We start from the raw sequence: 57,671 nt of genomic DNA on the forward strand, positions 1-57,671 counted from the left end.
AGATCAAGCCAGTAAAGCCCCGTGACAAACACCTCGGGATCGACCCCGGTTTGCGCCAGCAACTGCTCGCCCAAACCCGGATAAAAATCCTGCGACCAATGGGCCAACGCCGTCACCGCCGGGCTGTAACGCCATGGGTAAAGCGGAGAAACAATGCCGCCGCCGGCCCAGGAAGACTCGCTGCCGACCTGCGCGCGGTCCAGCAACACCACAGCCTCGCCCTGCAGGGCCAACTTATAGGCCGACAACAGGCCCAGAGCCCCGCCTCCCACCACGATATTCAGCGCCACAGCCACTCCTGGTTACCGGTCTGCACGAAACAAGCCGCGCAAGAATGCTCAGTTTTAAACCTGACAACAAGGTCAATAACGCCGCAGCCGCCACCCTTTTATACGTATGCAAGCCGTACAAACCCAATAAGCGACCGAACATCCCCTAAATGTTTGTAGGAAATATCCGACCTGAGAGGATCCACTCACGAAACTCCAGAGGTTGATCATGCTTCGTTCCCGTGCATTTACGCTCATTGAGCTCTTAGTCACCATTGTGATCCTGGCGATCCTGAGCGCCATGGCCATGCCGGCGTTTACGTCGATGATCCAAAGCCATCGCTCGATGACGGTGTCCGAGGAGTTGACCACCGCCATTCAGTTGGCCCGCTCCGAAGCGCTCAAGCGCCGCAAAAACGTGATCATCTGCCGCAGCAATGACGCGCAGGATGACTGCGAAGACGGCGATGACTGGTCCAACGGCTGGTTGATTCGCCAAGCCGCGGGCGACGTTATCCGCGTGTGGGAACCTTCGACCACCACAACAGTTGCCGGGCCCAATGGCGGGCTGACCTTTCAGAGCAGCGGATTGAGCAGTGCGTCCGGCACGTTCGACGTTGAAGTCAGCGGCTGTGCCGACGGCAAGAAGCGCACCATCACCGTTTCTGCCACTGGCAACGCCACCCACAGCCAATCGACGTGCACGCCATCCTCATGAAAACACTCAACCTGCACCAGAAAGGCACCACGCTGATCGAAGTGTTGGTGGCGATGATTGTCCTCGCCATCGGCATTCTCGGTATTGCTGCCATGCAAACCACCAGCGTCAAGGCCAACCAGAGCGCTTACTACCGTTCCCAGGCCACGTTACTGGCGGCCGACATCACCGACAGAATGCGCGCCAACCGCGTTGTCGCCCTGGCCGGCAGCTACGACATCACCACGGCGCCCACCTCCTCGACCGCCAACGAAGTCGATGGCGACCAGGCCGCTATCGATAAAGCGCAATGGCTGAACCAGCTAGCCACCAGCTTGCCGGAAGGCACCGGGTCGATCACCCACGACAACAACAACGTGTTCACCGTCACCATCGTGTGGAATGACGGCCGCGGACGAATCAGATCAACCGAAGTGACCGACAGCGAAGACGCAGACAACACGGTCAACTTCACCTACAGAGCCAGACTATGAGACCCACCGCAGCCTTTGCCCAAAAAGGGCTATCACTGATCGAGTTGATGGTCGCGATGTTGCTGGCGCTGATTCTGATCGGCGGTGTCGTGCAGATTTTCCTGTCCAGCCGCCTGACCTATAGCACCACTTCTGCTTTGTCGGCCGTTCAGGAAAGCGGCCGCTTCGCCTCCGAGTTTCTGGCATTCGATATCCGCAATGCCGCTTACAAGGGCGAGTGCCTGGCCCCCATCAACAACCTGACCGGTTTGACAGACGCGCGCTTTACGCTGGACCTGGGCCTGGAGGGCTGGGACAACTCTGAGACCTCCTTGCCAACGTGGTTCGACGCCGATGATCGCCTCGAGGGCACCGATATCATTTTGCTGAAACATGCCGTTAATTCGTCCGGTGCCGTAGTGAACACCGGAGAAACGGTGGCGCCAGACGACACTGAAATAACCCTGGCGCAAGCCAGCGGCATTCCAACCGGCACCGTATTGGTAGCGTCCGACCCGATTGGTTGCGACATCTTCCTCAATCAGAGCGCCAATACCGACAGTGCAGTCAGCAGGGAGACATCGGGTACGTTCAGCCACGACTACGCCGACGATCTAGAAATCCTTAGCTACCAGAGCGCCGTTTATTTCATCAAAGCCGGCGCGGCGGGTGAAGTGCCTTCGTTGTGGCGCATTCGCTACAACAACGGCTCGGCAGGTATGGCCGCTGAGCAGATGGTTGAAGGCGTGCAGGACATGCAGATCCAGTACGCCGTTGGCGACGCCAATCTGGCCATCACCGGGGACTACGTGGATGCAGATGACATTACCGACTGGAGCAAAGTGGTTTCCGCACGCTTTTCGCTGCTGGTAGTGAGTCGCGACGCCAATGTCGTTGCGCAAAACCAGGTTATTTCCTTCAACGGCGCTGACGTAACCATTGAAAACCGCCGCCTGGCGCAAGTCTTTACCTCCACAGTCGGAATCCGGAATCGCCTGCCATGACGCCAATCCATTCTTCGTTTTCTTCGCGTAAACAAAACGGCGCGGTGCTGATCGTGGCGTTGGTCATGCTGTTGCTGCTGACCATTATCGGCATCAGCAGTATGCGTGGCACCACCATGCAAGAGCGCATGGCCGGCAACATGCGAGACCAGAGCCAGGCATTCCAGGCCTCTGAAACGAGCTTGCGCCGCGGGGAACTGGCGGTTCGCAACCTGTCGGTTTCAGAGATTCAAAACCTGACGACGGCGCCGAGCTGGCAGAACTCGGATGCCGTAACCGGTTTGCCGACTGCACCTAAATACAAGCTCACACCGATTCCAGGTGTAACGATCAAAAAAGCAGGCGAAAGCATTGGCGCTGGTAGCGCAGTGGAAATGGCCGTCGTACGCGTTGAGGCAGAAGGTTACGGCGCGTCGGAGAACGACGACGGCACCCCGGGTTCCACTGTTTCTGTTCGCTCCATTTATGTCAGACGTTAATTTTTCAGTTTCCAGCGGAGCGAGCAGCATGATTCTCCAGCCCACATTCAAGAAGCTGAAAGCGTTCAGCACCTACTTCGTTTTGGCCCTTGGTATTTTTACCGGCGCCAATGACGCCAATGCGGTCATTTCCCAAGCGCCCCTGGTAGCCGGCAGCACCGCGGTACCCGGCAGCCTGGCGCTAACGCCCTCGGTGGAATACCCGACGATTTTGACCCTGGCGAACCTGGGGACCTACAGCGCCAATACAGTGTACGCGGGCTATTTCGATTCAAAAAAATGCTACACCTACACGTATATAGCGAACGAGACGACCACTAACGTCAGCCGCTTTACGCCTAGCAGCGTAGCCACCACCGCCACCTGTGCGAACAACCTTAATAATGGACTTTGGAGCGGCAACTACCTGAACTGGGCCGCTACACAAACGATCGACCCCTTTCGCAGCGCACTGACTGGCGGATACCGGTATGTCGATACCACGACCCTCACGGTACTGCAGAAGGCCCGCCATACGGGGCAAGGCGGCTACAACTCCGAGCGCACTATTTCGGCTACCGTTGCAGGTTCCAGCGCCACGGTTAGAACCCGACTCAACAGTGGTGGCACCGGCTACGGCTACAAAATGCAGATTACGTTAGGCGACAACTGGTCGACCTATTGCACGCGTAGCAACGGTTGCACAGCACAGCAACTTACCAACAAAACCACGAGTACTTATCAAGGCGGCGCCTTGGCGGCAGGGGTCGTGTATGAGGCCTCGGTTCGAGTAGAAGTGTGCAAGGCCACCATGCCTGAATCCAACTGCGTGCAATACGGCAGCAACTGGAAACCCGAAGGGCTGATTCAGCAATATGCCGGGGATTTGCGCTATAGCGTTTTCGGCTATTTGAACGACTCCAGCGCCACTCGCGATGGCGGTGTGCTTCGTGCGGCGCAAAAGTACGTCGGCCCGACCTTGGGCGATCTGACTGACAACACTAAAAAGGAATGGAGTGCGACCACGGGTGTAATGGTCCAAAACCCGGACAGCATCACGTCCAGCATGGGTGTCACCATCGAAAACAGTGGCGTGCTTAATTACCTCAATAAATTCGGCGAGCTCACTACAAACCTGCACAAATCCTTTGACCCGGTGAGTGAGCTTTACTACACCGCCATTCGCTATTTCAAAGGTATGCAGCCGGTATCTACCTATTCCAGTTATACGGCGGCAAACGGCACTGACGGGAGCACGGCGGTTTGGGCCGACAAGTTCCCGGTAATTTCCAACTGGACCGGCATGGACCCTGTCACCTACGCCTGCCAGAAAAACTTCATTCTTGGCATTGGCGACACGAACAGCCACAAGGATAAAAACCTGCCAAGCGCTGAAGCGACCAGCGGGACCAATGAGCCTGCCAAGCCTCAGGCGGTAAGGGACGACACCACTGTCGATGTCGTGGCAGCGACTCGCCAAGTGCAAACGATCGAGAGAAACGACACCCCTGCAATCGATTTGAAAGTTACAGCGGCCGACTTCCGCGGCGGCAACAACAACTCTGCTTATATAGTTGGTTTGGCATACGACTCTCACACCAAGGACATCCGCCCACAGATTGACGGGTCACAGACCGTCTCGACTTTCTGGGTGGACGTACGCGAGGGCGGGACATTACAGGCCAGGGCACTTAACCAGTATTGGCTGGCGGCCAAATACGGTGGCTTTAAGGTGCCCACCAACTATGGCAATCCTTATGAGCGTACCACTACGCTGGATACCGCCTGGTGGACCAACAGCACCGCAGATGCGCCAGACCTGACCGCCAACAACGACATGCGCCCGACCAACTTCTTTGTCGCCAGCGATGCGACCTTGATGATCAAGTCGTTGAAATCGGCGTTCGCAAACATCGTGGCGCAGTCTGCAGGCACCGCGACCGCCTTGGCATCCAACTCCACGCAACTCGATACCGGCAGCGCCATTTTCCAGTCCGCATTCAATAACACGCACTGGAGCGGTGACTTGTCGATGAAAACCATCGACGATGGCGTCGTGCAACCCGCGTCCTGGAGTGCCGCTGCGGTGCTGGATGCGCGCAACGGTGTAACCACGCGCAATATCTATACAGCTAACACGTTGACCCCCAGCTCTGACGCGACCTACTCGACCTCCACCACTGGCGTAAACTTCGATTGGAGCACCCTCGACGCAGATACCAAAGCCGCGTTAAAGGCTACATCCAGCGATGCCACCTCGGTGGGTGACTCGGTAGGCGAACTACGGGTTAACTACCTGCGCGGTGATCGCACACAGGAGCGTACGGCTAATTCGTCCACCCAACCGTTCCGCCAGCGTGGCAGCCGCCTTGGCGACATCATCAACTCGGACCCAGTGTTCATTGCCAAGCAAGACTATGGCTACAACCTGCTGCGCAGCAGCCGCTGGACATCGAATGGCGCTACAGCGGGTGCGGCCTACCTGACGTTCCGCTCCAGCGACAGCTATCAGGGGCGTACCCCGCTGGTGGTGGTGGGCGCGAACGACGGCATGCTTCATGGTTTTAATGCCTCTGAGACGCGCTCCGCCGGTGGAGGCGACGAGTTGTTCGCCTACGTGCCGCGCAGCATTGCCGGTCAGTTGTACCGCCTTACATCCCCTGATTACGTTCACCGCTATTACGTGGACGGCCCTGCCACGTCCTCGGACGCGTGGATCAATGATGAGTGGAAAACACTCGTGGTCGGCACCACAGGCGCCGGCGGCAACAGTGTATTTGCACTCGACGTGACCAACCCTTCCAGCATGAGCAGCTCCAACGTTCTCTGGGAATTCACGGCACCCGACATGGGCGCCACCATGTTCAAGCCATCGATCATTGCCCTGGCCAACGGAAAATTCGCCGTACTGGTCAGCAGCGGCTACTCCAACTCCGCTGTAACAGCCGGGCACGTGTGGCTGCTGGATGCAGCCGATGGCTCGGTAATCAAGAAATTCGACCTGCCGACTACCGGCTACCTGGGCGAACCGTTGGCCATCGACTTGAACAATGACCGTATGGCCGAACGCGTTTACGTAGGCGATACCATGGGCAAACTCTGGCGCATCGACCTCAATGGCACCTCCGTCAATGGCTGGGGTGTGCCGAGCTCGCTGGAGTCTGGCGGCGAGCCTGGCCCGCTGTTTACCGCACAGGACGACGAAGGCAACGTGCAACCTATCACTGCGCCGCTTTCCGCAGCGCTCAACAAGGATGGCAACCCCATCATCCTGTTCGGTACCGGCACGTTTTACCAAACCACCGACACCGACCTGACGTTGACGCAACACACTGACAGCTTCTACGGCATCATCGACACCGGCGCCGTGGTGGCAACCGACCGGTCGACGTTGCAGGCGCAGCGAATCATCAAACAGGCGACAGCGTCGGGTCAGTTGAAAGGCCGTGTGCTAAGCAACTCCACTATCTCTTCCAGTAGCGAAGGCTGGTACCTGGATCTGCTCTGGAAGGCAGCTGATGGCGGCTCGGACAGCCTCACTGGCGAGCGAGTGGTTTCCCGTGCCGTGATTCGCAGCGGCGTGGTGGTGTTTGCTACGTTGACACCGTCCGCCGACCCCTGCACCGGCGGTGCAACGAGCTGGATCATGGCCATTGACCTGTTCAGCGGCGGCCGACTGACTTACGATTTCTTCGATATGAACGGCGATGGCTCGCTCAGCGACGACGACTCCTACACCGATGAAGAAACCGGTACTGATATTCCGTACTCCGGGCGTTCGAACTCGACCGAAGGTGTGGTCAAAACCCCAACGTTCTTCAACGGCAATGGCTCCGACGGTTCTGGTGGTGGCGACGATGACGATGACCTGATCTGCATCGCCGGCTCGAAAAGCGGTGAGGCCACCTGCAGCCCAGCCCCTAAAGGCACACGCCTCTCTGACCGTGTGTCCTGGCGCGAATTGAGATAAGGAAACCTATGAGTCAACTAACCCAAAACGGAGCCCGCGCTGCCCAGCGCGGCTTCACCCTGCTGGAACTCATGATTGTGGTGGCGATCATTGGCATCATCTCTGCCATCGCCTACCCCAGCTACATGAACCACGTGCGTACGGCCCACCGCGCCGACGCAGAAGCCTCGCTGGTGGAGCTGTCCCAATTCATGGAACGCCACTACACGGCAAACGGGTTTTATACCGATCCGGCTACCGGGGACGAGGCACCAGAACTGCCCTTCGACACCTCGCCGAAGGACGGTGGCAACGCGATGTATGACCTGAGCGTGAGTGCCATCAGCAATAACACCTTCACGCTTTCAGCAACGCCGGTAGACGGCAAGATGATGGCCGGTGATGGCTGCGCCAGCCTGACACTGACCAACACCGGCCTGCGCGGTGTCAGTGAGGACGCCACACTGGATAAAGCCGAGTGCTGGAAACGCTGATTCTTCCGACCCATAAAAAACCCCGCGAACGCGGGGTTTTTTATGGGTCCATTTCCAGCAAAGCCTCAGTTCAAATCGCCTTAACGCGCAATTCCTTCGGCATCGAAAACGTCACATTCTCCGGCCGCCCATCGAGTTCTTCAGCACCACTGGCGCCCCACTCCCGCAGCCTCTGCACCACGCCCAACACCAGCACTTCCGGCGCCGATGCACCGGCGGTGATGCCAATACGCGCGGCACCTTCAAACCAGCCTTGCTGCAGATCTTCCGCGCCATCAATCAGGTAAGCCGGCGTACCCAAACGCTCTGAGAGTTCCCGCAGGCGGTTGGAGTTGGAGCTGTTGGGGCTGCCCACCACCAGCACCACGTCGCTCTCGCTAGCGAGCTGTTTGACGGCGTCCTGGCGGTTTTGCGTGGCGTAGCAGATATCGTCTTTACGGGGGCCACCGATGCTGGGGAAGCGGCTGCGCAGCGCGTCGATCACACGACTGGTATCGTCCATCGACAAGGTGGTCTGGGTCACGAATGCCAGCGATTCGGGATTGCGCACCTGCAGGTTGGCAACGTCGGCTTCGTCTTCTACCAGGTAGATATCACCACCGTTACTGGCGTCGTATTGGCCCATGGTGCCTTCCACTTCCGGGTGGCCGGCGTGACCGATCAGGATGCACTCGCGGCCGTCGCGGCTGTAGCGGGCGACTTCGATGTGCACTTTGGTCACCAGCGGGCAGGTGGCGTCGAACACTTTCAGGCCACGGGCTTCGGCTTCCTTGCGTACCGCCTGGGAAACGCCGTGGGCGCTGAAGATGACGATGACGTTGTCCGGTACCTGGTCAAGTTCTTCAACGAAGATGGCGCCGCGGGCGCGCAGGTCTTCGACCACGAATTTGTTGTGGACCACTTCGTGGCGCACGTAAATCGGCGGGCCGAACACTTCCAGGGCACGGTTGACGATTTCGATCGCGCGATCGACGCCAGCGCAGAAGCCGCGGGGGTTGGCGAGTTTGATTTGCATGGCGGTCTCTTGCATGGGCTTGCCCTCATCCGCCCTGGGGCGGCTTCAAGGTAACCGGCCGATCAGGCCGGTTTGACCTCGATGATTTCCACCTGAAAGTTCAGGGTCTTGCCGGCCAGCGGATGGTTGAAGTCGATGGTGACCTGGTTGTCATCAAAGGCTTTGACCACGCCGGGCAGCTCGGTGTTGGCGGCGTCGTTGAAGATCACCAGCAGGCCGTCGGACAGCTCCATGCCTTCGAACTGCGAGCGCGGCATCACCTGCACGTTCTGCGGGTTGGGCTGGCCGAAGCCGTGCTCCGGCTCCACTTGCAGGGTGCGTTTGTCGCCGGCCTTGAGGCCGAACAGGGCAGCTTCGAAACCGGGCAGCAGGTTGCCGTCGCCCACCTTGAAGGTGGCCGGCTTCTTGTCGAAGGTGCTGTCCACCACATCGCCGTTTTCCAGGTTCAGGGCGAAGTGCAGGGTGACTTGCTTATCCGGGCCAATACGCTGTTCAGTTACTTGGGCTTCAGTCATGAACGGGCTCTCCGGATTTTTTACTCTTGAACATATCCAGGGCCAGCAGCACAGCGCCGACCGAGATGGCGCTATCGGCAATATTGAACGCCGGGAAATACCAGCGGTTCTGCCAATGCACGAGGATAAAGTCGATCACGTGGCCGAGTACGATGCGGTCGTACAGGTTGCCCAGTGCACCGCCAAGCACCAACGCCAAGGCGATGGCCAGCCAGGTTTCGTCAGCCTTCAGGCGTTTTAGCCAGACCACCAGGGTGGCGCTGACCACCACGGCGATCAGGGCAAACAACCAGCGCTGCCAGCCGGAACTGTCGGCCAGAAAGCTGAAGGCGGCGCCAGTGTTGTACGCCAGGGTCCAGCTAAACAGGTCGGGAATGACCACGATCTGCTGGTACAGGCTGAGGTTGGTTTCAAAGTACAGCTTGGTGGCCTGATCGAGGATCAGCACCAGCAGACTTATCCACAACAAGCTCAGTCGGCCAAAGCGCGCATTAGGCATAGTGACGAACCTCGCCAGCGCCGCTGATGTTGTCGACGCAGCGACCGCAGATTTCCGGGTGCTCCGGGTTCACGCCAACGTCTTCGCGGCAATGCCAGCAGCGCGCGCACTTGGCGTGGGCCGATTTCACCACTTTCAGTTTCAGGCCGGCTACTTCGGTAACCACAGCATCGGCTGGGGCACTGGCCAACGGCGCAACGGCGGCGGTCGAGGTGATCAGCACGAAACGCAGTTCGTTGCTGAGTTTGTTCAGATCGCTGACCAACGCGTCCTCGGCGTACAGGGTAACTTCGGCTTGCAGGTTGCCACCGATAGCCTTGGCTGCGCGCTGAACCTCCATCTCTTTGTTGACCGCCACTTTCACGGCCATGACGCGGTCCCAGTAGGCGCGGTCCAGCTCGAAGCCTTCGGGCAACGCCGTGAGGCCTTCGTACCAGGTATTGAGCATCACCGATTCGTTGCGCTCGCCCGGCAGGTATTCCCACAGCTCATCGGCGGTAAACGCGAGGATCGGCGCGATCCAGCGCACCAGCGCTTCGGCGATATGGAACAGCGCGGTCTGGCAGGAGCGACGCGCCTGGCTGTCGCTGGCGGTGGTGTACTGACGATCCTTGATGATGTCCAGGTAGAACCCGCCCAGCTCCTGCACGCAGAAGTTGTGCACCTTGGAGTAAACGTTCCAGAAGCGGTATTCGCCGTAGTGCTCTTGCAGCTCATTTTGCAGCAGCAAGGCGCGGTCTACCGCCCAACGGTCCAGCGCCAGCATGTCTTCGGCCGGCAGCAGGTCGGTGGCCGGGTTGAAGCCACTCAGGTTGGAAAGCAGGAAGCGCGCGGTGTTACGGATGCGGCGATAGGCATCGGCGCTGCGCTGCAGAATCTGATCGGAAACGGCCATTTCACCGGAGTAGTCGGTGGCCGAAACCCACAGACGCATGATGTCGGCGCCCAGGGTGTCGTTGACTTTCTGAGGCGCGATGACGTTGCCCAGCGACTTGGACATCTTGCGGCCGCTCTCGTCCACGGTGAAACCGTGGGTCAGCAGCTCGCGGTACGGCGCGTGGTCGTCCAGCATGCAGCCGGTGAGCAGCGAGGAGTGGAACCAGCCGCGGTGTTGGTCGGAACCTTCCAGATACAGGTCGGCGCGCGGGCCGGACGCATGGCCCATCGGGTGGGAGCCACGCAACACGTGCCAGTGGGTGGTGCCGGAGTCGAACCACACATCAAGGGTGTCGCTGATCTTGTCGTAGTTGCCGGCTTCAGCGCCGAGCAGTTCGGCAGGGTCGAGTTTGAACCAGGCTTCGATGCCTTCCAGTTCAACGCGCTTGGCCACTTCCTCCATCAGCTCGACGGTGCGCGGGTGCAATTCGCCCGTGGCTTTGTCGAGGAAGAACGGAATCGGCACACCCCAGTTGCGCTGACGGGAGATGCACCAGTCCGGACGGTTGGCGATCATCGAGTGCAGGCGTGCCTGGCCCCAGGCCGGCACGAACTGGGTGTCTTCGATGGCTTTCACGGCGCGTTGACGCAGCGTGTTGCCGGTGTTGGGTTGCTTGTCCATGCCAACGAACCACTGCGCGGTGGCGCGGTAGATCAGCGGCGACTTGTGGCGCCAGCAGTGCATGTAGCTGTGGCTGATGGTTTCGGTGTGCATCAGCGCGCCGACTTCGCTGAGTTTCTCAACGATGGCCGGGTTGGCTTTCCAGATGAACTGGCCGCCAAAGAACGGCAGCGATTCGACGTACACACCGTTGCTCTGCACCGGCGTCAGGATGTCGTCGTTGACCATGCCGTAGCGCTTGCAGGTCACGAAGTCGTCCTCACCGTACGCGGGCGCGGAGTGCACTACACCGGTACCAGCGCCGAGTTCGACGTACTCGGCCAGGTACACCGGCGAGAGGCGGTCGTAGAACGGGTGACGGAAGTTGATCAGCTCCAGCGCCGCGCCTGGCGCAGTGGCGATTACCGAGCCTTCCAGGCCGTAGCGGGTCAGGCAGGCCTGCACCAGCTCCTCGGCCAGAACCAGCAGCTGGTCGCCTACATCGACCAGGGCGTAGGTAAATTCGGGGTGAACGTTAAGCGCCTGGTTGGCCGGGATGGTCCACGGGGTAGTGGTCCAGATCACGATGGAGGCCGGCTTGCTCAGCGACGGCACGCCAAAGGCGGCAGCCAGTTTGGCTTCGTCGGCAACCGGGAAGGCAACGTCGATGGTCGAGGACTTTTTGTCCTGGTATTCCACTTCCGCTTCGGCCAGGGCCGAGCCGCAATCGAAGCACCAGTTCACCGGCTTCAGGCCTTTGAACACGAAGCCGCCTTTGACCATTTCGGCCAGGGCACGGATTTCGCCGGCCTCGTTGGCAAAGTCCATGGTTTTGTAAGGATTGGCCCAGTCGCCGAGCACACCCAGGCGGATGAACTCGACCTTCTGCCCTTCTACCTGCTCGGCCGCATAGGCACGGCACAGTTCGCGGGTTTTATCGGCAGGCAGGTTCTTGCCGTGGGTGACTTCGACTTTGTGTTCGATAGGCAGCCCGTGGCAGTCCCAACCCGGCACGTACGGCGCATCGAACCCGGACAGGGTTTTGGAGCGCACGATCATGTCTTTGAGAATCTTGTTTACGGCGTGACCGATGTGAATAGTGCCGTTGGCATAGGGCGGGCCGTCGTGCAGCACGAACTTGGGCCGATCCTTACCAATCTCGCGCAGCTTCTGATACAGGCCAATGCTGTCCCAGCGCTGCAGAATCTGCGGTTCGCGCTGTGGCAGGCCGGCCTTCATTGGGAAGGCGGTATCAGGAAGGTTCAGCGTGGCTTTGTAGTCGGTCATCTTTGGCTCTTCACTTAGGCGGTTGACCCTGCCATAGGGCACGGGCGGCGGCGACATCCGCGTGTATCGCCGTCTTCAGCGCCTCCAGGGAGGCGAAACGCTGCTCATCGCGCAGCTTGTGGTGGAAAGCCACCGTCAAACGTCGGCCATAGATATCGCCGACAAAATCTAAAAGATGCACTTCCAGGTGTGCGCTACCGTCGCCCTGCACCGTGGGCCGTACGCCAATATTGGCGACGCCGGGCCAGGGTTTGCCGTCGAGTTCGACAGTGACCAGATAAACCCCGGTCAACGGCACACGACGACGTTTGAGTTGTACGTTGGCCGTCGGCGTACCGAACTGGCGGGCCAGTTTCTGCCCGTGCAGAACGCGGCCGGAAATCTGGAATGGCCGGCCCAACAGGCGCTCGGCCAACGGGAAATCGGCTGCAGCCAACGACTCGCGAACCCGCGTGCTGCTGACGCGCAAGCCGTCGATTTCAACAGTGCTGGCCGCTTCCAGGGTAAAGCCTTCAACCTGCGCCGCTTGTTGCAAAAAGGCGAAATCGCCGGCGCGGTCGCAACCAAAGCGGAAATCGTCGCCCACTTCCAGGTGCTGAACGCCAAGGCCTTGCAGCAGAACGGTCTGCACAAATTCAGCGGCGCTGAGTTCACGCAAACGGCGGTTGAAAGACAGGCACAGCACGCGATCCACGCCGGCAGCGGCAAACAATGCCAGCTTGTCGCGCAACCGCGTCAAGCGGGGCGGCGCGGTGTCCGGGCCAAAGAACTCACGGGGCTGGGGCTCGAAAATCACCACGCAGCTGGGCACACCCAACTCGTCCGCGCGTTCACGCAGCCGTGCCAGGATGGCCTGGTGGCCACGGTGCACGCCGTCAAAATTGCCGATAGTGGCAACACAGCCCCGATGCTGGGGCTGCAAGTTTTGAAGCCCTCGAACCAGCTGCATAGGACGCTTCTTGCTCACAAAGTGGCCGATTATACGCACACCCGACGCCGGACAACAGGCAACACCCGTCGCGTGTTTGCACGTTTGTAAATAAGGGGTTTCTGGGAGATCAGGCCACCGAGCGACGGGCAAAATCGCGCAAACGAAAGCCCAGCAACAGCAGCACACCGAAATAGGCGGCGATACCAACCGCCACCAGCGCACCCAGGCGCAGCAAGCGCACTAGCATGCTGCCTTCGTCCCATGCTGGCATCACCGCCATCAGCCCGACCAGCACCGCCGCCATCACTAGCACCGCCACCACCAGCTTGAACAAGAACACACCCCAACCCGGCTGCGGCGTGAACAGCTGCTGCTTGCGCAACTGCCAAAATAGCAGCCCCGCATTCAGGCAGGCCGCCAGACCGATTGACAGCGCCAGGCCGGCATGCGGATACGGCAAGGTAAAGAAGAACACCAGGTTCATTAGCTGCGTGGCGGCGAGCGTCACCAGCGCGATACGCACCGGCGTGGAAATGTTCTGCCGCGCATAAAAGCCGGGCGCCAACACCTTGACCAGAATGATGCCGAGCAGCCCCACGGCGTAGGCGATCAGAGCGAACTGTGTCATCTGCGCGTCATGGGCGCTGAACTTGCCGTATTGGAACAGCGAGACCGTCAGCGGCTCGGAAATGATCGCCAGTGCCAACGCACACGGCAGCGCCAGCAGGAAACACAGGCGCAGCCCCCAATCGAGCAGACGCGAGTACTCGTCGGTATTTTTGCTGGAGAAGCTGCGTGACAGTGCAGGCAAAAGAATTGTACCCAACGCCACACCGAGAACGCCGGAAGGCAGTTCCATCAAACGGTCGGCGTAGTACATCCAGGACACGGAGCCGGCCACCAGAAAGGAGGCGAAGATGGTGTTGATGATCAGCGAAATCTGACTGACCGACACACCGAGAATGGCCGGGCCCATCTGCTTCATTACTCGCCATACGCCGGCATCGCGCAGGTTCAGACGCGGCAGCACCAGCATGCCGATTTTTTTCAGGTGTGGCAGTTGGTAGAGCAGCTGGAACAAGCCTCCGACCAGCACCGCCCAGCCCAGCGCCATCACCGGCGGGTTGAAGTAAGGCGTAAGAAACAGGGCAAAGACGATCATGCTGATATTCAGCAAGGTCGGCACAAAGGCCGGCACCGAAAAGCGGTTCCAGGTATTTAGAATTGCGCCGGCAAGCGAAGCGAGCGAGATCAGCAATATATAAGGAAAGGTCACGCGCAACAGGGATGAGGTCAGCTCGAACTTTTCCGGCGTGTCAGCAAAACCCGGGGCGGTTACCCAGATCACCCAGGGCGCGGCGATCATGCCGAGCGCGGTCACCACAGCCAGTACCAGAGTCAGCAGGCCGGACACGTAGGCAATAAAGGTACGCGTCGCCTCCTCGCCCTGCTGGGTTTTGTATTCGGCCAGAATTGGCACAAATGCCTGGGAAAAAGCGCCCTCGGCAAAAATGCGGCGCAGCAGGTTGGGCAGCTTGAAGGCGACAAAAAAGGCGTCGGTGGCCAGGCCCGCGCCGAAAATGCGCGCCACGATGGTATCGCGCACAAAGCCCAGCACCCTGGACAACATGGTCATCGAGCTGACCGCAGCCAGCGACTTGAGTAAATTCATAACGCTCGTTTCTACCGCATGAAGTATGCTGCGCCACCGAAAATCACGGCGCCGCGCTATAGGCCGCAAGGCAAAGGCGGCGAGTGTAGAACCGGCTGGCAAATAAATCACCCAATTGGGGTGGGTACGCTGGTCGGACTGCTGGTCGATCCGTAGTCAGCAAGGCTGATCCGCGCTTGACAAGCCTTCGACACATCGGCATGATTCGCGGCCTTATTTGTTTAGTCATTTCCTCAAAGTTTCAAGGAGCTCGACGGTGGCCAATACACCTTCTGCCAAAAAACGCGCTAAACAGGCTGAGAAGCGTCGTAGCCATAACGCCAGCCTGCGCTCCATGGTTCGTACCTACATCAAGAACGTGGTCAAGGCTCTCGACGCCAAAGACCTCGAACTTGCTCAGAAAGCGTACGTTCTGGCTGTGCCTGTAATCGACCGTATGGCCGACAAAGGCATCATCCACAAGAACAAAGCAGCTCGTCATAAGAGCCGCCTGAACGGTCACATCAAGGATCTCAGCCAAGCCGCTGCTGCCTAAGTGTGATGCGTTGAAAAGACCGGCCTAAGGGCCGGTTTTTTATTGCCCGAAAAAAAGCGAACGAGAAAAAGGCGACCCTCGCGGCTCGCCTTTTTTGTCCTTACTGGTGCCAGGGCAAGATCGGGATCGCGGTCACCGCATTCTGCGGGCTGCCCTCAATCACACGATCGCTGTAAACCAGGTACACCAGCGTATTGCGCTTCTTGTCGAAGAACCGCACCACCTGCATGGTCTTGAACACCAGCGAAGTGCGCTCTTTGAACACTTCCTCACCATCTTTGAGGTTAGCGGGCACCTGGATCGGCCCAACCTGGCGACAGGCAATCGACGCCTCCGCCCTGTCTTCCGCCAACCCCAAACCACCTTTGACGCCACCGGTCTTGGCGCGCGACAGATAACAGGTCACGCCCTCCACTTTCGGATCATCAAACGCCTCGACCACAATCTTGTCGTTCGGCCCGACCCACTTGAACACCGTCGACACCTGGCCAATTTCCTCAGCCGACGCGCTCAGCGCCAAGGGCAGCAGCAACGCGCCCAACCATCCATTGATCACTCGCACTGCACTCTCCTTTTACATCCATGGGCTTCGCCAGCAGGCGCGCTTACACCAGAATCAGATTGTCGCGATGCACCAGTTCAGGCTCGTCGACGTAACCCAGTAGACGCTCAATAGCATCGGAAGGTTGCCCAACAATCTTCTGCGCCTCGGCAGCGCTGTAGTTGGCCAGACCGCGAGCAATCTCGCGACCATCCGGATCGACGCACACCACCATTTCGCCGCGACGGAAATTGCCCTGCACGCTTTTCACACCAACCGGCAGCAAGCTCTTGTGGCTTTGCAGCAAGGCTTTTACTGCACCGGCGTCCAACTGCAAGGTACCGCGGGTTTGCAGATGCCCGGCCAGCCATTGCTTACGCGCAGCCAGCAGGCCGCGCTCGGGCGCCAGCAAGGTACCCAGGCGCTCGCCAGACTTGAGGCGCGCCAGCACCTGCTCAATAGCCCCACCGACGATAACCGTGTGCGCCCCGGAACGCGCAGCCAGCCGCGCGGCGCGCAGCTTGGTCTGCATACCGCCACGACCCAGCGCACCGCCCACGCCGCCTGCCACCGCATCAAGTGCAGGGTCATCAGCACGCGCTTCGTAAATCAGCTGAGCATCTGGGTTATGGCGCGGGTCGGCGTCGAACATGCCGTCGCGGTCGGTGAGGATAACCAGCAGATCAGCCTCCACCAGGTTGGCCACCAGCGCGGCAAGGGTGTCGTTGTCGCCAAAGCGGATTTCATCCGTGACCACGGTGTCGTTCTCGTTGATCACCGGAATAGCGCCCAGATCAACCAGCGTGCGCAGCGTGCTGCGAGCATTCAGGTAGCGCTTGCGGTCAGACAGGTCGTCGTGAGTCAGCAGAATCTGTGCGGTATGCCGGCCATGCTGAGCAAAGCTCGACTCCCACGCCTGTACCAGGCCCATCTGCCCGACAGCAGCAGCAGCTTGTAGCTCGTGAATGGCGCTCGGGCGCGACGCCCAGCCCAACCGGCTCATGCCCGCCGCCACGGCGCCCGAAGAGACCAGCACCAACTCGACGCCCGCCTCACGCAGCGCCACCATTTGCTCAACCCACACCGCCATGGCACCGCGATCCAGGCCACGCCCGTCAGCGGTCAGCAATGCACTACCGATCTTCACCACCCAGCGCTGAGCGCCAGTCACCTTGTCCCGCATCGTCATCCAACCTTGGCCAGAAGAGCGGCGCCATGCCGCTCGTGCGAATTAGTCAGCACAACGCCGCTAATTAGCGGCGTTGTGGTTTTACTCAGTCTCGAACGTAGATGATCTCTGGACCATCATCGTCATCTTCTTCATCCCAGAAGCCGTCATCGTTATCCTCGCTGCCGGCCACCTTGACGCCCGCGCGGCGCAACGCGCGCTTGTCGTCCAGCGCCTGCAGCTGGGCACGAGCCTCGTCTTCGATACGCCGATCCAGCTCCGCCAACTCCGCCGCATATTGCGGCTCTTCGGCGATGCGCAGGGAGCGCTCTTCGAGGTACTTCATGATATCGAAGCAGAGCTTTTCCGTGCCCTCTTTACCAATGGCCGAAATCACATAAACCGGACCGGTCCACTCCAGGCGATCAGTAATCTCCTTGACGCGAGCTTCGTGCTCTTCCTCAAGAATCTGGTCGGACTTGTTCAGCACCAACCAGCGATCACGCTCCGCGAGCGACGGGCTGAATTTGCCCAGCTCGGACACAATGGTTTCAGCCGCTTCAGCCGGATCACTAAGATCCAGCGGCGCCATATCGACAAGGTGTAGCAGCAACCGGGTACGTGCCAAGTGCTTGAGGAAACGGATACCCAGACCGGCGCCATCGGAGGCCCCTTCGATCAGCCCTGGAATATCGGCAACCACGAAGCTCTTGTAGCGATCAACGCTGACCACGCCAAGGTTTGGCACCAGCGTGGTGAACGGATAGTCCGCCACTTTCGGCTTTGCTGCCGACACCGAGCGAATAAAGGTGCTCTTGCCAGCATTCGGCAGCCCCAGCAGACCGACGTCCGCCAGCACTTTCAGCTCAAGCTTGAGGTCGCGGGACTCACCGGGCTTGCCCAAGGTGGTCTGGCGCGGCGCACGGTTGGTACTGGATTTGAAGCGGGTATTGCCCAGACCGTGCCAGCCGCCGTGGGCGACCATGATGCGCTGACCGTCTTTGGTCAGGTCACCAATGATGTCCTGGGTAGCCGCATCAATGATGGTGGTACCAACCGGCACACGCAGCACGGTGTCTTCACCCTTGCGCCCAGTGCAGTCGGCGCTGCCGCCGTTGGAACCGCGCTCAGCGTCGAAACGCCGGGTGTAGCGGTAGTCCACCAGAGTGTTCAGGTTTTCATCGGCGACCATATACACATGACCACCGTCGCCGCCGTCGCCGCCGTTCGGCCCACCGTTTTCGATGAACTTCTCGCGACGGAAGCTCATGCAACCGTTGCCACCATCACCCGCTTTTACAAATATCGATACTTCATCGACGAATTTCATCGGCACGCCTCCCGCCGCAATAGCGGGCTAGATAACACAAGGAACATAAGACTTTTGCAAAACCCAGCGAAACAGCTCCCGGTTGATTTTGCAAAAGCCTCAAGCATTCAGAAACAAAAAAGCCCCGTCGCGAGACAGGGCTTTTCCAGCAGCATCGCGATTAAGCCGCGACAACGCTCACGTAACGACGACCGAAGGCGCCTTTAACTTCGAACTTGATCACGCCTTCGACTTTAGCGAACAGAGTGTGATCTTTACCCATGCCAACGCCGTAGCCAGCGTGGAATTGGGTACCGCGCTGACGCACGATGATGTTGCCTGCTTTGATAGCCTGGCCGCCGTACATCTTCACGCCAAGGCGTTTAGATTCTGAGTCGCGACCGTTGCGGGTACTACCGCCAGCTTTTTTGTGTGCCATGAGTCAATACTCCTAATAAGGATTTGGGCCGAAAAAATTAGGCCGAAATACCAGTGATTTTGATCTCAGTGAACCACTGACGGTGGCCCTGACGCTTCATGTGGTGCTTACGACGGCGAAACTTGATGATGGTCACTTTGTCGTGGCGGCCTTGTGCAATCACTTCGGCTACAACTTTGGCGCCTTCAACAACTGGTGCGCCGATAGTGACGTCGTCACCATTGCCGATCAGCAGAACGCGATCGAAAGTTACGGCCTCGCCAGTGGCGATTTCGAGCTTTTCGATTTTGAGGTATTCACCTTCGGCGACTTTGTATTGCTTGCCACCGGTAACAATTACTGCGTACATAATTTTGCTCCGTTAAATCCTGCTCACCCAGCGCTTTATAGGAATAGTCGTCGGCTGGCATGGCTGCTTGGGGCCGGAAGGACGCCCTTGCAATTGCGTAAGGCAGGTGCTGCCCAGGGAAGTTCAGGGGCCGCGATTGTACGCAAGCCTTCGCGCCTGTGCAAGCACCCGCAGTGCTTGCCTTGACAGCCTCCCACCTGCCCCCTAGCATGCCGCGCAACCTTCGAGGAGCACTTGTCACTGATGCAACCACAGGCCTTCTATAACGTGGTGGCGGACGATTTTACCGCCGTCGATGGCATTATCAGACGACAACTGGTCTCCCGCGTTCCTCTCGTAGAGAAAATAGGCGACTACATCATCTCCGCCGGTGGCAAGCGCTTGCGCCCGCTGCTGGTTCTGCTCTGCGGCAAAGCCCTGGGCGGCCAGGGCGATGATTTGCGTCTGCTGGCTGCCACCATCGAATTTTTGCACACCGCTACCCTGCTGCATGACGACGTTGTCGACATGTCCGGCATGCGTCGTGGCCGCTCGACCGCTAACGCCCTGTGGGGCAACGCGCCGAGCGTATTGGTGGGCGACTTCCTTTATTCACGCTCCTTCGAAATGATGGTCGAGCTCGGCTCGCTGCCGGTGATGCAGATTCTGTCGCGCGCCACCCGCGTTATTGCCGAAGGCGAAGTGCTGCAGCTGTCCAAGGTGCGCGACGCCAGCACCACCGAAGAGACCTATATGGAAGTCATCCGCGGCAAGACCGCGATGCTTTTCGAAGCTTCGACCCACAGCGCTGCTGCCTTGATTGGCGCCACTGAAGAACAGTCTGCCGCCCTGCAAGCCTTCGGCGACAACCTGGGCGTGGCCTTTCAGTTGGTGGACGATCTGCTCGACTACCGTGGCGACGCCCAAACCCTCGGCAAGAACGTCGGTGATGACCTGGCCGAAGGTAAACCCACCTTGCCTCTGATCTACACCATGCGTGAAGGCACCGAAGAACAAGCCAGCCTGGTCCGCACCGCCATTCAGAAAGGCGGCCTGGAGGACCTGGAAAGCATCCGCGCTGCCGTTGAAGCTTCCGGCGCGCTGGACTACACCGCCAACCAGGCCCGCGACTTCGCCGCCCGTGCCATTGCCTGCCTGAACGTATTGCCAGCCAGTGAATATAAAGATGCGCTGATCGAGCTCAGCGAGTTCGCCGTAGCGCGAACTCACTGATCACCTGCCGCCACGCAAAAGCCCGGCCCCGCGCCGGGCTTTTTATTGCCACTGATCAAGCGCTACGCAGTCGTACAAATTAGCCCTTGCTATTATCTCAATAGGAATTATTCTCATCAAACCAAGACAAGGAGATGAGCCATGACCTATTTGATTGATGCCTGGCTGGACCGCCCTCACCCGTATCTACGCATTTTGCATCGCGATACCGGCAAGGTATGCGCCGTACTCGAAGAGGAAGCGCTGGACGAATTGCGCGAGCAAGGCGACCTCGACCTGACCGGCCTGAACTCCAGCGAACCCACTGTTTTAAAGGAGCTGGTGCGCAATCTGTTCCTGTTCTGCTACTCCCGCGCCTTGCGCCCGGCCTCTGAACTGCACTGATCGGGAACCCCACCCCTTGAAGTACCTAGCCCGAAAAAACAAAAGGCCGAGAGCTTCCACTCTCGGCCTTTTGCATTCTGGGCTCCCTGTGCGCAGAGAGCTCAAAACCGTAGCGAGCGAAGGTTTAGCAAGGCAAAAACAGGCGAGCAAGCGGAGTTGGCTGTAGCCAATGAGCATTGCGAGTCCGTTTTTAACGCCGCTAAACCGAGCGCAGTAGGTTTCTTACAGGATTTCCAGCAGCTCTACGTCAAAGACCAACACACTGTGCGGCGGGATGCTGCCAACAGCCTGGCCGCCGTAGGCCAGTTCGCTCGGCACGTACAGGCGCCATTTGCTGCCGGTACCCATCAGCTGCAGGGCTTCGGTCCAGCCAGCAATCACGCCACCCACCGGGAATTCCGCCGGCTGGCCGCGCTCGTAGGAACTGTCGAACACCGAACCGTCGGTCAGGGTGCCGTGGTAGTGGGTACGCACGGTGCTGTCGCGGGTTGGCTTGGCGCCTTCGCCTGCGGTCAGTACTTCGTACTGCAGACCCGATTCCAGGGTAACGATGCCAGCACGCTTGGCGTTCTCAGCCAGGAACGCACGGCCTTCGCCCGCAGCGGCTTCGGCCTTGGCAGCGGCCTCGGCTTGCATGATTTCGCGAATGACTTTGAAGCTGGCGGACATGTCTTCCTGGCTAACGCGGCTGGCGTGGCCACGGAACGCGTCGGTCAGGCCGACCAGAATGGCGTCCAGGCTTACGCCCGGTGGCGGGTTGTCGCGCAGTTGGTCGCCCAGTTGGCGGCCGATGCCATAGCTCACGCGGCTCTCATCGGTGGTGAAGGTGTCGATATTCTGTTCGGACATGGCGTTAACTCCGCTGAGGCCAAAAAAAGGGCGGCCAGACTAGCACACAAGCGCCGCCCAGCCGATGCCTGTCAGTGCTTGGTCAGCTTGTCCAGATAACCCATGGCAAAGGCCGAGATCACGAACGTCATGTGGATAATCACGTACCACATCAGGTATTGCGGCTCGATGTTCTTGGCATCCATAAACACCCGCAACAGGTGAATGGACGAGATCGCCACGATGGAGGCCGCCACTTTCATCTTCAGCGAGCTGGAGTCCATCTTGCCCAGCCAGCTGAGCTTTTCCTTGCCCTCGTCAATGTCCAGTTGGGAGACAAAGTTTTCGTAGCCAGAAATCATCACCATCACCAGCAGGCCACCCACCAGGGCCATGTCGATCAGCGACAACAGCACCAGGATCAGCTCGGATTCAGCCAGGGAAAAGATATTCGGCAGGATATGGAAGATTTCCTGAAAGAACTTCAGCGCCAACGCCAACAGGCCCAGCGACAAGCCGAAATAGATCGGGGCCAGTAGCCAACGGGTGGCGTACATCGTGTTTTCAATTAGACGTTCCATGGTCGCTCACAGCAGGTAAAAGTGAGCGCGAGTATACCCAGCGAACCTGTCGAGACAACCCGTCCCATCCGCCCGACGGCCAGCAAAACCACCACATTTTGTTATGTACAGCTTCTGTGGATAACTCTGTGGACGGCCTTCGGATAGACGGCGCCAGCAAGCGCAGCGGCAGGCTTTGCGCAGATCGTTCAAAAGCTGAGCAATGCTGACTTCTAAGTTTCCGGACGGAACTGGCAATCGCCCAGATGGCGACCGCGCTCGCCATTCACGCGGCGCAATTCGGCCTGCAAGTGCAGGCACCAGATGGATGGTTCATCGCTATAGGTGTAGCCGAGTTCGGCGAGGTTATCGGCGATGGCGCGAAGTACCTCTTCGGCCACAAAAGGCCCGTGGAATGGGCCTTGCGTCTTGATAGCGGAAGGTTGAGACGCGGCCATACCGGCGCCACAGATAAGTACCCACAGGCCATTTTCGCCTGCCAGCGGGCGGACCACACATTCGATACGGGTGATCAGGCCAAGACATTGACGGGTAAGGCAGAGGCTGCGTGGCATGACGGCGGCCCTCGCGAGGTCTGGCGTTCAGACTACGCCCGTCAAGCGGCACATGGAAGCCTCAAGGTTATCCCCGGCAGCTGTGGATAACTCTGTGGATGGACCGTGGGCAAGCAGGCCCAGCCACCATCTGCCGGGGCCGCGAGCCAACTGCTCAATGACTGACCAGCCATCGAGCAGTCAGTCCGTCATTTAGCGTCGGCTTTTGACTCTGCCTTGCCGGCCAACAGCGCCGCAGCTTCTGCCTCTACGCTTTTGTCTTCTTCCTCTTCCATGCCGATCTCGGAGATCTCCCGCAGGCGCTCCACCACACGGGCATTCACGCTGCCTTCCGGGAACTCGCCGTTCTCATCCGCCGCGCCGACTGCCTCGCCCACCAGCAACCCAAGCGCCTCATCCACCTGACGCACGGCATACACGTTGAACAAGCCCGCGCGCACCGCTTGCAGCACGCGCTCATCGAGCATCAGCGTGGCCACGTTGGCATACGGAATGATCGCGCCTTGCTCACCGGTCAGCCCGCGCGCTTCGCACAGGCGGAAGAAGCCTTCGATCTTCTCGTTGACCCCACCCACCGCCTGCACTTCACCAAACTGGTTGATGGAGCCGGTAATGGCATAGCACTGCTTGAGCGGCGTGCGCGATAACGCCGAGATCAGCGTGCACACCTCGCCCAGTGAGGCACTGTCGCCATCCACATAACCGTAGGACTGCTCCAGGGCGATGCTGGCGGAAATGGCCAGGGGGAATTCCTGTGCATAACGGCTGCCCAGGTAGCCGGTCAGAATCATCACGCCCTTGGAATGAATCGGCTGGCCAAGATTGACCTCGCGCTCGATGTCGACGATGCCGCTATTGCCCGGGTACACCGTGGCGGAAATCCGCGCCGGCACACCAAAGGCCGAGTCACCCACCTCCAACACTGTAAGGCCATTGCACTTACCCACAGCCGCGCCAGCGGTGTCGATCAGAATGATGCCGGCCAGCATGTCATCGAGAATCCGCGCCGATACACGACCGGTGCGCGTGGCCTTGGCCTTGAGCGCACGCTCGATGTGGCCGGCATCGGTGACGGTGTCGTTGGCCAACTGGCGAATAAAGTCCGCCTCGCTGACCAGTTGGAACAGGTCGCCAATACGCGCCGACAACCGCCCCTGGTGTTCGGCCAGGCGTGCGCTGTAAGTGGCCAGACGCGCCACGGCATCGGCCGTCAGAGGCGCCATGCCCTCCTCCGAAGTACGGGTTTTCAGCAACTGGGCAAACTGCTCCAGGCTGTCGTCGTGCAGGGCGATGTCTTCGTCGAAGTCGACCAGTACGCGGAACATTTCCTGGAAGTCTGGATCGTTGTCCTGCAAGGCGTAATACAGCTGGCGCGAACCAATAATGATGACCTTGAGGTGCAGCGGGATAACTTGCGGCGTCAGGGTCACGGTAGCCAGGCGACCCAACTCGCCCAACGGCGATTCCATTTTCAGCTTGCGCTGTTGCAGCGCGCGCTTGAGCGCTTCCCACACGAACGGCTCGCCGAGCATCTTCTCCGCTTCCAACACCAGAAAGCCGCCGTTGGCGCGGTGCAAGGCGCCGGGGCGCAGTTGCCGGTAGCTGGTGTAGAGCGCGCCCTGGTCGGTGCTGTATTCAATGCGGCCAAACAGGTTGTCGTAGGTCGGGTGCGACTCGAATACCACCGGCGCGCCACCGCTGGCGTGATGCCCCACCACCAGGCTCGGGCAGTACTGCTCTTGCAGAAACTTGCGTGCCTCGGCGTCCACCTTGTCCACATCCACCAGCTGCTCGACCACGGTCTTCAGCAGGTTGACCTGCACGGCTTGCAGATACGCGCAAACGCCGGCGTTCTCGGCGTACTTTTCCGAGAGCGGCCCCAGCAGTGGCTGCAACCCCAGGGTGATGGTTTCTTCATTCAACTGACGCAACTGGTTGCTCGACTCGCGCTTCCACTGCGGCAAGCTGGCCAGCTCTTCATTCAGGCGTTCTTCCAGCGCCGAGATATCGGCGTGATAGCGCTCGCGTTCGGCCTCCGGCAATTGCGCAAACTCAGCTTCGTCCAGCGCCTTGCCTTCTTTCATCGGCGTGAAGGCGATGTTGGTGCTGTCGCGGTACAGGGCGATTTCCTTGTCCAGCGACAGGCGCTCGATCACATCCAGGGCGCGGTCATACCGCTGGTTGAACGCGCGGTCGATGGCACTCTTTTTTTGCTGATAGGCCGGGTGTTCGAACACAGCAGGGAAAGTGGCCATCAGGTTGTCGATGAGCACTTCGATATCAGCGATAAAGGCCGTGGCCGTGCCCGGCGGCAATTCCAGCGCACGGGGCTCGCGGGTTTCGTCGAAGTGGTTGACGTACACCCAGTCAGAGGGCGTATCCAGGCGTTTGCCTTCGGCCTTGAGGTAGCGTTTTACAAAGGAGAAGCGGCCGGTGCCCGGCTCGCCCATGACAAAGACGTTGTAACCGGGGCGCGGCATGGCCACGCCAAACTGCAGGGCCTCTACCGCGCGCTCCTGGCCGAGCACACCACGGAAGGGCTCCAGATCATCGGTGATGGTGAACTTGAACTGACTAGGATCGAAGGGACGGGTTAGCGCGTCGGGCGCCAAGCGAAGGCCATTGGCAACGGGATCAGGCATCGAAAATCCTTAGTTCAGATGGGCAGTCATCGTTCGCGGCCATTCTGGCGCCGGCCGATTCTGTCTGGCAAGGCGTTCTTCCTTGACACCGGTGCCCTGCCCTACAAAGCTCCGTGCACCGCTTTAGAAGAAGAAGCCTTATCTTGAAACGGACTTTATTCACTCTGGCCCTAAGCATCGGTGGCCTGGCCCAAGCCGCTCCCACAGTCCCTCAAGAACGCCTGCAAGCGCTGGCTTTTGATCCGTACTGGATAGCCCTTAACCACTACGAAACCGGCAAGCTCGGTGGCTGGCGCAGCTATGTCGACGACCCGCGCTTTTTTCTCGCCCCAGACGGTGAAAACCATCCCGACGCCGAACTGGCCGCCACCCTCAAAGCCCTTTACGCCCCGGCCGGCAGCGGCGACCAACACGCGCAATGTGCTTACCCGGCGCGCACCCGCTGGCTACGTGAACAGCTGCAACTCACCGACCTGCCCACACCTGATTGCGCTGAATTCACTGCATGGTTCAAGGACATCGCGCCCCATAGCGCCGTGCTGATTTTTCCGGCGGCCTACCTCAACAGCCCGTCCTCCATGTTCGGCCACACCTTGCTGCGCATCGACCAAGCCGATATCGACAGCGACAACACGGCCCTGCTCAGTTACGCGCTGAACTTCGGCGCCTTTATCGAAGGCATGGACAACAGCATTCTGTATGCCTGGAAAGGCCTGATGGGCGGCTACCCCGGCCTGTTCGCCCTGGTGCCCTACCGAGAAAAACTGGCCGAATACCGCAGCCTGGAAAACCGCGACCTGTGGGAATACCGCCTGAACCTCACACCCGAAGAAAGCGCGCGCATGGTCGAGCATGTGTGGGAGCTCAAGCAGATCCGCTTCGACTACTTCTTCTTCGACGAAAACTGCTCGTTTCGTTTGCTGGAACTGCTGGAGATTGCCCGTCCGGGCCTGGAGCTGACCGAGCAATTCCCGATCACCGCCATCCCCACCGATACCGTGCGGGCGGTAAAAGATGCCGGCCTGGTAAAAGGCATCGAGTACCGGCCCTCGCGCGAGCGCGAATTGCTGGCCCGCGCCCAGCCGCTCAGCAACGACGAACAACAGTGGGCCCTGCGTCTGGCCGACGCCCCCGAGCACCTGCAAAGCGCCGAATTCCAGCAAGTACCCAAAGACCGCCAGGCGCTGATCCAGGACGCTGCCTTTCGCCTGCAACGCTACCGCAGCGCCGCCGGTGGACGGGACAGCGCCAGCGCCCAGCGCAGCTTCGCGCTGTTGAAAAGTATCAACCGCAATCCCCCTCCGCCGCTTGCGGTCGAGCGCCCCGGTTTACCGGAGCAAGGCCATGAATCGCGCACCTGGCAGCTGGGCGCCGGCAGCCGGGATGACCGTGCTTTTGCCGAATACGGCCTGCGCATGGCCTACCACGACCTCAACGACAACCTCTACGGCTTTCCCCTCGGCGCGCAGATCGAAACCCTCCAGCTCAAACTGCGCCAATACGAAGGCAACCACTGGCAACTGCAAAACCTCGACCTGGCCAATATCCGCTCCCTGACGCCGCGCAATGAACTGCTGCAGCCCTGGTCCTGGCAGGTCGCCAGCGGGCTGGAGCGAGTGCTGGGTAAAGACGGCGACGAGCGTCTGGTCACCCACCTCAACGGCGGCGTGGGCGGTACCTGGGCACTGAGCGACGACATGCTGGGGTTTGCACTGGGCACCGTGCGCGTCGAACACAACAGCGATTTTGCCGGTTTTTTTACACCCGCAGCGGGCTTCAACACCGGCCTGTTATGGCACAACGCAGTGGGTAACCTGAGCGCTGAAGCCAGCGCTGATTACTTCACCAACGGCGAGGTACGGCGCAGCCTGAGCCTGAACCAGCAATGGGAAATCTCGCGCAACCTGGGGCTGCGCCTTTCGGCCAAACGCGACTTCAGCCAATTGGCTTCGCCGCAGAATGAGGTGAGCCTGGAGCTGAAGTGGTACCACTATTGAACACTATTGAAATAGCCACGATGTGCAGGCGGATGTAGGGCGAATATCGCCTCGACGATATCCGCCGCTACGCAGACCGAGGTGCCATGGAAATCGGCGGATATCCGCGTTGCGGATATTCGCCCTACGCAGCCGGCAAATCGTGCAACAACGGCGTTACACCAATTTGACGTTTTTCTCACAATCACCCGCGCACACTTTCTCCATCCGCCACCCGGAGATAACCCGTGCGCTCGTTTCTGTTGTTAATCCCTATTCTGGCCCTGCTCGCTGCCTGCCAAAGCAGCTATGAATACCTGGTTGCCCAGGGCTACCCGGAGCCCTTTGCCGCCGGCTATAACGACGGTTGCGGCAGCGGGCGCCAAGCGGCGGGGGCGATAACCGGCGGTTTCAAGAAAGACGTACCGCGCTACCTCAAAGATGCCCAATACGCCGAAGGCTGGAGTGACGGTTTCCGCCAGTGCCAAGCCGAAATGGCCAGCGCCCAGCAGCGTGCCTACGAAGAACAGCGCAACAGCGACCGCGATGAGAAGTGGGAGCACGACACCGACCAGGCGATGGCCAAGGCCCTGCGCTCTCGCTAATTCGCGTTACAGGCGCATCCCTACGTCGATGGCACGGCGCGCCAGGTTGATCACCGTGGTGCTCAACAACTCCAGCACCCAGCGCAGGAACGCGACCGTCACGTTGGCTGCGCTTGGCAATGGGCGTCCGAGAAAGCGAAAGATCTGCACGATCAGGCTGTTCAACGAATCGCCCAGCGCCTTGCAGGCATTCGCACCGCTGACCAGCAAACCGGCAATCTGGTCCAGCACCGTCATGCCCGCCACTACCACCGTTCCGGCGGCCACACCCAGCGCTTTAGCCAGCAGGTATTGCATGGCTTTGGAGATCATCTGCAACGAGGTGGCCGACAGCATCAACACGCTGCCATTGGCGTTTTTCAGCCAGGCCTGCACATCGCGCTCCAGCGAGGTCTGCTGTACCCGGCGCAGCCCGGTCCAGCTGGCGTCGCCGATGGATTGCCGGTAGTGGGCCATCTTGTGGGCGTCGAACGAAAACGAGCTGCCCCAGGGCAACTGACACACCGGGCCGTCGTCTGGCGCGTGGGCAAAGGGAAAGATCGGCACCATGCTGACCGGGTCGGCCAGGTGGTACACGCGGTGGATGTTCTCCACCCCCAGCTTGCTGGTGAGGTTGCGGGTAAACCCGGCAACGCCGACGCGCGGCGAGCCAAAGGTGTAGAGCTTGACCCCACCGACTCCGGCCTGACTGAGATGGTCCGCTGCCAACGTGGCCAGCGCACCGCCCAGGCTGTGGCCGACGCAATGGATGACGCTGGGCTTGCGCCCGCGCATATAGCGGTCAAGGCCCTCGCGCAACGACTTGAAGGTTTCGTTGAAGCCGGCATGCACCAGCCAGGCGCTCGGGCCTTGCTGCAAACCGCAGTTACCGTCGGTCAGCCAGTCCTGCATGATGTCAGTGCCGCGAAACGCCAACACCACCTCACCCTGACGGGTGCCCATGCCCTCGGCCCCGTAGGTGAAGCCGGTGGTTTTGCGGGCCAGAGCCCCGCTGGTACCGGTAGCCTGTTGCGCGGCCTTGAAATCGAACACGCCGTTGAGCTCCAGACCGTCAGCACTGAGTTGCAGAACGTCGGGCGCGACCATGTCGCGGGCGGTATACACATGGGTGGCAATGCCTGCCGCTTGTTTAGGCGATAAAGAACTCAAACCTGATTCCCTTCTGGCTCTGAAACACTGTGGGTAAAAACAGCGCGATTATTTTTGCAGCACACAGATACCGGAACTGCCGATTTCCGGGTGTGGCGCGGGCTCATCGTTCAGATCACACACCAGCTTCATCGGCCGGCCATTCAACTCGCCGAGATCGTCGTAGTTGTGCTTGGACTGATACCAACCCTGGTATTCCTTGCCCTGGTAATACAGCCGCATACGCTGCTCGACCACCGGCTCGTGCGGCAGCGCAGCGGTCAACGATTTGCCGGTGATAACCGGAAAGTGAAAGCGCCCTTGGGCGTCGGTGGTGGTAACTCGTCTGGCCTTCTCGCCTTTCCAGTGCCAGTGGTACTCCTGGTCGACCTCAACCCCTTCCACGGGTTTGCCATCGAGCAGAACGATGCCGTTTACCTCAGAAAACAGATACAGCGTTTTTGAAAATGCCATTGCGTGTCCCTGTACCAATAGTCCCAATAGAAGCATTGCCAACGTGGTTGCGATGCGACTCATCTGTAGATCCCTCTCGACCGTGCCGGCAGCAGCACGCAAACGCCTCTGACCACGCGCGCGGCAAAACGATCCGGCGCGCAAGCAGGCCCGGAGTATATCCAAGGCTCAACAGGGGTTCGTGGCGAGGCGATGAACAGATTGCCAGAGTTGGACGTGCGTCATGGTTTTTGGCTGCGCGTGAGCCATCGCTTTAATTGCCATCAGAGCCGCGCTGTAGACCACCGAAGCAAAAGCCGCTCCCCCAATGGCTCGCCTGTGTAGGAGAGGCTGTTGCCTGGCGCTTTTTAGCGGTCGTTACGCCTCGCCGAGCGAGGTCAGTTCGCGCTCCAGCAAATCCTCATCCCCGAGATTCAGCTCCACCAAGCGGCGCAGATGGCTGACCGAGTCCAGGTCAATATGCCGGCATTCAAAGCCGAGCAGGCCGCCGGCATCGCGAGCCAGGGCCACTTCCATGCGCACATGCACATCCGGGCTCAAGCGTACGTCGGCCTCGAACGCCTGGCTGACGTCGCCGCTCCAGTTTTCCGGGCGCTGTATCAGCAGGCCTTTGAGGGACAGGTCGTGCAGTTCAACCGTCCAGCGCTGATCGCCCTGAGCGATTTCGGTGCTGGCGTCGAAGGCAATGCGCTGAAAGCGCCGACGCTCGTTGGTTGACTCACTCATGGGGTTGGCTCCAGTTGGCAGTGACTATCCGAGTTCGTGGGGACAGTTCGGTTCCATCACTATAGTCAAGGCTGTGGCCGCGGCTACAGCTCGGCTGGCGGAACTGTGATGCGGCGCTTTTTTCGCCAATATCCAGCCGCCACTACACCGGCGACCAAGGCCAGGCCAAACAGCCAACCTTTGTAAGGACGAGCGGCGCGGCGCAGGGTGTCCAGACGCAGTTGCCAGAGGTCGCGGTCGACGGTTTCGAACCTCGGCTCCGGGCACTGGTTGCCGAAATTCGCTGCCCAAGGCACGGCCGGGCCATTTGCGACGTAGCGGCGGTAAAGATTCTGGGCCAGTTGCTGATCGCTCCACTGAATCCAGCCGGTGGCGTGACACAGGGTGGCGGCGTAGGCCTGACTGGTATGGGGCAGCAGGTCGGCAGCCTGACTGCCCAGCTCGGCGGCAACCCAACGGTAGTGGTAGCGGTTGTTGGGCGCTGCGAGGTTGGCGTTCTGCCGGTCAACTTCACCGCGGCTGAGCAGGCCACCGGGCTCCTGGGTCTGCACGCGGTCCAGCGAATACAGGCCATCGAACCAGGCGAAGTCCGGCGACATTTCATAGCCGAGCAATTCCATGCCTTGGCGGCGCGCCAGCTTGCCTGCCTGGTACAGCGCCTGGGCCTTGCCGGTGTCGGTCCAGCGCGATTCGGCGGCCTGCCGCGCCTGGCCGTAGTCGCGGGCGGCTTGCTGCGTGCTGACTTCGTAGAAATAGGCTGGCGCCTGGTCGTAACGCCCCTCCCGCAGCAGGCGACGACCGAGCAATTGGCGCAGCTCGGCTTCGATGGGGCGCGGTTGGTAGGCATACGGATCGGGTGGCGCGGCAACCGAGGGTGGCGCCGGCACGTTGGCATCGACGAAGGTTTTCAGTTCGTCGGTGGTCAACACTCGCTCGGCCACTTCGGCGGTGTCCGCCCAGTAGATATAGCCGCTGCGGTACAGGGCCTCGAAGGCCTGCAGATAGTCGCCGCGTTCCAGAGCCAGAATGGCGCCTTCGCCCTCAACCCGGCAGCGCGGCTTGACCGTTTCGCCATTCCAGTCGGCATCGCGTCGCCAGCCCCAGCTTTCATCCTCCGGGAAGGCGTGCGCGGCTTTAGCGTAAGCGGCCTGGGCGGCGGCTTTGTCACCGCTACGCAGGGCCATCTTGGCCCGTAGCCACCAAGTCAGGCCGTTGTCGGGCGCGTGTTCGAGCAGGGTGGCCGTGGCGTCGTAATCGCCAAACTGATAGCTCAGCGCGGCCAGGCGATCGGCGTTGGCCAGGTTGGCGATATCGCCCCGTTGCAACTGCTGCACCAAGGCTTTTTCGCCAGCCGGTTGCTCGCCGTAGGACCAGCCGGCATGGCTGATCAGGTACGCCGTCAGCAACTGTTGCACCGGCAGTTGTTGCAGCAGTGGCGCCAGTTGGTCGGCGGGCATTTGTGTCAGTTCAACGGCCAGCTGTTTCATCGAGCTGTAGCCGGTGGTGGAACCGAGTTTCAGTTGGCTGGCGTACAGGCCGATGGCGGTCGACCAGTCGCCTGCATCCAAGGCCAGCCGGGCTTCTTCGCCGAGGCTGGCAATACCTAACTCCAGCGGGTCGCTGGCACCGTCCACGGCCAGTTGCCGGGTCAGGCCAAAGGCCTGTTTGGCCGCCTTGATGTCCGCTTGCCGCGCTTGTGCCCGTTGTTCATCGCTTGGCTCGCCGTCCCGTGCGGCGTCTGCGCCTCGGGCCAGACTGCGGCCCAACGAGTACGCGGCCCATGTGCTACGCAACGGGCGTTCGCTGGCGGGCAGGGCCAGCACTTTTTGAAAATAGGCCTGGGCGCTGACGTCGTCACCTTGGGCAAACGCCACGGCGCCGGCCGTGTACAGGCGCAGCTCGGCAGGCAACTGGGCACCAGCCTGCTCCGCTTGAGCGGGGTCAGTGAGGCTGCGCAGGGCCTTGACCTTGGCCGCCTGCTCGGGCGTCAACCCTTGCGGCTCGGCTTCTTCGAGGCCGCTCTGCCCCTCGGCGTACCAGCGCGTTTCACCGTTGTAGCTGGCGGCTTGCTTCAGCGCCGGGGTGGCAACGGCCAGCCGACCTGCCTCGAAGTTGAAGTTACCTTCGGGCAGCTCCTGCAAGCTGCGCGCGCGGTCGCCTAGCAAACGCAGTGGGTAGTCCGGGCCGCAGGCCGAGGCGAGAGGCGTGGTTAATACCGCTGCCACGGCAACGGCGAGCAAACAACGAGGCAAGTTAAGGCGAGACACGAAATCCTCCATGATCCAGCTGTGAGCAACGCAACCATCCCAGCGCGCGGCTCTGGCCCGCGGCCAATTGACCAGGCGATTGGCGAACAAATTCAAGCGTGTTGGCTGCGCGTTGCAGGCGATAGCCTTGAACGCCGTCGCCGCTTTCGCAATGGGCGGCGTCGTTACGGATAAGGGTTGGCAGAGCGGCGCTCAGGTTGCCCGAGTTGACCAGGCGTAGCTCGAATAACTCGCCCTGCTGCTGCACGGTTACCTGCAAATTGCTGCGCAGCGGCTGCTGGTGGAGCACCGCTTGCAGAGTGACCAGCGGCCAGGCGCGACGGTCACCGGCCAAGGGCAGGCGAAACCAGATCAGGCCGGTCAGGTGCGGGACTGGCGCAGCCTGCATGTCGCGCAGCAGCTTAGCCACGTCCTCGGGCTTGGCGTGCAACTCCCGGCGGCTGCCGCCCTGGGGTAACGGCGCTTCGCTTTCGACGTCGCCGTTCTCGGTGAGTGCCACGCCATAGGCGGGCAGAGCGAGGTGAAAGGGTTTGCTGCTGACGGCGCCATAGGCGTTGGCCCAGCGCAGAGCCAGTTGTGCATCGAACAACCCGGCCTCGGGACGGCTCACGGCATGCACCTGCAGCACGGAGCTGTCCACCTCCTGCAACACCGTAGGCAAGGCCTTGCTGCTGAGCCACGCGGGCAAGGCGGTAATGCTCAGGGTCAGCCCGGCCGGCAGCTCGGCGCGCACGGTGTGCAGCAACTGCGCATAAGCGCTCAAGCGGTTGTTGGCGCAGTCATGGTCGATTTCCACACCGCGCAGGTTCAGGCCGCTGGCCTGCCAGTTGCGCACGGTGGTTTGAATGTGTTGGTCGATGGCGGAGCTATCCAGGCGCGGCAATTGCCCGTCCAGGCGAATCACCGCAATCAGCGGACGGCCGTCCTGGCGCAGCAGGTCGTTGTCGATTCGCGCTTGAATCCAGCCTTCGTTGGGGTGTGCCTGGGCGACCAGAACCCTGAGGGTGGAAAAGTCCGCGTGGCTGGCCACCAAGGCCTGGGCATGGGCCGCGCGCCATTGTCGCTGCCAGATATACACCTGCTGATCCAGGGCGATGGCAGACGGCCGATCGCAACCGGCCAGGGCCAGCAAACTCAGGCAACAGATAAGCAAGCGCCGAAGGGGCAGAAGGGCAAACACGCAAAAATGCTCAAGGCTGCGAAGGCAGCGCGGCATGGTGCCATCAGCTCTGATGGCGTGCCAAGCCTACCGGTCGTCCGGCGTTGGTTTGACAGGGGGGTATGTGTCACCAAAGCTGCAAGAGCATTTAAAAACAATTTACTGCGGAGCGCAGACATGGATAAGCGAATGCTTGGCAAAGTTTTGACACTTGCGATTCTGAGCGCGGCCAGTTTCGCGGCCCAGGCCGACCAGGCCGGCGGAGGCGGTTGTGGGTGGGGCAACATGCTGTTCGAGGGGCAGCGCGGGTTGGCGCCTCATCTGCTGGCGACCACCACCAACGGCACTTCCGGTAACGCCACGTTCGGCCTTACTTCCGGCACCAACGGTTGCGACTCCCACGTAAAACTGGGCTACGGCGGTCGCTCGATGTTGGCCATGAACGGCATGCTCGATTCCATTGCCGAAGACATGGCTCAAGGCCAGGGCGAGGCGCTGGATGCCTACGCCACCTTGTTGGGAGTAGAGAAAGGCGACCGTGAGCGTTTTGCGCAAGTCACCCACGCCAACTTCGACAACATTTTCTCCAAGGCCGATGTCACCAGCGAGCAAGTGCTGGCCAATACCCTGGATGTGATGAGCAAAGATGCACAGTTGGCGCGGTATGCCAAACAACCCGCCTGACAAGTCAAATCGCGGGCATAAAAAAGGGCTGGTGATACCAGCCCTTTTCGTTGCGCCCCCGCTATCTAGCCCTAGGAAGAGGGGCAGGGGGTCTGGATTGGAAGGAATAGCTGAACCCACCCCCCGGTTGTGGCTTTATCTGGATATACACCGTGGATGACTGGCCCAGCCCACTGCCGCGGTTTACGTACTCGGAACGCTCGCCCGTTACCACCTGCTGGCCGTGCAATGCCTTGAGGCTGGCGGCGTCGCTGATCGTGTGAGTGGTCAGTTTGCCATCCGCGCCTCGAGTCGTGACGGTCATCGGGTTGGCTTTGAGGTTCGCCTGATCTGCCTTATTCGGGCTGTTGAGCTTGGCCAGGACGTTTTTCAGATCTACCCCGGTAGTGGCTGACGTCATATGGCGGGCGTTGGTGTTTTTATTCACCACGTTGGTCTGCGTGCTGATGGTCTTCGTCTCTATGGGATCGGTCTGTGTGGACATCTCCCTCGTCTCTATGGGGTCGGTCTGTGTGGACATCTCCCTTGTCTCTATGGGGTCGGTCTGTGTGGACATCTCCCTTGTCTCTTTCTTCTTTACGTCATTGTTGTCTGGCGGTGGTGGAGGGTCATCATCACCGCCCTTTTTCTTCTTCTTCTTAAAGACGGGTAGCGCCAGCTCGACTTTAATATCGGTGCCAGCAACCATTTTATCCAGCGACACGTCTACCAACTTGCTCGCGTCGGTGTTCAGCTTGCCCGCTACCCCGCCGGCCACGTTCATTTCCATGCCACCCAGGTCGATAGTGGACTTCTGCGTGGCCTCGTACTTCACCTGATCCACTCGGCCCGTTTCAATAACAACACTCGGCACGCCGCTTTTGCTGAAACCGCCGCCGGCGCCGCCGTACCCACCGTCTTTGTCACGCATGTCCGCCAGATCGTTAGCGGTAAGCTTGCCGTCGACGTTGTAGGAGCCTTGCCCCGACTTGTTGATGATGTGTGCGCCGGTCAGATTCTGGTCGCCGCCGACATGAAAGTTCATGGAGCCTGCGCTGATGCCGGATTGCGCCGTCGTCAACTTGCTGTTGTCGTGATCCTTGCCGCCCGAGGCGGAAGCCCCGCCAATCGGAACCACGCCAAGGGTTGAAAGCGCTACACCGACACTGGCGCTCCAATTGCCGCGCTCATGGTCCATATTCGACACGTCTTGCTTGCTGATAATGTTCTGTGTGCCGGTAATGTTGTAGTTCAGATGGCCGGCGTCGATGGTGGCGCCTTCCATGTTGTGGTCGCCTTTGGCCTTGATGCTGACATTCGCACCGCTAATGTCGGCATTGGTATAAAAGGTCGCGGATTCTTCGGTTCGGTCATAGCTGCCGCTTGCTCCGACGCTAACGCCTACCCCTGCCCCCATAGGCCCCACACTCGCGGCCACTGTTACACCCGTTTGGTGGATATCGGTTGAGGATTTGCCAGTGCTAGAGGCTTCTGCCGCTAGCTGGTGGATGGCGCCGGCAGAGTCCAACGCTACATTTCCACCCTGAATATTGACGCCCTTGAGGGTTATGTCGCCCTTGGTGGTGGTCAAGCTGATATTGCCGCCAATCTGGTTGATGTTATCGCTGGTGCTCGAATATTCACTGCTGGTTTTGGTTACTTTCACCCCAATGGTCTCCGACATCCCGAGCGTATCGCCAAAGATTACCTGGGAGACGTTAGCGGCTTGCGCTGCTGCGGTGAGCGCACCATCAACGTCCATGCCTTCTTCAGCTTTTCTGGCTGTTTTCGCCATATTGCCGGCGACATTCAGGAGCGAGGAGTGGACTTCGGATTCTTTGCCAAAGAAGACCTCTTCGCGCTCGAACGTCTGCTTGTGCGTATCCTGGAATTTGGTGCTCTTGATCTCCGCTGCCGTGATGTCCAGTGTCGGCATTGCTGCGGTGACAGCGGCCAGCTCCTGGGGAGTCATGGCGGCGCGCTCCTCTTTCGTCAACTGAGCGTAGGCATTGATATCAGCGCCACCCAGATCGAAAGCGCCACCAACGTTCATGGTGCCGCTGCCCAGGTTCAACTGAGCGTTGCGGTACTTGGTGTCCTGGATAGTTTCCTTGGTTTCAACAATTTCTACCCCTATACGGTGGCGCAAGCCTGCCGTATCGCCCCGGTTCATGTTGGCGCCTGAAGCGGCACCTGCATATTCCTTAAGGTCCATGTCCGAGTATTCAAAAGCACTGGCGCCAGTCGCAGTTTGCTGGGTATCGAACTTGCTGAGGTTGTAGGAGCTCTCACGCCCCCCGCCTCCTGCGGTACCACCCATTACAAACTGCATGGTCTTCTGCACTTTTTCATAGCTAGCGGCGTTTTTGCCAGCGGCGATTGTTGCGTCACCCGCGACATTGATGTCGCTGTTCAGGGTGTTGACATCGCTACCGGTGACATTCCAATCGCCGCCCGCCGTGATGATCAGGTCATTAGCCGTGACCTCGTTGCCTCTGGATATCGCACTGGCAGACGTCTCGCGAGTGGTCTGATGGGCAAGGGCACCGTGAACGGTGCTGGACTTGAAGTCGGAGCTGACCTCGTGGATATCCTGCATATTCACGTCACCCGTGGCTTGCAGGGTGACCTTGTCGGCGATGGTCTGCGCTCCGATCAGGTTGATGTCGCCGCCGGAAATCACGGCAACCGATGACACCGCGTCTTCTGCCAGCGCGCCGGCGGCTGATCGCTGTTTGGCCTGTTCGAAAATGGCCCGTACATCTGGCTTTTCAACGACCAACTTTGGTTTTTCCGCCGGAGTTTCGTCGCCAGCCGCCGCTACGGTTGTTTCGCTGGTATCGCCACCGCCATCAACATCGGCAGTCTCGACGGGAGCCTCGACGGGAGCCTCACTTTCCGGTGCTTCACGGGGGGTAAGTTCGCCGCCCAGGATGCCGTTGTTGCGCACCAACAGGTTGCCATCTGCGTCGTAACCGGTGGTCGCTGTGCTGGTTACGCCTTTGCCACCTACTACCGTTTGCTCTAAACCTTGTAAGTTGCCGCCCTGGTTGTGCACTTCCCCTTCGGCGGCTACGACCAGACGGCCACGGTCGCCACCATAAATGCCGGTGTTGGAGCCGCCCTGGCTGATGTTGTTGATGTCGGTCTCGGAGTACACGAGCGTGTCGTTGCTGCCGCGGATAACACCGTTGACGTTGTTCACCGCAGTGGCATCGATCAGTACGTTCTTCGCTGCGATCAAGCCGCCATTGTTCTGGTCTTCTCGGCGGGCCACCAGCGTGCTTTGGCTGATATAGACCTTGGGTGCCAGCACGGTTATGCCGTTTACCACCTGGGGTTCATACCAGACGATGTCGCTGTCCAGTTGCTCGTACTGTTCTTGGGTTAAGGGCTGGCCAATTACCAGCCCCAGTTTGACCGCTTCACTGGCGGCGTTGTCCAACAGGTTTTGGACCAGACTGGCGCCGCTCAGTTGGCGCTGGGCAAAAAAGGTGCCCATGGAATTTTGGATGGTGCGCGTAATAAGTTCGTTGTCGAAGTACGCATCGCCTAGCACGGTGACGGTTTTACCCGGGTCGTAATCAAGCTTGCTGAACAGGTATTGCGAGCCGTAGAAGTCTTCCTGCTTATACGAAACCCGACTGATATACAGGGGGTACACGCCCTGGAAATCAGGCGTAGCCTTACCGGCAACGCCGTCGACGTTCGAACTGGCATCGGCCAGATTGACGTTAGCAGTGAACAAGGGGTTGTAATTGATCAGATCCTGCAAGTTGTTGGCGGAGTTGATGGCATCGCGCAGGGCCGGTAGATAGTCTTTGCCTTTGAAGTCGAAGGCGCTATCGCGGTTGAACACCGCATCCAGCTCGCCATCGACGGTGACCAGTTTTTCGTCGCCAATCTGCACGTCGACCGTACGGTTTTTGCCAAAGTCGGCACCGGTTCCGTTGGTCAGTGCGCCGCCAGTATGAACAAAGTCCTGGCCTGCCGAAATCTCGGCCTGTTTATCGGCGTAGAAATCCAAGGTTTTGTCGGGGCTGGCTTTGAAGGCTGCCCAGCGCTCACGCATGGCCTTGTGATCGAGGCTTTTCCAGTCTGCGCCGAAAACCGCGCTCATTATCGCGTTGGCTTCTGGGGTTGCGGTTTGGCGCAGTGAGAACATCCATTTGTCGGTGCCGCGGATGGTCGGTCCCGAAAGGAACCCGTTTTCAGCCCTGATTTGATCGCTTAGACGTTTGTCTTCTGCTGCAAATTCTGCCCTTACGTCAGTTTTGATTTGGTCATACTTCTGGTCGAGATAGTGATCAAAAGCGAACCACTCTAACAAGCCATCAACGCCAGTAGAGACTGGCCTGAAAGCTTTCTTCTCGGCTTCGTGTGCGCGGCTGACTTCGTCCAGGCGCGCCTGGCGTTCGGCCTGTAGATCGATCAACTCCGCACGAGAGTCGTGGAGTAACAGGTTTTTATCGAACAAGTCATACATGTTGGTATGGAGAGCAGGACCATCCCTGTAGCTACTTTCGGATGTGGTCCATTGGGCAAAGGCACTCGAGTCTTTCAGGTACTCGATCAGCGACAGCCCTATTTTGGAGCCCAGGTTTTCAAGGTTGCCGTCGATTTTAATATCGCCTGCCGCCGCCATCAGCCCACCCAGGTTACGTACTGAGGCTTTGCTCCCCTTGGCACCGTCCTGATTGAGCAGCAGATTGCCGCCGGCCGAGATAACCCCTTGTTTGACTTTCAGGTCTTCAGCGCTGAAACGCTTGGTCCAGAATTCGGTTTTGAAGTACTCGGTATCCCAGGCCCCCCACGCCTCGGTGTACCGGTTGACGGTATGCGCCTGACCGTCGGGCTTGAGCCCGCCCTGCAGTTCGCTGCGGTTTTCCAGGAGCGCGGTATCAATGGCTACATTTGCACCCGCATCAATCATGCCGACTTCGTTGATAACCGCCTTGTCAGCGATGAGGGTCAGGTCGGTGGTGGCGCGGATCAGGCCGTTGTGCTTGTTGATGATCGTGGTCCCGGCATTCAGCCGCATCTTCTCGGCCGACCACATCAGTCTGTTGGCCAGGTTTTCGATGGAGCCCTTGGCCAGTATATCGAGCCATTTGCCGGTGACGATTTCGCCATTGCTCAACACGCTTGCGGTCGCTTTTACTTCAATGGCGCCGGGGTTGCGCAATGAGCCGGCCACCCACAGGTTGTGGGTGTTGATGTCCAGCAGGTAATCGGCTGTGGGGTTATCCTGGCCCGCGCCAATGACCAGGCTGGTGCCGTCTTTCATGGTGACGGTGGCGGTGTTTTTGGAGTGAGCGGTGGCGGTGTTGGAAAACTCGCGAATGCTCAGGTCGAGGTGGTTGTTGGCCAAAATGTTGCTGGCAGAGGCCTCGAACCGATTGGCGTCGATAAAGACGTCATCGGCATGCAGGGTCGCACCGCTTTGGCTGGTGAAGGTGCCCTGGGCATTAGCGCGAACAGTCTGTGCGGTTATTTCGCCCAGGTTGCTGTTGGTGATGTGGTTGCCGTTGAGCACCAGCTCGGTTGCGTTAATCAACGCTTTATCGTTTGTGAGCGTGCTGCCGGCGGTAATCGTGGCCAGCAACCCGCCTTGGATGAGGGCGCCTCCTTCGTTACGCACCTGTTCGCTAGCGTTGATGGTCAAAGAATCATAACCACCGATTTGCGAGGCGCCGCTGTTGAACACGTTTTTTGCATTGATGTCGAGGTTGAGCGCGTCAATCCAAGAGCCGCCGTCATTGCGCAGGGCGCCGAGTGCGGTAAGGTGCAGGGTGTTGCCGGACGTCAGGATAGAACCGGACAGGTTGTTAATGTCCAACGCGCTTTCGATCACCAGCGAGTCATCGGCAGCGATGATCGCACCGTTTTCGTTGGTGATCGTGCCACCACTTTTCATGACCAGATTGTCGGTGCTCAGGATGGTGCCTTCGGCATTTACCAGTTGCCCCTTGGCCACGATGGTGGTGTTTGGCCCGCGGACATTTATCTGTGCTGCGCTGGTCAGGTCTGCATCGGCGCTCATCAGCAAATCGCCAGCAAAGCTCATGTTGCTGCCACGCTCGTTGATCAGGTTCCTGGTAGCGGTAACGGTTCCGTCGCCACCGGAGGTGATGGATGAGGTGCCCGTCGTGCGCAGGTCTTGGGCCGTCATGGTCAGCGCCTTGGCGCTTCGCACGACAGCGCCAGTTTCCAGGGTTTTGTCGATGTGAAGCTCGATGTTCTCGGCACTTGCAAGCTGCGAGCCGGCTGTATTGACCAGCCCATCGATCGCCACTTTGAGATCGCCGCCGGAACTCAGGCGCCCGGCGTTACGCAAGCTCGCTTGCTGACCTGGGGCCTGGGTGATGGTCAACCCCTGGCTGCCACTGATTTCGCTGTACACCCCGTTGGTGTGGGAGCCCTTGCCTAGTACCAGAGTCAGAGCTTGGTCAGCGACCAGGCTGCCTTGATTGGTAAGCAGCCCGATGTTGAAGTCGCCCAGGCCTGTGGCAATAAAACCGCCGCAAATGCTTTGGTTGGCGCCGCCCACAGCAGCTCCTGCGAAGCAGAGATTGCTTAGGGTTCCAGCCGTTACCCGGATGTCGCCCTGAGATTGCACCAGCCCCTCATTGAGGAAGTTGTCGCTGGTGATGGTGATGCCTCGGTTGCTGGTGTCCTCGATCACACCGCCCTCGTTATTCAGGCGTTTTGCGGCGATATCGATACCCCCGCCGGACTTCAGCATGGCGGACGTTACCAGTTTGACGCCGGCTTGTTGGTTCCCGTCAGGCTGCAAGGCTTGCACGGTGCCATCGCGAATGACCACAGTCTGGTCGTGCGGTACCAACTCCCCGTTATTGTTGAGCGCGTGCATAGCGCCAGACAGCGTGAGTTCGTTGGCAACGATGCTGATAGCTTTTTCTGTGCCGGCCCGTTGCGCGCCGATGGCCTCCACGGTGGCGCCGTTGATCAACACGCGGTCGGCTTCGGCTTTGACGTGATCTGCCTGAACATCGTTGCTGACGACGATGTCTTTGTTGGCTTTCATGTCCAGCAGGCCACCGGTTGTGAGGCCATTGCCTGTCTGTCCATCTCCTAGTTCGATGCTGTCCCAACTGCGCAGTTGAGTATCGCCACCGGCCGTCACAGCGTTAGCGCGTAGGCTGGCTTCGCTGTTGAATGTGACGTTTCGGCTTGCCCGCGCCGTATCGACGCTAACGGCATGGCCCTGAACGGAAATATGACTGCCGGCGTTCACGTGGTTGAGTTCGACGTCACCATTGGCCGAAATTGCAATATTGCGTGCTGAACGGATCAGCCCTTCTTGACGAACCCCGGCGCCGCTCTCTGTGCTGACCAGCGTAATGAAGCCCCCATACATGGCGCCGGCGGCGGTACCGTCGATGGCAACGACGGGCGTACCGCTGCCGCTATCGGTATCTTTGCTATGGATTCGGGTGGTCGCATCGTAGGTGTTGAGGCCTGCGACGGCCATGATGTCGGTCTGTGTGGCGGCGGAACCGACTTCGCCGTGGAGATCGATGCCACGCGCGACGATATCGAAATAACTCAGCCCTTCGGTGTTTACACCACCGGCCCCGATCAATACTCGACCACTGCGGTCATCGACGCGAAACTGCGGACCGTCATTGCCCAGCACAACGCGGCCGGTACTCACTGCCAGGCCGCTGGCGTTGTAGGTCATTACCCCGTTCAGCGTCACGCCGTTGGGGTTGGCAATGAAAATGTCGGCGCGGCCGCCGAAGACCTCCAGCGTGCCTTCGATGGAGCTGGCATTGTTACCCATAACCTCGGTGAGAATGGCGCGTGCTTCGCGAGTCAGCTTGGGGTTGTGTATGACGTGACCACCGATCTGGCTGTTGCCGTCACGCAGGCTGTTGTTGAAGATCAAGCCTGGGTTGGCAACATTGAACTCGCTCAGGCGGTTGTGGGAGAGCCCTTTGCTGTTGGGGTTGTTGATGTCCATTACCGGCACCCCGCCGGCAGAGTGGGTCATCTGCCCGGAGTTATGAGGAATGACGATCTGCGCCTGGGTGTAAGGCATCACGCCCAGCAAGGCCAAGGGCAGGGCTTTCAACAGCCAGGCGGCCGGCGGGAAAGCAGAGGTGGATGAAGCGCAAGTTCGCCCAGCTTTGCGTGCAGCGGTTGTTGTTTCAGCCACTGGAATCAAGAACCCCAGTACTTTGCTGAATATAAGGCGGTAACAGTGTTTGTTCATATCCGTAACCTTCGCTGGATATTAAGTATTTCAGAAACTCAGGTAGGTACTCAGGTAGAGCACGGATGAGTCGGTAGTTTTTTTAATCGCGTCATCCATAGATAAAGGAACTCCGAGGGTTAAAGAAGCGCCGCCATATTTCCAACTACCGGTGGCGCCAAGTGCCAATCCGGTGAGGCCGCCGCTTCGTTCTGCATAAGTGACATCGCGTGCATAACCGGAATCCAGTCCGATAAGCGGCGTTATCGTTCCACCCAACATTTGCAGTGGCAGGCTGAGGGTGTTGGAGATGTAGATACCTTGGTCTGCCCATAACGGTGTGCCCTGGAAACCGCGAACGGTAAACTCGTCGCCAAGTCCCATTTGCTCTGCAGTCATCAGGTTATCTTTTGAATATTGCCCGCCAATGCGAGAGGAGAAGTTGAATTCCTCATCAAGTACACGCAAGGAACGCGACCACGCAGTATTGAATTCAATTTTCTTGAAATTTTTTCTTTGTCTATTGTGACTGTCTGATGCCTCAGCTTCGTATGCGGCTGGCGCTGAGTTCCATAGGGAAAGCCCGTGATTGTATTTCACGTCGGAATACAATGAGCCGCCGAAGAATTGCGTTACATGCTCCAAACCAAACGCCAGACTGGTAAATGGCTCACTGTTTACATCCAGGAGCGAGCCTTCCAGAAAGTTGGCGTTTTTCTTGTGTTCCAGTTCGACCAGAGCCGTAAGTTTTTGGGTTTTCTCGCGCATTAATACGTGACTGAATTGACCGGTATACGTTTGTGAGTTTCCGGTGCTGCTATAGTCGCCATATGCCCCGCGCGAAGGTTTTTCGTACTGCGAATGATTGAAGCGCAGATCTACTTTGGAATAACCAAATGGCACGGAATAACTGGCGCCAGCGTTATACTCTGCATTCGTCTTAGGTTGCTGATAGCGGCGTGAACTGAGGTTCAGGCCAAGCGTATCGTTGCCCAGCAACAGGTCACTCAGGCTGGTGGAGGCGCTGAATCGGTAGCGGCCGCTGCTTGGGCTGCCCTGGCCTGAGTTGTCGCCGCGCAGGGTAAGCGTCAGGGGTTTTTCTTCGGTTACGAGGTTCAGGTATGAGTAGCCCAAACGCTGCGAGGGTTGGATATCAATTCGCGCAGTTTTTGCTGCGTTGTTGAGGTTTTCGACCATCTGGTCTACTTGCTGAATGTTTAACGGATTGCCAATTAACCCCGGCATTGCCAGCGCGGTAATAAGCTTCTGATAAGCAACATTTGGTTCTTCGCCATTGACCAGCCACCCTTCGACATAGCCCCAGTTCACCTTGAGTTCGACGGCCCCCTGCTTCATGTTCTTGGGTACCAGGCTGATGGTCGTGGTAGAAAAGCCCCGCTCGGCATAACGATTAGTGACATCTCGAATAAGCCCGAACAGTTCGGTATTTCCCAGTTCGCGATTTTCGTAATTATTGAGGATGTCTGAAATATTGGCGGCCAACGCGGCATGCTCGCCAGCATCAACAGTAATTGTTGTAATGAGAAACTTTGGACCAGTGTCTTCAGCTGCCGAATCTGGCAATTTGATGGGCGCCGGCGCTGGTGCTGTCAGGTTATCTTGGCGATTTCTATCAAGTTCACGGTTTATTTCGTCTTGCAGGCGCTGTTTCTTTTGAATGTCAAACTCTCGCACTGCAGGACTTACCGGCGGGCGAACGGCTTGCGCGTGCAAATAGGGCGTAAACACAATAAAAAATAAAGCAGTGGATGAAATAAGCGGGGCTGCGCGTCTTAAACATTTTTCACGCCTATGCAGGGTAAAGATGAATAGCAATAGAAACTCTTTGAGTTGGGAAATAGTGTCCGTGGCGGTGATATTCATGTCGATGCTTTTAGAATATGGGGTGAGGCTGTATTTTTCCTTCGTTTAGGGGGAACAGATAGAATTCGCTTCGCTCAACAATGTAGGCTCGAGACTACATGGATGTGCGCTCGTGCCAGGCACGTGATGAAGAAGTTCGCCTTTGGGTATGTAAGGGAAATGCTCAAACCCGGCAAAAAAGCGCTCAGCTGTATGCCTGTCACACTATGTCGGCGCTATATAGTTACTGGTAAGTAAGGAATAGGCGATTGGGGCTGCTGAGGATAACAAGAAGCCTTGAATTGAAGCCCTTTACAAACGGCGTTAGCCTGTGCAGCGCGATAGACCATCGTCGGATACCTTGCTTCTCAGAAGCGTCTAAACTCGAAAGGCCGCTTGTACGTCCATCCATTCGGAGTTTTACATGAACAATAACAATAGCGTCCTACGCCATCTGCCTTGGGCAGTTCTGGCGGTAGTGGGCGCGGGTGCCTTGGGTGTCGTGGCCTTGCGCCGCGGTGAAGCCATCAACGCCTTGTGGATAGTCGTGGCCGCTGTGGCCCTCTATCTGGTTGCGTACCGTTACTACAGTCTGTTTATCGCCAACAAGGTGATGCAGCTGGACCCTAACCGCGCGACCCCCGCTGTACTGAACAACGACGGTTTGGACTATGTGCCGACCAACAAGCACATCCTTTTCGGTCACCACTTTGCTGCCATCGCCGGCGCCGGCCCTCTGGTCGGGCCGGTGTTGGCGGCACAAATGGGTTATCTGCCCGGTACGCTCTGGCTGATTGCCGGGGTGATTCTAGCCGGCGCGGTGCAGGACTTTATGGTGCTGTTTATTTCCACTCGACGTAACGGCCGCTCGCTGGGTGAGCTGGTACGCGAGGAAATGGGCCAGGTGCCCGGCACCATTGCCTTGTTCGGCGCTTTCCTGATCATGATCATCATCCTTGCGGTGCTGGCGCTGATCGTGGTGAAGGCCCTGGCTTCAAGCCCATGGGGCATGTTCACGGTGATGGCAACCATCCCGATTGCCATGATGATGGGCCTGTACATGCGCTATGTGCGCCCGGGCCGCATCGGTGAAATTTCGGTCGTGGGCCTGGTGCTGCTGCTCGGTTCCATCTGGCTGGGTGGCCAGGTAGCTGCCAGCCCTGAGTGGGCACCGATGTTCACCTTCACCGGCATTCAGATCACCTGGATGCTGATCGGCTATGGCGCCGTGGCCTCGGTACTGCCGGTGTGGCTGCTGTTGGCGCCACGCGACTACCTCTCCACCTTTCTGAAAATCGGCACCATCATCGCCCTGGCGCTGGGCATTCTGTTCGTGATGCCCGACCTGAAGATGCCGGCCCTTACCCAGTTCGTCGACGGCACCGGCCCGGTGTGGAAAGGCGGTCTGTTCCCGTTCCTGTTCATCACCATCGCCTGCGGTGCGGTATCGGGCTTCCACGCCCTGATCTCCTCCGGTACTACACCCAAGCTGCTGGCCAATGAGTCCCATGCCCGCTACATCGGTTACGGTGGCATGCTGATGGAATCCTTCGTGGCCATCATGGCCATGGTGGCGGCCTCGGTCATCGAGCCAGGGGTGTATTTCGCGATGAACAGCCCACCCGCCGTCGTGGGTGCGGATGTGGCGTCGGTTGCAGCGACTGTCAGCAGCTGGGGTTTCATGATTACGCCGGAGGCACTGGAAGCCACCGCCCGTGACATCGGTGAAACCACCATTCTGGCCCGTGCCGGGGGCGCGCCTACCCTGGCGGTCGGTATCGCGCAGATTCTTCACCAGGTGCTGCCGGGTGAAAACACCATGGCCTTCTGGTACCACTTCGCGATTCTGTTCGAGGCACTGTTTATCCTCACCGCCGTGGACGCCGGTACCCGTGCCGGACGCTTTATGTTGCAGGACCTGCTCGGCAACTTTGTGCCGGCGTTGCGCAAGACCGACTCCTGGGCCGCCAATATCATTGGCACCGGCGGTTGCGTCGCAATGTGGGGCTGGTTGCTGTACCAGGGCGTGGTCGATCCGTTGGGGGGCATCAACACCCTGTGGCCACTGTTCGGTATCTCCAATCAGATGCTGGCCGGTATCGCCCTCATGCTCGGCACCGTGGTACTGATCAAGATGAAGCGCCAGCAGTACGTGTGGGTAACCATGCTGCCGGCTGCCTGGCTGCTGATCTGCACCACCAGTGCTGGCCTGATCAAGCTGTTCGACAGCAACCCGGCGGTGGGTTTTGTCGCCCTGGGTCGCAAGTACAGCGATGCGCTGGCGGCAGGACAAGTGATTGCCCCGGCCAAGGACGCCGAGCAGATGCAGCACGTGATCTTCAACGCCTACACCAACGCCACCCTCACGGTGCTGTTCCTGTTCGTGGTATTCAGCGTGCTGTTCTATGCCATCAAGGTGGGTCGTGAGGCTTGGGTTCGCCCGGAGCGCAGCGACAAGGAAACCCCGTTCGAACCTATCCCTCATATCTGAGTGGACGCGTGGGCCGGCGTTACGCCGGCCCACCCTTACTGAGGACAGACCATGTTCAATGACCTGAGTCGCATGGGCAAATACCTGGGGCAGGCCGCGCGCATGCTGGTGGGCATGCCCGACTACGACAACTACGTCGAACACATGGCCAACAAACACCCGGATACGCCGCCAATGACCTACGAGGAATTTTTCCGCGAACGTCAGGAAGCCCGTTACGGTGGTGGTAAAGGGCGGCCCATTCGCTGCTGCTGAGCCCACCGATGCAAGACCTCGCGCCACGCTTGTCGTGGCGTGTTTATTTTCGGTATCCAGACTTCAAGGTTTCTTTATGGCCACTTCCCAACCCATTCCCGTTACCGTGCTCAGCGGCTTTCTCGGTGCCGGTAAAACCACGCTACTGCGCCATATCCTCAAGGCCGAACACGGCCTGAAGATTGCCGTGATCGAAAACGAATTCAGCGAAACGCCCATCGATGGCCAGTTGCTGGGCAGCGAGCCGGTGCAGGTGATGACCCTGGCCAACGGCTGCGTGTGCTGCTCCATCCACGTAGAGCTGGAAAAAGCCCTATACCTGCTGCTGGACCGCCTGGACAGCGGCGAGCTGGCCTTCGACCGCCTGGTGATCGAGTGCACGGGCCTCGCTGATCCGGCGCCGGTGGCACAAACCTTTTTCGCCGAAGAAGAGTTGTGCGAGCGCTATGTGCTGGACGGCATCATCACCCTGGTGGACGCCGCCAACGCCGAACGCCACCTGGCCGAACCGATCGCCCAGGCGCAAGTCGGGTTTGCCGACCGCATTCTGGTGAGCAAACGTGATCTGGTGGATGACGCGCACTACGACGCGCTGGTGCAGCGCCTGGGCCGCATCAATCGGCGCGCGCCAATCCGCGTGGTGGAGCACGGCCGTATCGACCTGGCCGAGCTGCTGGATGTGCGTGGCTTCAATTTAAATGCAGACCTGCCGGCTACCATCAGTTTGCGCCCGCTCACGCCAGCGGCCAGTGCGGACCGCATCGGAACCCTGGTGCTGAAGAGTGAGCAGGCGCTGGATATCGACAAACTCAGCGCCTTTATGGAAACCCTGCTGGAAGAACACGGCAATTCGCTGCTGCGTTACAAGGGCGTGCTGGATATCGCCGGCGAGGACCGGCGGATGGTGTTCCAGGGCGTGTTGCGCTTGTACGGCTTTGACTGGGACCGCCAATGGCAGGCGGACGATGTGCGCGAGAGTGTGATCGTGTTTATTGGCGACCAATTACCGGAAGAGCAAATTCGCGCGGGGTTTGCCGAGGTAGTCGCGTAGGGCGAATATCGCCCCAGGCGATATCCGCCGATTCATGCTCATGCAAACGGCGGATATCCGCGTTGCGTATATTCGCCCTACGCAGAATTGATGGCCCACAAAAAAGCCCGGCACATGGCCGGGCTTTTTTATGTTTGCGAACGCTTACTTACCGCTCTTATTTGCCATAGACCGGCAGCTTGGCGCAGATGGCTTTGACTTTCTCACGCACGGCGTCGATCACCGCTTCGTTGTTCAGGTCCGCCAGGATGTCGCAGATCCAGCCAGCCAGTTCCTTGCACTCGGCTTCCTTGAAACCACGAGTGGTCACAGCCGGGGTGCCGAAGCGCAGGCCCGAGGTTACGAACGGGGAGCGTGGGTCGTTAGGCACCGAGTTCTTGTTCACGGTGATAAAGGCTTTGCCCAGTGCGGCGTCGGCATCTTTACCGGAGATGTCCTGCTTGATCAGCGACAGCAGGAACAGGTGGTTCTCGGTACCGCCGGACACCACGTCGAAGCCGCGTTCGATAAATACGCCGGCCATGGCCTTGGCGTTTTTCACGACCTGCTGCTGGTAGGTCTTGAACTCAGGCTGCAGTGCTTCCTTGAAGCAGATGGCCTTGGCGGCAATCACGTGCTCCAGCGGGCCGCCCTGGCCGCCCGGGAATACGGCGGAGTTCAGCTTCTTCTCGATTTCGGCGTTGGCCTTGGCCAGGATCAGGCCGCCACGTGGACCGCGCAGGGTCTTGTGCGTGGTGGTGGTCACGACGTCAGCGAATGGCACCGGGTTCGGGTAGACGCCAGCGGCAACCAGACCGGCCACGTGGGCCATGTCGACGAACAGGTAGGCGCCGACTTTGTCGGCGATGGCGCGGAAACGGGCGAAGTCCAGAATCTGCGAGTAAGCCGAGAAACCGGCCACAATCATTTTTGGCTTGTGCTCAACCGCCAGGCGCTCAACTTCGTCGTAGTCGATCAGGCCGTTGCCGTCGATGCCGTATTGAACGGCGTTGTACAGCTTGCCCGAGGAGGAAACGCTGGCGCCGTGGGTCAGGTGACCACCGTGGGCCAGGCTCATGCCCAGAATGGTGTCGCCCGCGTTCAGCAGGGCCAGGTATACGGCGCTGTTGGCTTGCGAACCGGCGTGCGGTTGCACGTTGGCGTAGTCGGCGCCGAACAGCTCTTTGGCGCGGTCGATGGCCAGCTGTTCAACGATATCGACGTATTCGCAACCGCCGTAGTAACGCTTGCCCGGGTAGCCTTCGGCGTACTTGTTGGTCAGCACGGAGCCTTGGGCTTCCATCACCGCAGGGCTGGTGTAGTTCTCCGAGGCGATCAGCTCGATGTGCTCTTCCTGGCGCTGAGCTTCTTGCTCCATGGCGGCAAAGAGTTCGGCGTCGTAGTTGGCGATAGTCGTAGAACGGCTAAACATGAGGATCTCCTTTTAAGTCGTGAACGATCTTCTGGTCGTCGGCCATGCTGCGTTGAGTTTTCGCTTTAACGGCTCACGTACTCAAGTACGCTGCGCTTTAAAGCTGCGGCTCGCCTTGCCTGACCTTAGCCCAGCAGATCTTGTGCTGGCCCGAAGATTGGAAGCGGCGGATTCTACCGGATTGGTCGTTATCTGGCACATGACAGTCGGTCATGTGGCGGACAAGTTCGCCTCATTGTGTTGGAAAGGCGCGGGATAGACAGCTTAGCTCAGCATAAACAACGCATTGCCGCTGAACTGCGCGGCCAGTTGGTGAGCGGTCATCGGCTTGCCGAGCAGGTAGCCCTGCACTTCGTCGCAGCCGTACTCACGCAGGAAATCGAGTTGCTCCTGGGTTTCCACCCCCTCGGCGATCACGGCCAGGTTCAGGCTGTGGGCCATGGCGATGATGGCACGCGCGATCTGCGCGTCCTGCTCGCCGCTGGGCAGGCCGTCGACAAAGCTGCGGTCGATTTTCAGCACGTCGATGGGGAATTGCTTGAGGTAGTTGAGCGACGAATAGCCGGTGCCGAAGTCGTCTACCGCGATGCTTACGCCCAGTTGCTTGAAGCCCATCAGTACCTGCATGGTTTCCTGCACATCGCGCATCAGAATGCTTTCGGTAAGCTCCAGCTCCAGGCTGCTCGGGCTCAGACCACTGCTGTGCAGAATATGCGCAATGCGCTGGCCCAGCTGGCCCTCGGCAAACTGACGGGCAGACAGGTTCACCGACACTTTCGGCACCCTCACGCCTTCGGCATGCCAGGCGTTCATTTGCCGGCAGGCTTCCACCAGCACCCAGTCGCCCACATCCACCACCAGGCCCAACTCTTCCAGCACCGGAATAAATTCGGCGGGTGCTATCAACCCACGCCGCGGATGCTGCCAGCGCAGCAACGCTTCGACGCCGATCAGGCGTTGGCCGTTGGCGCTGAACTGCGGCTGGTAATGCAGCACGAATTGCTGTTGATCGAGGGCATGGCGCAGGTCGCTTTCCAGCTCCAGACGTTCCAGGGCCGTGGCATTCATCGCCGCCTGGTAGAACTGGAAGTTGTTCTTGCCGCGCTCTTTGGCGTGGTACATCGCCGTGTCGGCGTTCTTCATCAACTGGCTCAACTCGTCGCCGTCCTGCGGGCTCAGCGCGATGCCGATACTGGCCGTGACGAAGAACTCGCGGCCTTCGAGAATGAAAGGCTGCGACAGGCTCAACAAAATTTGCTCGGCGACATGAATGGCGCGGGTCAGGGCGCCTTCACGGGTATCGCGGGCTTGCAGCAGCAGGGTGAATTCATCGCCGCCCATGCGCGCCACGGTGTCTTCGACTTCCACGCAGGCCGCCAGGCGCTGGGCCACGTCCTTGAGCATGCGGTCACCGGCCGCGTGGCCGAGCGAATCGTTGATCGGCTTGAACCGGTCGAGGTCCAGGAACATCAGCACCACCCACTCCAGATGCCGCTCGGCATGCTGCAAGGCGGTGTGCAAGCGGTCTTGGAACAGCGTGCGGTTGGGCAGGTTGGTCAGCGCGTCGTAGTAGGCCAGACGGTGAATCCGCTGTTCGCTGGCTTTGCGCTCGCTGATGTCGCTGAAGAAACACACGTAGCTGACCAGATCGTTTTCATCGTCATGCACGGCGGTGATGCCGACCCAGGCAGGGAAGTTTTCCTGATTACGCCGCTTGAGCCACACCTCGCCTTCCCAGCTGCCGTTCTGGCCGAGCTGGCTGAGAATGTAGGCTTGGTGGCTGGTCTGTTGGCGGTCGGCCATCAGCATGCCCGGCTGCTGGTCGAGCACCTGGGCGCTGGTGTAACCACTGACGCGGCTGAAGGCTTCGTTCACCTGGACGATATACCCGGCCGGGTCGGTAACCAGAATCGCGGCAGTGGAGTGTTCGAATACGGTGGCCGCCATGCGCAGGTCTTTTTCCGCCCTGCGCTGCTGGCTGATATTGCGGCCCACGCCCAGCACGCCTTCAAAGCGGCCGTCCTGGTCCCACATCAGGGTCATGCGCAGCTCGGTGGGCAACTTGTGGCCGTCGGCGCGTACGCAGTCGACCATAAACAGCCGCGTGGCCAGTTGCTGGCGCAGTTCGCGCAGCTTTTGCGGATCGCTCAGGGCTACGCGTACCCGTATCAACAATTGGTCGACGTCCGAGAGCTGGCGCGGGTTGGCGGCCAGCGGATGGAAACCGTTGGCGATGATCCACTCCGGCGTATAGCCAAACATCGGCAGTGCCGAGGGGCTGACGTAATCCAGATGCAGGTTGTTGTCGGTGGTGAAAATAACGTCGCTGATGTTCTCGGCCAACAAGCGGTAGCGGCGCTCGTTCTTGCGCATCAACTCGCTGGCTTCGATTTGCTCGGTCACATCCTTGGCTACGCCAATCAGGCGGTGCACGCGGCCTTCCGGTGTGCGGCTAAGGGCCTGTTCGCGGATGTCAAACCAGTGCCAGCTGCCATCGCGGTGACGCCAGCGCAGGTGGCATTGCAGTAAATGCCCATCGCCCACCACGTGTTGCAGGCTGCGCATGCGCGCGTACTGTTCGGCGTCGTCGGGGTGCAGCACCACTTCCCAGAAGTGGCCAGGCATCTCCCGCAGTTCCTTGCTGCTGTAGCCCAGTTGCTGGCCCAGGCGGTTGTTGCTGAACAACACCCGCCGGTCGGTCATGTCGTGCACGTACAGGGTGTCCGGCACAGCCCGCACCACATCGGACCAGAAGCGCTCACGCTCGATCAGCGACAGCTCGATGCGCTTGCGGCTGGTGATGTCGTTCATGCTCACGGTAACGGCGTGGAAGTCGTCGTTCTGTTCCGGCAGGCGCAACACCAGCCACAGGTGGCGTTCGTTGCCTTGCGGGGTGACGATCTGGCTTTCCATCTCGATCTGCCGCTGCTTGCTCAGCACCGCGCCGATCAGTTGATACCGCACGTTTTCCGGGGTGATGGGGCCGACATCCACCAGGTGGTTCCACAGCTCTTGCGTCGATTCGACGCCCAATAGCTGCTGGGCCACCTGGTTGATTTCGGTGATATGCAGGTGCTGGATCAGCTCGTCGTGCAACTGCGGGTGAGTGCGCAGCCAATGATCGAATTGGCCCAGCGTTTCGATCTGGTGGATATGCAAATACGTGCGCAGATCCGCTAGGTCGAGTACGCAGTGGGCCACGCCGCTGCCTTCGAAAATGTCCTGATAGCGCCTGCGTGTGTCTTCCAGAATATGCAGCGCCAGTTGCTGTTCGGTGGCATCACGCAGCACCCACACATGGCCGGGCTGGCTGTGTTCTTTGCCGTCTTTGAACAGGCTGCGGGTAACGCTGAATACGCGCTGTTGCTTGTGCTGCTCAAGCTCGACCCACACCGGGCTGAAATCGTCGTGGGGTTCGGCGTCCTGCAGCAGCAGCGGATTGAGGCTGGGCAACAGGTCCAGCAGGTGGCGGCCGCGGGCCTCGCCTGCCGACAAGCCAAATAGCTGCGCGGCCTGCGGGTTCAGGTAACGGACATGGCCGCCAACATCGGTAACCACTACGCGTTCTTCAATGGCGCCCAGGGCCGTGGCCGCATCGCGCAGTTCGCGGCGTGAAGCGGTGGTCATGGCGCGCAGGCGGGCTTGTTCACGCAGCAGGCGAAACAATGCCAGCAAGGTAAGCAGCGCGCAGGCCATGAACAGCAGGAACTTGCCGGTTACGGCCGACAACTGCTCGGTCCAGGCGCCGTTTTTGTCGACCACACTGCGCACCATCAGATCGGTGCCCGGCAACGCTACCAATTGCGCGGTATTGGCCAGCTCGAATTCGGTGGTCTCGCGGACGTGCTCGTTGGCCGGCGCTGGCTGCGTGGCGAAAACGCGATGACTGTAGCTGTCTTCCAGTTGCCAGCGGTGGTCGCTGCTATAGAAGTCGCGGATGCTGCGGCGCAGGTGCGTAAGGCCCATGCGCACCACCCAATAACCCTGCTCGCCGCCCTGGGGCAGAAAGGCATAGATCTGCCCGTCGCCATCGGGGTTGAACACATACTGGTAGGGCTTGCCCTGATTGCGCTGGAACAGGCTGCCAATAAAGGCGTGGTCGCTGGCAGCGGTTTGCGTATCGGCCAGCAGATGACCATCGCGGTCAAGCCACACGAGGCTGTTCAGCGCCGGGAAGATACCGCGCAGGCTGTCCAGCAATGCCGGGTACTTTTCGCTACTTGGCGGCTGCTGCGCCGTCTGCTTGAGCAGGGCGAGCGCCGCGTGGGCCCGCATCTCGATGCTCAGGCCCATGTGCTCGGCCAGTTGCTGGCCATATTCCTGCTCGCGTTTGTGCCGCGTTTCTTCGCCCTGTTCGAGCTCGTGATACAGCTGCCAGAACAGCAAGCCCAGCATCACCACGACAAGCACCACCAAGGCGCCCTTGACCGAATTGGGCAGGGTTGTGGCGAGTGAGTCGCCGGGTGCGCGCTGGTGGGTGAACAATCGAGGCACGGGCATAAGTCCTGCGCTGACGGCGTATAAAGATGTTGCAGCTACTCAAGACGCTAGCAGAGACGCCAAGGCTGCAAATAAAAGCGGCTAAGAATGCCTAGTTATGTGGCAAAGTGCCAGCTACGCCGACGAGTGCGCGTTTGCCCTGTAGGGCACATTCCGGTAGCTTTGCCGCACGCGCGTGACGCCCCGCCGGCAACTGCCCTAACGCATGCCCGAGCTTGGCTCCCGCCCCAGCAGTGACTAGGCTGACCTACTTACTGCTGCGCATACGCCTGTCGGCTTGTGCCTCCCTTATCAAGACACCTTTCATAGAAGCTGGGTTCCTCATGGGGTCTTATGGGGAGTTTTTTTTGTCTATATATTTGCTTTGATTTGATCCTGACGGCTGGAACCCCCGAATTAGAGCTGGTTCGAAGGTCATAACTTTTCGCCAACGGTTTTAGCGTTAGGAAAATTGTCAATTAATCGTGCTTTCGTGCGGGTTATTGACATTTTTTTTTGCGATTTGGAATTATCGGATCCTAGGCGTGAAAACGGGACGCGCCTCTACCGGTGTAGAGCCTTCGCCCACCTCTAGGCCGGCATACCATTTGTCTTCGGTGATCTTGAGGTATGGTGTGATTACACCGTTATTTTCTTGAAACTCTAGGATCTCGGTTAGGGATTCCATCTTCCATTCATTACTATTATTCACATAGCCCGGTGTGACGTAGAAAATCGTATTGATAGTTAGACTTTTGTTCTGGGTCGCAAGAATGGTTCTAAGTGCGTCATAGGATGTCAAAAAGAGCATTTCCCTCGCCATTTCACCTGATCGCCTGACTTCTACCTCCGCATAGAACCAAGGCAGGGGTACCCGTTGTTGTATTACTTGACGGTTTAAAAAATCTAGATTGAAAAGATTGGCGTACGACAGTTCGTTTTCAACACTTCCATTCATAAAACTCTCCTGCGGCTGGCTCAATGAGATGTTGGTAAATCGAGCAAAAAAACATCAATATACTCTATTGAGCATAGCGCTTTAAGGTTGTGAAAGGCTTCATCGTTCCTTTTGTGAGCTCTACAAATGGAACACAAACGAGCGGTAGGTGAAGCGATTTTGAGGGTTAGATTGCAGAAAGGATTGGCACAGGAAGGAGTTGGGGCGAGTCAGACCTACATTAGCGATGTCGAGAGGGGGCTAAAAAGCCCGTCGCTGGAAAAAATCAGCAAGATTTCGGCTGCTTTAGATGTTCACCCGACAAGCATTGTCGTGTTGAGTTATCTTCTCGAGAACCCAAGAACTTCATTGGATGAGCTGCTTAAAAAAGTCCGGTGTGAGGTAGAGGCTGCCCTTGGCGCAAACCAGCTTCTCTAGGGCCAATTCTTCGATTCCTTACGCCCTGCACCTGAGTATCGAGGCTGAATTACTATGGCTAAGAATGCGAACCACTGGGAGCAAGAAGCTCAGAGAACTCTTCGCGTCGTGGAAACTATGGATTACGCAACTTCAGTTTTCGGAAATAGGGGCCTAGCAGCTAGGTGGATGCATCAGCCAGCGCGGGGTTTGAACCGCCGAACGCCCATCGAGCTCGTCCTGACTGACCGCGACGGCTGTGAAGCGGTATTAAATTACCTCGGGCGAATTGAGTACGGCGTCTACTGCTAATCCACTAAGACCTTCCCACTCTCTTAGCTTTTTTGTTACCGGCTTAGCTTCTTGGCTCTTAGCGCCGCCACCTCTGTCCGCTCAAATTCCCCAAAACCTTCCGGGGGCGTACGCCGACTCCAGCCCTCTAGGCGGGAAGCTGTGGTACTGGACTTTCGTTTTAATGCAAGCCGCTGGGTTTTCCGCCGCACATTAAGCATTTGTTGTACGCGCCGTAACGGCCATCCAAATGGCGTAGGGCGCCACCACAATTGGTGCAGCCACCCACTAGCTGCCCCTGCATCCAACGAAACTCAAGCCAAGCGCGGTAGAGCGCCTACCAGGACGGTCGGCATGTTGTTCATGATCGAGGAAAGGAACGCGGTCAGAAGCCCTGTGCCGAGTGAGGCTCCCCAGATGCCGTGGCTCGCGAATACGTTGAGAATTTGCGCAATGTGATCCGTCAGGCCCGCATTTTTTAACCCGTAGATGACCAGGTACATCCCCAAAGAGAAAACCACTACCTGCCACGGCGCGCCTTTGAGCACTTTGCCGGTGTCGATGGCATGACCACGGGCTGCGATCACATACAGGATGACCGCACAGACCGCCGCTACCGCGCTGATCGGAACACCCAGTGGCTCAATTACGAAGAAACCCACCAACAGCACCGCAAGGATCCACCAACCGGCGATGAACGTCGGGCTGTCGCGGATGGCTTCTTTCGGGTGATGCAGTTGTGCAATGTCGTAGGTTCTGGGTAATTCCTTTCGGAAGAACCACATCAGCATGCCCAGCGTCGCCGCCACGCTAACCAGATTCACCGGCACCATGACGGATGCGTACTCGCTGAAACCAATGTTGAAGTAGTCGGCAGAAACGATGTTGACCAGGTTCGATACCACCAAGGGCAAGCTCGCGGCATCGGCAATAAATCCTGCCGCCATCACGAACGCCAAGGTTGCGGCGGGGGAGAATCGCAGTGCTAACAGCATCGCAATCACGATGGGCGTGAGAATCAAGGCCGCACCGTCATTCGCGAATAGTGCCGACACAGCGGCGCCGAGCAGGATGATAAAAGCGAACAGCTTGCGCGTGCTGCCTTTCCCCCAGCGCGCAACATGCAGCGCCGCCCATTCAAAGAACCCGGCTTCATCGAGCAGAAGGCTGATTATGATCACGGCGATAAACGTCGCCGTGGCGTTCCATACGATGTGCCAAACCTCGGGTATGTCGCCCAGTGTGACTACGCCAGTCAGCAGGGCGAGGACAGCGCCAAAGGTGGCGCTCCAGCCCACGCCTAGACCTCTAGGCTGCCAAATAACCAGGACGATAGTGGCGATGAAGATCAATACGGCAATAAGCATTTCGGTAATCCAGATAGGACGTGAATCAGTTGCAGACAGCTCGACTGCTAGGACGACCATCCATGCTGCATAAGCGCTTGGCCTCGGTCTGAAGCCAGTGCTGATTGGCGTCCACAACGTCTTTTAAAACGGCAGTCACCCACGCAGGTAGTTCAGGATGCAGTCGGTAGTAAACCCACTGACCTTGGCGGCGATCCATCAACAAACCGGCTGAGCGAAGTAACGCCAGATGGCGTGAAATCTTGGGCTGACTCAGGTCGAGAGCGGCTGTTAACTCGCATACACACAGCTCTCCCTCACTCACAACGAGGAGTGTGATCTTGGTGCGAGTGTCATCCGCCAGGCACTTGAACAATGCGGTGGGGGTCATGAGTTCTGTCATAGATTCTCCGTGTTCCACTAACATATGGATAAACGAATATATGAATTTGCGGATATTCAGTAAAGCGAACATCGTGCAGTGAACGTCGTCTCGCGCCAGCGAGGTGCTAGGGAAACGGGTTAAGGAGGCGGTGTGACAATCCAGGCAATACCAGTTGACCACGGGCAAT

The 57,671-nt window shown here is 59.1% G+C and carries 45 protein-coding genes and 1 pseudogene (2 of these 46 cut by a window edge); 18 read left to right on the plus strand and 28 right to left on the minus strand.

Annotation, left to right across the window (positions count from 1 at the left end):
• Positions 1-290, minus strand: partial view of an NAD(P)/FAD-dependent oxidoreductase gene (locus PKE98_RS19055; RefSeq protein ID WP_271196905.1) — the beginning only. It extends 811 nt beyond the left edge of the window; the window shows 290 of its 1,101 coding nt (coding positions 1-290); it begins with the start codon at positions 288-290; the stop codon falls past the left edge of the window.
• Positions 291-498: 208 nt separating this feature from the next.
• Here PKE98_RS19055 and PKE98_RS19060 point away from each other — a divergent pair, with 208 nt between their 5' ends.
• From PKE98_RS19060 to PKE98_RS19085, 6 genes are read left to right on the plus strand one after another with little or no spacing between them, the layout of a single operon-like run.
• Positions 499-987 carry a GspH/FimT family pseudopilin gene (locus PKE98_RS19060; protein WP_271196906.1) on the plus strand — a complete coding sequence of 163 codons (489 nt, stop codon included), beginning with the start codon at positions 499-501 and terminating at the stop codon, positions 985-987.
• Positions 984-1,460, plus strand: coding sequence for a type IV pilus modification protein PilV (gene pilV / locus PKE98_RS19065; RefSeq protein ID WP_271196907.1), 477 nt, complete (start codon positions 984-986; stop codon positions 1,458-1,460). The genes PKE98_RS19060 and pilV overlap by 4 nt, the downstream gene beginning before the upstream one ends.
• Entirely contained in the window at positions 1,457-2,443 is a 987-nt protein-coding gene (locus PKE98_RS19070) for a PilW family protein (RefSeq protein ID WP_271196908.1), read from the plus strand. The genes pilV and PKE98_RS19070 overlap by 4 nt, the downstream gene beginning before the upstream one ends.
• On the plus strand, positions 2,440-2,922 hold the full coding sequence (locus PKE98_RS19075; RefSeq protein ID WP_271196909.1) for a pilus assembly PilX family protein: 483 nt from the start codon (positions 2,440-2,442) through the stop codon (positions 2,920-2,922). The genes PKE98_RS19070 and PKE98_RS19075 overlap by 4 nt, the downstream gene beginning before the upstream one ends.
• Positions 2,923-2,950: 28 nt before the next feature.
• Positions 2,951-6,871: a pilus assembly protein gene (locus tag PKE98_RS19080; protein ID WP_271196910.1), complete on the plus strand. Its 3,921-nt coding sequence runs from the start codon at positions 2,951-2,953 to the stop codon at positions 6,869-6,871.
• An 8-nt stretch (positions 6,872-6,879) separates the two neighbouring features.
• On the plus strand, positions 6,880-7,344 hold the full coding sequence (locus tag PKE98_RS19085; protein ID WP_271196911.1) for a type IV pilin protein: 465 nt from the start codon (positions 6,880-6,882) through the stop codon (positions 7,342-7,344).
• 70 nt (positions 7,345-7,414) lie between these two features.
• Here the strand turns inward: PKE98_RS19085 and ispH are convergent, their stop codons facing one another.
• The 6 genes from ispH to murJ form a co-directional block, all read right to left on the minus strand.
• Positions 7,415-8,359 carry a 4-hydroxy-3-methylbut-2-enyl diphosphate reductase gene (gene ispH / locus PKE98_RS19090; protein WP_271196912.1) on the minus strand — a complete coding sequence of 315 codons (945 nt, stop codon included), beginning with the start codon at positions 8,357-8,359 and terminating at the stop codon, positions 7,415-7,417.
• Between the two features lie 62 nt (positions 8,360-8,421).
• A complete protein-coding gene (locus PKE98_RS19095) occupies positions 8,422-8,874 on the minus strand; it encodes an FKBP-type peptidyl-prolyl cis-trans isomerase (protein ID WP_271196913.1) in 453 nt (150 codons plus the stop codon).
• Complete coding sequence (lspA, locus tag PKE98_RS19100) at positions 8,867-9,373, minus strand: signal peptidase II (RefSeq protein WP_271196914.1); 507 nt, start codon at positions 9,371-9,373, stop codon at positions 8,867-8,869. Before lspA ends, PKE98_RS19095 begins: the two co-directional genes overlap by 8 nt.
• The gene (gene ileS / locus PKE98_RS19105; protein ID WP_271196915.1) at positions 9,366-12,197 is read right to left on the minus strand and encodes an isoleucine--tRNA ligase; all 2,832 of its coding nucleotides are present in this window, start codon (positions 12,195-12,197) and stop codon (positions 9,366-9,368) included. The genes lspA and ileS overlap by 8 nt, the downstream gene beginning before the upstream one ends.
• A 10-nt stretch (positions 12,198-12,207) precedes the next feature.
• Complete coding sequence (gene ribF, locus PKE98_RS19110) at positions 12,208-13,146, minus strand: bifunctional riboflavin kinase/FAD synthetase (RefSeq protein ID WP_271196916.1); 939 nt, start codon at positions 13,144-13,146, stop codon at positions 12,208-12,210.
• Positions 13,147-13,255: 109 nt separating this feature from the next.
• Positions 13,256-14,800 (minus strand): murein biosynthesis integral membrane protein MurJ, encoded by a 1,545-nt coding sequence (murJ, locus tag PKE98_RS19115; RefSeq protein WP_271196917.1) that lies wholly within the window; start codon positions 14,798-14,800, stop codon positions 13,256-13,258.
• A 256-nt stretch (positions 14,801-15,056) separates the two neighbouring features.
• Between murJ and rpsT the strand changes: the two genes are divergently transcribed.
• Complete coding sequence (rpsT, locus tag PKE98_RS19120) at positions 15,057-15,335, plus strand: 30S ribosomal protein S20 (RefSeq protein ID WP_110617416.1); 279 nt, start codon at positions 15,057-15,059, stop codon at positions 15,333-15,335.
• Positions 15,336-15,435: 100 nt separating this feature from the next.
• On the opposite strand, the gene PKE98_RS19125 is transcribed toward rpsT, so the two are convergent.
• The 5 genes from PKE98_RS19125 to rplU form a co-directional block, all read right to left on the minus strand.
• Positions 15,436-15,897, minus strand: coding sequence for a CreA family protein (locus tag PKE98_RS19125; protein WP_271196918.1), 462 nt, complete (start codon positions 15,895-15,897; stop codon positions 15,436-15,438).
• A gap of 43 nt (positions 15,898-15,940) precedes the next feature.
• Positions 15,941-17,059 carry a glutamate 5-kinase gene (gene proB / locus PKE98_RS19130; RefSeq protein WP_271196919.1) on the minus strand — a complete coding sequence of 373 codons (1,119 nt, stop codon included), beginning with the start codon at positions 17,057-17,059 and terminating at the stop codon, positions 15,941-15,943.
• Positions 17,060-17,150: 91 nt separating this feature from the next.
• Positions 17,151-18,374 carry an Obg family GTPase CgtA gene (gene cgtA / locus PKE98_RS19135; RefSeq protein WP_271196920.1) on the minus strand — a complete coding sequence of 408 codons (1,224 nt, stop codon included), beginning with the start codon at positions 18,372-18,374 and terminating at the stop codon, positions 17,151-17,153.
• A 160-nt stretch (positions 18,375-18,534) separates the two neighbouring features.
• Complete coding sequence (gene rpmA, locus PKE98_RS19140) at positions 18,535-18,792, minus strand: 50S ribosomal protein L27 (RefSeq protein ID WP_084615145.1); 258 nt, start codon at positions 18,790-18,792, stop codon at positions 18,535-18,537.
• A 37-nt stretch (positions 18,793-18,829) separates the two neighbouring features.
• Positions 18,830-19,141, minus strand: coding sequence for a 50S ribosomal protein L21 (rplU, locus tag PKE98_RS19145; protein ID WP_108098632.1), 312 nt, complete (start codon positions 19,139-19,141; stop codon positions 18,830-18,832).
• Between the two features lie 243 nt (positions 19,142-19,384).
• On the opposite strand from rplU, the gene PKE98_RS19150 reads away from it, so the two are divergent.
• Complete coding sequence (locus PKE98_RS19150) at positions 19,385-20,353, plus strand: polyprenyl synthetase family protein (RefSeq protein ID WP_271196921.1); 969 nt, start codon at positions 19,385-19,387, stop codon at positions 20,351-20,353.
• A gap of 141 nt (positions 20,354-20,494) precedes the next feature.
• Entirely contained in the window at positions 20,495-20,737 is a 243-nt protein-coding gene (locus PKE98_RS19155) for a PA4570 family protein (protein ID WP_108098630.1), read from the plus strand.
• A 222-nt stretch (positions 20,738-20,959) separates the two neighbouring features.
• On the opposite strand, the gene bamJ is transcribed toward PKE98_RS19155, so the two are convergent.
• The 4 genes from bamJ to PKE98_RS19175 form a co-directional block, all read right to left on the minus strand.
• On the minus strand, positions 20,960-21,586 hold the full coding sequence (bamJ, locus tag PKE98_RS19160; RefSeq protein ID WP_271196922.1) for a BamJ family beta-barrel-assembly machinery protein: 627 nt from the start codon (positions 21,584-21,586) through the stop codon (positions 20,960-20,962).
• 71 nt (positions 21,587-21,657) lie between these two features.
• Positions 21,658-22,146 carry a TIGR00645 family protein gene (locus PKE98_RS19165; protein WP_271196923.1) on the minus strand — a complete coding sequence of 163 codons (489 nt, stop codon included), beginning with the start codon at positions 22,144-22,146 and terminating at the stop codon, positions 21,658-21,660.
• Positions 22,147-22,358: 212 nt separating this feature from the next.
• The gene (locus PKE98_RS19170) at positions 22,359-22,700 is read right to left on the minus strand and encodes a PA4575 family protein (RefSeq protein WP_271196924.1); all 342 of its coding nucleotides are present in this window, start codon (positions 22,698-22,700) and stop codon (positions 22,359-22,361) included.
• A gap of 188 nt (positions 22,701-22,888) precedes the next feature.
• Positions 22,889-25,342 carry a Lon protease family protein gene (locus PKE98_RS19175; RefSeq protein ID WP_271196925.1) on the minus strand — a complete coding sequence of 818 codons (2,454 nt, stop codon included), beginning with the start codon at positions 25,340-25,342 and terminating at the stop codon, positions 22,889-22,891.
• A gap of 140 nt (positions 25,343-25,482) precedes the next feature.
• On the opposite strand from PKE98_RS19175, the gene PKE98_RS19180 reads away from it, so the two are divergent.
• On the plus strand, positions 25,483-27,339 hold the full coding sequence (locus PKE98_RS19180; RefSeq protein WP_271196964.1) for an Lnb N-terminal periplasmic domain-containing protein: 1,857 nt from the start codon (positions 25,483-25,485) through the stop codon (positions 27,337-27,339).
• A 227-nt stretch (positions 27,340-27,566) separates the two neighbouring features.
• On the plus strand, positions 27,567-27,923 hold the full coding sequence (locus PKE98_RS19185) for a hypothetical protein (RefSeq protein WP_271196926.1): 357 nt from the start codon (positions 27,567-27,569) through the stop codon (positions 27,921-27,923).
• Positions 27,924-27,929: 6 nt separating this feature from the next.
• On the opposite strand, the gene PKE98_RS19190 is transcribed toward PKE98_RS19185, so the two are convergent.
• The 5 genes from PKE98_RS19190 to PKE98_RS19210 all read right to left on the minus strand — a co-directional run bounded on the left by PKE98_RS19190 (position 27,930) and on the right by PKE98_RS19210 (position 33,734).
• Complete coding sequence (locus PKE98_RS19190; protein ID WP_271196927.1) at positions 27,930-29,072, minus strand: lipase family protein; 1,143 nt, start codon at positions 29,070-29,072, stop codon at positions 27,930-27,932.
• Positions 29,073-29,120: 48 nt separating this feature from the next.
• Positions 29,121-29,525, minus strand: a complete 405-nt coding sequence (locus PKE98_RS19195) for a DUF6795 domain-containing protein (protein WP_271196928.1) — start codon at positions 29,523-29,525, stop codon at positions 29,121-29,123.
• 357 nt (positions 29,526-29,882) lie between these two features.
• Entirely contained in the window at positions 29,883-30,251 is a 369-nt protein-coding gene (locus PKE98_RS19200; RefSeq protein WP_271196929.1) for a PilZ domain-containing protein, read from the minus strand.
• Between the two features lie 83 nt (positions 30,252-30,334).
• A complete protein-coding gene (locus PKE98_RS19205; RefSeq protein ID WP_271196930.1) occupies positions 30,335-32,518 on the minus strand; it encodes a hypothetical protein in 2,184 nt (727 codons plus the stop codon).
• Entirely contained in the window at positions 32,505-33,734 is a 1,230-nt protein-coding gene (locus PKE98_RS19210; protein ID WP_271196931.1) for a DUF3142 domain-containing protein, read from the minus strand. The genes PKE98_RS19205 and PKE98_RS19210 overlap by 14 nt, the downstream gene beginning before the upstream one ends.
• Positions 33,735-33,854: 120 nt before the next feature.
• Here PKE98_RS19210 and PKE98_RS19215 point away from each other — a divergent pair, with 120 nt between their 5' ends.
• Positions 33,855-34,361 (plus strand): DUF3015 domain-containing protein, encoded by a 507-nt coding sequence (locus PKE98_RS19215; RefSeq protein WP_271196932.1) that lies wholly within the window; start codon positions 33,855-33,857, stop codon positions 34,359-34,361.
• 61 nt (positions 34,362-34,422) lie between these two features.
• Here the strand turns inward: PKE98_RS19215 and PKE98_RS19220 are convergent, their stop codons facing one another.
• Entirely contained in the window at positions 34,423-42,579 is an 8,157-nt protein-coding gene (locus tag PKE98_RS19220) for a two-partner secretion domain-containing protein (protein WP_271196933.1), read from the minus strand.
• Between the two features lie 30 nt (positions 42,580-42,609).
• A complete protein-coding gene (locus PKE98_RS19225; RefSeq protein WP_271196934.1) occupies positions 42,610-44,442 on the minus strand; it encodes a ShlB/FhaC/HecB family hemolysin secretion/activation protein in 1,833 nt (610 codons plus the stop codon).
• A gap of 403 nt (positions 44,443-44,845) precedes the next feature.
• Between PKE98_RS19225 and PKE98_RS19230 the strand changes: the two genes are divergently transcribed.
• The 3 genes from PKE98_RS19230 (at position 44,846) to yjiA (ending at position 48,218) form a co-directional block, all read left to right on the plus strand.
• On the plus strand, positions 44,846-46,912 hold the full coding sequence (locus PKE98_RS19230) for a carbon starvation CstA family protein (RefSeq protein WP_271196935.1): 2,067 nt from the start codon (positions 44,846-44,848) through the stop codon (positions 46,910-46,912).
• Between the two features lie 51 nt (positions 46,913-46,963).
• Positions 46,964-47,167: a YbdD/YjiX family protein gene (locus PKE98_RS19235; protein WP_271196936.1), complete on the plus strand. Its 204-nt coding sequence runs from the start codon at positions 46,964-46,966 to the stop codon at positions 47,165-47,167.
• A 76-nt stretch (positions 47,168-47,243) separates the two neighbouring features.
• Complete coding sequence (gene yjiA, locus PKE98_RS19240) at positions 47,244-48,218, plus strand: GTPase (RefSeq protein ID WP_271196937.1); 975 nt, start codon at positions 47,244-47,246, stop codon at positions 48,216-48,218.
• A 157-nt stretch (positions 48,219-48,375) separates the two neighbouring features.
• On the opposite strand, the gene glyA is transcribed toward yjiA, so the two are convergent.
• The 3 genes from glyA to PKE98_RS19255 form a co-directional block, all read right to left on the minus strand.
• Complete coding sequence (glyA, locus tag PKE98_RS19245; RefSeq protein ID WP_271196938.1) at positions 48,376-49,629, minus strand: serine hydroxymethyltransferase; 1,254 nt, start codon at positions 49,627-49,629, stop codon at positions 48,376-48,378.
• Between the two features lie 264 nt (positions 49,630-49,893).
• Positions 49,894-54,129 carry a sensor domain-containing protein gene (locus PKE98_RS19250; RefSeq protein ID WP_373877884.1) on the minus strand — a complete coding sequence of 1,412 codons (4,236 nt, stop codon included), beginning with the start codon at positions 54,127-54,129 and terminating at the stop codon, positions 49,894-49,896.
• Between the two features lie 508 nt (positions 54,130-54,637).
• Positions 54,638-55,066, minus strand: coding sequence for a hypothetical protein (locus PKE98_RS19255; protein WP_271196939.1), 429 nt, complete (start codon positions 55,064-55,066; stop codon positions 54,638-54,640).
• A 126-nt stretch (positions 55,067-55,192) separates the two neighbouring features.
• Between PKE98_RS19255 and PKE98_RS19260 the strand changes: the two genes are divergently transcribed.
• On the plus strand, positions 55,193-55,483 hold the full coding sequence (locus tag PKE98_RS19260; protein ID WP_271196940.1) for a helix-turn-helix domain-containing protein: 291 nt from the start codon (positions 55,193-55,195) through the stop codon (positions 55,481-55,483).
• Positions 55,484-55,537: 54 nt separating this feature from the next.
• Entirely contained in the window at positions 55,538-55,774 is a 237-nt protein-coding gene (locus tag PKE98_RS19265; RefSeq protein ID WP_271196941.1) for an antitoxin Xre/MbcA/ParS toxin-binding domain-containing protein, read from the plus strand.
• A gap of 308 nt (positions 55,775-56,082) precedes the next feature.
• On the opposite strand, the pseudogene PKE98_RS19270 reads toward PKE98_RS19265, so the two are convergent.
• Positions 56,083-57,120, minus strand: a pseudogene (locus PKE98_RS19270) (arsenic transporter); the annotation flags it as partial.
• Positions 57,121-57,145: 25 nt separating this feature from the next.
• Positions 57,146-57,502 carry a metalloregulator ArsR/SmtB family transcription factor gene (locus PKE98_RS19275; RefSeq protein WP_271196942.1) on the minus strand — a complete coding sequence of 119 codons (357 nt, stop codon included), beginning with the start codon at positions 57,500-57,502 and terminating at the stop codon, positions 57,146-57,148.
• A gap of 132 nt (positions 57,503-57,634) precedes the next feature.
• Here PKE98_RS19275 and arsN2 point away from each other — a divergent pair, with 132 nt between their 5' ends.
• Positions 57,635-57,671, plus strand: partial view of an arsenic resistance N-acetyltransferase ArsN2 gene (gene arsN2 / locus PKE98_RS19280; protein ID WP_271196943.1) — the 5' portion only. It continues 428 nt past the right edge of the window; only the first 37 of its 465 coding nucleotides appear in the window; its start codon is at positions 57,635-57,637; the stop codon falls past the right edge of the window.

The organism is Pseudomonas turukhanskensis (assembly GCF_027922365.1).
Taxonomy (GTDB): Bacteria; Pseudomonadota; Gammaproteobacteria; order Pseudomonadales; family Pseudomonadaceae; genus Aquipseudomonas; species Aquipseudomonas turukhanskensis.

Coding starts and splice junctions, on each gene's coding strand:
- PKE98_RS19060 (WP_271196906.1), top strand. CDS start 499: ATGCTTCGTTCCCGTGCATTTACGCTCATTGAGCTCTTAGTCACCATT.
- pilV (WP_271196907.1), top strand. CDS start 984: ATGAAAACACTCAACCTGCACCAGAAAGGCACCACGCTGATCGAAGTG.
- PKE98_RS19070 (WP_271196908.1), top strand. CDS start 1,457: ATGAGACCCACCGCAGCCTTTGCCCAAAAAGGGCTATCACTGATCGAG.
- PKE98_RS19075 (WP_271196909.1), top strand. CDS start 2,440: ATGACGCCAATCCATTCTTCGTTTTCTTCGCGTAAACAAAACGGCGCG.
- PKE98_RS19080 (WP_271196910.1), top strand. CDS start 2,951: ATGATTCTCCAGCCCACATTCAAGAAGCTGAAAGCGTTCAGCACCTAC.
- PKE98_RS19085 (WP_271196911.1), top strand. CDS start 6,880: ATGAGTCAACTAACCCAAAACGGAGCCCGCGCTGCCCAGCGCGGCTTC.
- ispH (WP_271196912.1), bottom strand. CDS start 8,359: ATGCAAATCAAACTCGCCAACCCCCGCGGCTTCTGCGCTGGCGTCGAT.
- PKE98_RS19095 (WP_271196913.1), bottom strand. CDS start 8,874: ATGACTGAAGCCCAAGTAACTGAACAGCGTATTGGCCCGGATAAGCAA.
- lspA (WP_271196914.1), bottom strand. CDS start 9,373: ATGCCTAATGCGCGCTTTGGCCGACTGAGCTTGTTGTGGATAAGTCTG.
- ileS (WP_271196915.1), bottom strand. CDS start 12,197: ATGACCGACTACAAAGCCACGCTGAACCTTCCTGATACCGCCTTCCCA.
- ribF (WP_271196916.1), bottom strand. CDS start 13,146: ATGCAGCTGGTTCGAGGGCTTCAAAACTTGCAGCCCCAGCATCGGGGC.
- murJ (WP_271196917.1), bottom strand. CDS start 14,800: ATGAATTTACTCAAGTCGCTGGCTGCGGTCAGCTCGATGACCATGTTG.
- proB (WP_271196919.1), bottom strand. CDS start 17,059: ATGCGGGACAAGGTGACTGGCGCTCAGCGCTGGGTGGTGAAGATCGGT.
- cgtA (WP_271196920.1), bottom strand. CDS start 18,374: ATGAAATTCGTCGATGAAGTATCGATATTTGTAAAAGCGGGTGATGGT.
- rpmA (WP_084615145.1), bottom strand. CDS start 18,792: ATGGCACACAAAAAAGCTGGCGGTAGTACCCGCAACGGTCGCGACTCA.
- rplU (WP_108098632.1), bottom strand. CDS start 19,141: ATGTACGCAGTAATTGTTACCGGTGGCAAGCAATACAAAGTCGCCGAA.
- PKE98_RS19150 (WP_271196921.1), top strand. CDS start 19,385: ATGCAACCACAGGCCTTCTATAACGTGGTGGCGGACGATTTTACCGCC.
- PKE98_RS19155 (WP_108098630.1), top strand. CDS start 20,495: ATGACCTATTTGATTGATGCCTGGCTGGACCGCCCTCACCCGTATCTA.
- bamJ (WP_271196922.1), bottom strand. CDS start 21,586: ATGTCCGAACAGAATATCGACACCTTCACCACCGATGAGAGCCGCGTG.
- PKE98_RS19165 (WP_271196923.1), bottom strand. CDS start 22,146: ATGGAACGTCTAATTGAAAACACGATGTACGCCACCCGTTGGCTACTG.
- PKE98_RS19170 (WP_271196924.1), bottom strand. CDS start 22,700: ATGCCACGCAGCCTCTGCCTTACCCGTCAATGTCTTGGCCTGATCACC.
- PKE98_RS19175 (WP_271196925.1), bottom strand. CDS start 25,342: ATGCCTGATCCCGTTGCCAATGGCCTTCGCTTGGCGCCCGACGCGCTA.
- PKE98_RS19195 (WP_271196928.1), bottom strand. CDS start 29,525: ATGGCATTTTCAAAAACGCTGTATCTGTTTTCTGAGGTAAACGGCATC.
- PKE98_RS19200 (WP_271196929.1), bottom strand. CDS start 30,251: ATGAGTGAGTCAACCAACGAGCGTCGGCGCTTTCAGCGCATTGCCTTC.
- PKE98_RS19210 (WP_271196931.1), bottom strand. CDS start 33,734: ATGCCGCGCTGCCTTCGCAGCCTTGAGCATTTTTGCGTGTTTGCCCTT.
- PKE98_RS19215 (WP_271196932.1), top strand. CDS start 33,855: ATGGATAAGCGAATGCTTGGCAAAGTTTTGACACTTGCGATTCTGAGC.
- PKE98_RS19220 (WP_271196933.1), bottom strand. CDS start 42,579: ATGAACAAACACTGTTACCGCCTTATATTCAGCAAAGTACTGGGGTTC.
- PKE98_RS19225 (WP_271196934.1), bottom strand. CDS start 44,442: ATGAATATCACCGCCACGGACACTATTTCCCAACTCAAAGAGTTTCTA.
- PKE98_RS19230 (WP_271196935.1), top strand. CDS start 44,846: ATGAACAATAACAATAGCGTCCTACGCCATCTGCCTTGGGCAGTTCTG.
- PKE98_RS19235 (WP_271196936.1), top strand. CDS start 46,964: ATGTTCAATGACCTGAGTCGCATGGGCAAATACCTGGGGCAGGCCGCG.
- yjiA (WP_271196937.1), top strand. CDS start 47,244: ATGGCCACTTCCCAACCCATTCCCGTTACCGTGCTCAGCGGCTTTCTC.
- glyA (WP_271196938.1), bottom strand. CDS start 49,629: ATGTTTAGCCGTTCTACGACTATCGCCAACTACGACGCCGAACTCTTT.
- PKE98_RS19250 (WP_373877884.1), bottom strand. CDS start 54,129: ATGCCCGTGCCTCGATTGTTCACCCACCAGCGCGCACCCGGCGACTCA.
- PKE98_RS19255 (WP_271196939.1), bottom strand. CDS start 55,066: ATGAATGGAAGTGTTGAAAACGAACTGTCGTACGCCAATCTTTTCAAT.
- PKE98_RS19260 (WP_271196940.1), top strand. CDS start 55,193: ATGGAACACAAACGAGCGGTAGGTGAAGCGATTTTGAGGGTTAGATTG.
- PKE98_RS19265 (WP_271196941.1), top strand. CDS start 55,538: ATGGCTAAGAATGCGAACCACTGGGAGCAAGAAGCTCAGAGAACTCTT.
- PKE98_RS19275 (WP_271196942.1), bottom strand. CDS start 57,502: ATGACAGAACTCATGACCCCCACCGCATTGTTCAAGTGCCTGGCGGAT.